Raw genomic sequence first — 41937 nt, forward strand, 5'->3', positions numbered from 1 at the left:
CCGGGGAGGGGCCTGCGGGGAGGGGTCGCTGACCCCTAACCCGCAAGACAGCCCGCAGGGGCGTCGCGGCGTATGCCGCGCTTCGGGCTGAAAGCCCGAGAAGCCCCGAGGAAGGCGCGAGCGCCTATCCGTTTGGTCTGGGGCCAAACGGATGCTGTCTCACTGCCCTTCGACCCCGCCACCTTTGAAAAGGTGGACGAAACTTTTAAACAATGATCGGGTAAAAAAGCGCTCCCAATCTGCCGGGGAGGGGCCTGCGGGGAGGGGTCGCTGACCCCTAACCCGCAAGACAGCCCGCAGGGGCGTGCACAGGCCAACCGGCGCAAAAAAATTGAGTAAAACTTTTTGACAGCAGACAGGGTTTTGGAGCGGAGATAGGCGAAATGTTTGGTTTAAGATACAGAAAGGAGTGACGGGATGGACTATCTGGAAAATGCCCGCAGGATTTTCAAAGAGGACTATTTTGCGACCGAGGCGGCGGGCATCGTGATCGACGAGGTGGAGCCGGGATACGCAAAATGCACCATGCCGCTGGGGAAGATTCACAAAAATGCCGCTGGGAACGTCATGGGCGGGGCGGTGTTCACCCTCGCGGATTTTGCATTTGGGGTTGCGGCCAATACCGAGGAACGCGTTTCCACCGTCTCGCTCACCAGTGAGATCCGGTTTATTGGGTTCTCAAAGGGGAGTGTCCTGACCGCCGAGGCCAGACGTATCCGGGAGGGAAAGAGCGTCGCGTTCTATGATGTGGAGGTTTGTGACGATCTCGGTACAGTGGTTGCAAAGGTCGCAATGACCGGTGCACGGAAGGTTTTTCAGGCATAGGAGGGGCGGAGTGGAGTTTACAGAAGACGATTTGAGGGAGGCCAAGCGGCAGATTGACTCGATACTGCACAAGCTGCGGGAGACAGTCAAAACGCTGGAATCAAAAGAACATGCGGAGAGATATCGGTCACAGGTCACGCTGGCCAGAAGAAGGATCAAAGCATTTGAGATTGCGAACCGTCTAATAGAAGAAAAACGGCAGGCTGTGCCCGACTGAGAGGAGGGTTTGTGTCTGTTGCTGTTCGGGGTGCCGTTTTGGGACAATTCCAAAACGGCACTCTTTTTTTGTAAAAACACTTGACATCTGTTCTAACTGTGCATATAATATAGATACAGTTAGAACACACGGGGGTGGCAGGTTGAATATCATCATTTCCAACACATCGCCGCAGCCACTTTACGAGCAGGTTGAGGAACAGATCAAGCGTGCGATCCTTTCGGGCGAACTGGCGCCGGGGGAGGCGCTGCCTTCGATCCGGTATCTGGCGCGGGAACTGCGGGTGAGCATCATCACCGCCAAGCGCGCCTATGATGATCTGGAACGGGATGGATTCGTCCAGACCACACAGGGGAAAGGGACATTTGTCTCGCTGGCGAATCTCGACCGTTTGCGCGAGGTGGCAATGAGCCAGATTGAGGAAAAACTCGCAGAGGCGGTCGGCGCTGCGAAAGCCATTGGGTTGGGTCTGGAGGAGTTCCAGCAGATCATAGAGGAATTGTACAGGGAGGCGTAACAGATGTATGTCATAGAGATCAGCGGGCTGAAAAAGCGGTTTGAAGAGGGAGGCTTCTGTCTGGACCTGCCGGAGATGCGGGTTCCGGAGGGGTATATCACCGGGTTTATCGGGGAGAACGGTGCGGGCAAAACCACTACCCTGAAACTGATGATGGATATGCTTTACCCGGACGAAGGGACGATCCGGATTCTGGGGCTGGATGCGCATCTGCAAGGGCCACAGGTCCGCGCGCAGATCGGATATGTGGGAAGCACGCCGGGGTATCTCGCCCATGCCACGCTGGAAACCCTCAAGCGGATGCACGCGCCGTTCTATCCAAACTGGGACGAGGCCCTCTATCGGAGGTTCTGTGACCGGTTTTCGCTCGACGGGAAAAAGAAATACAAGGATCTCTCGACCGGAAAACAGAAGCAGTTTTCGATTTGCATAGCGCTTTCCCACCACCCGAAGCTGCTGCTGATGGACGAACCGACCGCGAACCTTGATCCATTGGCGCGGCAGGAGATTTTGGATATCCTCACGGAGGAGCTGCAAAGGGAGGGGGTCAGCGTCTTTTTTTCGACCCACATCACATCCGATCTTGACAAGATTGCCGACTATGTGCAGTTCCTGCACCATGGGCGTCTGCTGATTGCGGGGGAAAAGGACCGTATCTGCGAGGGAAACCGGGTGGTCAAAGGCCCGCTGCATCTGCTGACGCCCGAAACCGAACCGCTGTTTGTGAATCTGCGGCGGTCGGAATTTGGGTTCACCGGCCTGACCGGGTGTCCGGATGAGGTGTTCAGCCTGCTGGGGGACGAGGCGGTCTACGAAAAACCAACAGTCGAGGATATCTTCCTCGGCTATACACAGGCGGAAAGGGGGCACTGAAGATGGAGAATGTCAAGAATCTGGTGCGGATGGAGGGGTATAAGCTCCTCTGCATCCGAAAGGCTTTGCTTGGTTATCTTGCACTGATGGTTTTCAGTGCGTTCGCGATACAAAGCGCAGGATTTTTCTTTTTCATCCTGCTCTATCTGCTCACCTATACCCCCACTGCCTACGACGAACAGAGCAAAGGGGAGTATCATATTGGGATGCTCCCGGTCGAGCGGGTACAGGTGGTGCAGGCGAAATATCTGGTTTCGCTGGCGGAATTGGTTGTACTGCCGCTGCTGATCGGGCTTTCCGGAGGGCTGGTAAACTGCCTGATTGAGATCCCGGAAAACTACCAGATCTCTTTTGGTGTTGTCCTGTCACTCTTTTTCGGCGGCGCGATGTTTGTGGGGGTTGTGATGCCCTGTCTGTTATGGCTCGGCTCAATCAGGGCTCGTTACCTCGTAATGACCATCTATCTTCTCTCGTTTGCAGGGATGGGTGCGATCTCCTACCTCGATAACCAGTGGATGAACCATATCGCGCAGGCCGGCGGCATCTGGCTGATCCCCTCCGGGCTGGCGGTCCTGCTGTTCTCCTACGCGGTTGCAGTGCCGCTCTACCGCCGCAGGCAGTTCACGAGCTGACAAGAGAGGGGGAAAGGTGCATATGGGAGGAATTTGGAGCCTTATCCTGATGGAACGCCACAGATATGTGTGGTGGAACGCCATTTTGAAGATGGCCCTGCTGCTGTCGGCAATGTGGAACCGGAAGGTCGTCGGATGGATTTTCATTGCATTGTTCCTGACCGGGATGGTCAGCCAGATCGGCTGCAGCGGGGAGGGCGGGGACAACCGGTGGCTCCATACCCTGCCAGTCAGCCGGGCGCAGATCGTCGCCGCCCAATACCTTTTGACAGCGGGCAGGCTGATGGAAGTCACACTGTTGCTGGGCCTGGGCAGTTTTCTGGCGCAGAAATACAGCTTTTTCCCAGGGGTGACGCTGGAGTTCGGGAACGTGCCCTACCTGTTTTTCGTCGGCGCAGTCTATGCCAGTGTGCTCCTGCCATTCCTTCTCTACCATGGCCCGGTGCATGGCCGGATACCGTATGCCCTCTGCCAGGTTGGGTTATATGCCACGGTACTTTCCCAGCTGATCTTTGCAGAGGAGCCCGCCCTGCTCGGGAGAGGGTGGATGTTCCCCGCGGGGATGGTACTCCTGTCGGTTTCCGGCGTCATCGCATGGTGGTTTTACATTGAAAAGCAGTTTTATGAGTAAAAGTCTGTTTCGTATCCAAAGTTTTTGTCTGATTTTTTCAGAGGATCGCGGGTTTCAGGGGCAGAGATGCTGGATTCCCGCCGCAGCGGGTAAAATAGGTTGCCAAAAGAAGGAGATCACTTCACCATGGAATTTTTGAAGCATTTTCGGCGTCAGAAGATTGGCGTTCGTCCCCATCAGATCATCTTTGAGAAGGAAAACACCGGAAACGTCTATATCTCCTGGGAGGACAAGAGGAAGCCCCGCATCCAGTTGGATGACGGTATCACCCAGGAGGAGTACCAAGCCTTGGCTTCCCGCTGGGATGAGATGCTGTCCTTGGCGGAGGGGATCATCCTACGGAACTATTTGGACCCAAAAAGCGATGATCTCATGTCTGAGGTAGACTCTTTCCCTGATATCCGATACCTCACAGGGAATTACTATGTAGGGGATGCGTCCTACGGCTATGTGTATCGGGATAAAAAGCATCAGCCCTACCAGGTCAAGGAGGGGAATCTGCGTCATAAGTACCACAACGGAAAAGAGTGGGTAGAGGAATGGCTCCCCATGGACAGTCCGGAAATTATCAGGTATTATCAGATTTTCCTCCACCTTCGCCTCACAGGTGACGAGGGAGGCAGAGAAAAGGATTATATGGGTCTGGATTTGGTGGCGGAATGCGTGAAGCTGGATGATCCCCTGGAATTTGAGATCCTTTCCCATAATGTAATTTAGAACCTGTATTCATAATCAGTCGAAAAAAAGGCGTGCCGTCCGGCACGCCTTTTTCTGGCTCAGATGCTACATGCGGGAGATGCCAAAGCTGTTGGCAAGCCCGTCCAGCTTTTCGTTCCCGGCGCAGTGGGGGCAGTCCTTTGCGGAGTAGGTCTCGTAGTTGGGGATGTCCGAGGTAGAGAACAGATGCGCCACCTTCAGGCCGTTGATCTCATCAACAGTGCTGAACACAGCGGCGATCCCCTGCGCGACCCCGCCATAATATTTGATGCACTGGAGCGCATGTTTGGCGGTCCGTCCGGTTGTGATCGAAGCGATCAGCAGCAGGATGTCCTTACCGCGTACCATCGGTTCGAGGTTGTCGCGGAAGATCAGCTGCCCATTATTGTTGATCTCGGGGGTGATGACATAGATGTTTTTCTGACGGTTATAGTTGAGCATATCGTTTTTGGAAAGTTTTTGCGCAAGAAACCCGCCGATCACCTCGCTGCCATCCATGCAGACAATGGTATCAATCGAATGGACATAGGCGTAGTTATTCGCCAGCGTAATCCCAGCTTCACGCGCCATCATATGTTCGTGCTTCATCTTCGAGATGCCAACATAATAGTTGATGTGGGAATGGCTGGTTGCAAAATGGCCGGGAATCGCATTGATCTCCAGCGCGGAGTTGAGCCTGGATTTGATTCTAATCGCGTTCTCCATGTGAAAACCTCCATCCTGTCGTTATCATTCATCACTTCCTCGGTTTCTGTGCTTACCATTATAGCACTTCCGTCAAAAAAATACAACATTATTTAAAAAAATTATGCTTTTCGCTTATTTTACGGAGATTTTATGAGTGTAGTCCCCACCGCAGGGCTGCACAGCCGGGAGTCCCAGCGCGTAAAGGTCGGAAGCGCGTGCGCAGAGCCGGATCATCTGGGCGGCCGCTTCCCCTTTTTCTTCCAGGCGTACAGCCGAATGGGAGACCGGAAGCTGTGCGGTACGGCCGGATTTCGACAGGATTTCCACCCCGCGCCGGCTGGACGAGAGTATCCGGACATAAGGTGGCGGGAGCTGCATCAGGTTGCCCGGAACGCCGAGGTAGGCGTTCCAGACCAGCCTCCGGATACGTGAAAGGGGGTAGCGCTTGGTTTTGACCAGCGAAAGCAGCCCGTCCAGCGAGACCGCTTGCCGCGCCGCCGTGTAAAGACGGTTTTCCAGACCCTCCGAAAGATCGGGCAGCGAAGCCAGCGTTTCCGGAGCCATCTGCCGGAGCGCTGACAGGACCGCTGTGTCAAGGCTGTGAGGGCGGAATGGGAACAGCCCGTCCGACTCCGCCGACCGGTAGACCTCCATCGCCTCTGGCGGAACAAACCGGGCAATCGCGTCGAGCGGCTCGAGGTCGAGCAGGCTGCGCAGCAGGGATGCGGATGCAAAGCTGCCGTCAGCCTGCCCTGCATCGTGCAGTGCGCCCTTCCGCTGGACTGTGAACGGCTGCATCCGCAGGCCTCGGAGGAAGATCTGCCGGAGGTATTCGACCGCGAGGGTATTGTTCGGTGAGGAGAGCACCTCGGCGACCGCTTCCCCATAGAGGGTTTCCACCGCCCGCTGACGCGCCCGCGCGTAGGTGACCCCTTCGGCGAGCAGATGTTTGGTCAACTCGTCACAGCAGGGGGAGAGAACCGCCTCCGCTGCTCTGGTCAACAGCCCGAGATCCCCTGTTTCGCTCCCAAAAGAGAGCACCCCTACACAGCCCAATCCGTCGAGCACCCCGATCGCGCCGAATGCAAACCGTTCAGCGGTTGCCATCGCATAGGGGAGCGGCAGTTCAACCACCAGGTCTGCGCCGCAGGCGACCGCGGCATTTGCGCGCACCGCTTTTGGAGCGCAGGCAGGCCCGCCCCGCTGGATAAAATCCCCGCTCATCACCGCTACGATATGGGTAGCGCCCGCCGCCCGGGTCGCTTCGATCAGGTAAGCGTGCCCGTTGTGGAACGGGTTGTATTCAGCAACGATGCCTGCAACCACCATCTGTGCCATAAAATCTCCCCCTCCTGCTTCCGATGCAAAAATTTTCTATCTTCCACTTGTTTTTTCTTTCTTAGTGTAATAATATAAAATAAGAGAGACACCTGTCAAGCGGCAGGGAATTCGAAAACAAACGGAGGGTCACAAATGAAAGTATTGGTCATCAATGCCGGAAGTTCGTCGCTCAAGTATCAGCTGATCGACATGGAAAGCGAGCAGGTACTCGCAAAGGGAAACTGTGAGCGGATCGGAATTGGAGGGGTAATCACCCATAAGACCGCTTCCGATGTCAAGATTTCCTATGAAAAGGATTTCCCCACCCATACCGAAGCGTTCAAAGAGCTGGTCAAGCTGCTTTCCGAAGGGGAAAACCGGGTGGTCGAAAATGTCGGCGAGATCACGGCGATCGGCCAGCGGGTTGTCCATGGCGGCGAAAAGTTCAACCAGTCGGTCGTAATTGATGACGAGGTTCTCAAAAGCATTGAGGAGTTTTCCGACCTTGCCCCGCTTCACAACCCGGCGGCAGTCCTTGCGATCAAGGCTGCAAAGAAGGTATTCGGGGAGGTGCCGCAGGTCGCGGTGTTCGATACCTCGTTCCATGCCACCATGCCGCCCAAAGCGTACATCTTTGGCATCCCATACGAGTATTATGAAAAATACCATGTCCGCCGCTATGGATTCCACGGGACAAGCCATCGGTATGTGAGCGGCCGGCTGTTTGACATCTCCGGTCAGGTCAAAAAGGAGAACAGCCGGGTGATCGTCTGCCATCTGGGCAACGGCAGCTCGCTTTCGGCTGTCAAAAACGGGAAGAGCGTTGACACCAGCATGGGTTTCACCCCGCTGGATGGGTTCATCATGGGTACCCGCTCGGGCGGAGTCGATGATTCGATCATCACCTATCTGATGGAAAAAGAGCAGATGAGCGCCCAGCAGATCAACGATATGCTCAACAAGAAATCCGGCCTGCTCGGCATTTCGGGTGTTTCGAGCGATAAACGGGACCTCACTGCGGCGGCTGACGCGGGCAACGAGCGTGCACAGCTGGCGGATGAGATTCTCTGCTATCAGGTCAGCAAGTTTATCGGCAGCTATGCCGCTGCGCTCGGCGGGGTGGATGCGGTTGCATTTACCGGCGGCATCGGGGAGAATGACACCAGTTTGCGCGAGAAGGTCTGTGAGGGGCTGGGCTTCCTCGGGATCGAGATCGACAAACAGCTGAATGATAAGGCGCGCGGCGGTGCGGAGATGAAGGTTTCCTCCGGCAAAACCGAGGTCTGGGTGATTCCGACCAACGAGGAGCTGCTGATCGCCCGCGATACCCGCGATCTGGTTCAATAAAACGCTCCGTTTCGGGAACCGGCATGGCTTGCAGCTATGCCGGTTTTTTGTCTGCCTTTCGGGCAGATGCCGCTTCCAACAGGCCGATGCTCCCTACAACCACGCCTGTAGGGATGAGGACCAGGGAAACGGCATATCGGAACCGGTCGAACAGAAATCCATATAACAGCTGCCCGGCCGGCTGCGCACATAAAGTGATTGCTGCTGTATAGGCCATCACCTTTCCGAGCAGATGGTTTGGCGTCTTTTGCTGGATGCGCGAGACCGCAAAGATCGAGAAAATACTGATTGCTGCCTGCATCCCACAGAATGCGGCGGTATTGATCGCATATTTTGCCATGACAGGGATTGGCAGGACAAAGGCAATCCCAGCAATGAGGATGGAGCCTCCGAGTGCCTCCAGAACCAGGGACAGCTTGCAGTATTTTTGTTTCCCGGTGAGAAGCCCTGCAGCGATGCTTCCGCCGATGGCGGCAACCGCCAGCAGGCTTTCTGTTACGCCATAACAGGCCGCATCCAGCCCAAGGACGGTACGTACAAGGTAAGGCAGGCCGACGATTGTGATCCCCATGACAAAAAATCTGGAAAGGGCGGTCAGAAGCAGCATGTTCAGGATGTCCGGCTGTTCTTTGCGGAGGAACCGGATGCTCTCCGAAAAATCCTGCTTTATGGTGGAAAGGACGCCCGCATGGGACTCCGAATGCGGGGGATCCAGCCGGATCATGCATTCCAAAAAGGCGGTTGCCAAAAAACAGGCTGTGCTTGCATACAGGACCGGCTTGAGTCCGACTGCCGCATACAGGATGCCGCCAAGCGCGGGAGCGACCAGATAGGCGATCGAGGCCACCTGGTTGACAGCGGCATTTCCTCGAACGATATCATCCCCGGTCAGCATCTGTGGGATGCACGCCTGTACCGTAGGGGTTTCAAACGCACCCAGGACAGAGAGAATCACGAGCAGGGCACCGATCACAGCAACCGCGTTGCTCTGGGACAGGAGAAGGGTGGCGCAAAGGACGGCGGTACCAGTTGCGGCATCCAAAACCACCATGATCGTTTTCCGGTTGGCCCGGTCCGCGAGGATGCCGCCAAAAGGGGACAGCAGGATAGTCGGGACCGTAGCGGCGGACAGAATGCCTGCGAATATAGCGGCTGAACCGGTAATTTCCAAAATGTACATGGACAGTGCTAGCTTTAGGATAAAATTCCCAAACAAAGAACTGGCCTGGCCCAGAATCAAAAGTATAAAATTTTTTGCGAATAGGGTTCGTTTCATGTCTGCTCCCCTCCATCCGATGTGATTTTTTTGAGGATGTTTTCTGTTCTGGCGGCAGATGCTTCGTCCAGAAGCGGCAGCCCAAGCGCGGCAAGCACCTTCATGAGAAAACGGTATTTGTGGAGGGTTTGCTCGTTGGTAGCGGGGAACACCGAAGGCATCAGCCAGAAGTTGATGAGCGGCAGAAGTTCGGAAAGCTCCCAGGTGTATTCGGTTCGGATCGAACCATCCATCCGCCCCTCCTCGAGCAGTTCGAACCATAGCGGGGTCAGGATGCGCCGGTTTGCCTCGACCGCTGCCGCCAGAATGCGCGGGTCTTTCAGGATGGATACTGCCTGTGTGTTGATCTCTTCGCGCTCGGTGTCCGACCGGTCAACAGCAAGGAGTTTTTGGATTTTTTGCAGGCCGTTCAGGTTGGGACAATTCCGCACCGCTTCAAAAGGATTGTTTTCCAAAAACATGCGGTCGCCTAATGTATGCATTACCGCTTCCTTGGTAGGGAAGAAGCGGTAGAACATCCCCTTTGCCCCACCCACGGCTTCCATAATGTCCGAGACAGACGTTTCCTCGTAGCCCTTGGAAAGGAACAGCTTTTTTGCAGCGGACAGGATCTCCTCCTTCCACTGTTCAGGTGTTTTTTTGACAGGCCGCGCCATCATATGACCTCCTTCTATCCTATTATTGACCATAAGTCAATAATAGGATAGAACAATTTCAGGGGGATGTCAATACAGGTTTTTCAATATATCTCTTTTTGCAGGATATTTGCTAAAATAAAACCTGACATTGCGACATATTACGACATAATTTCCCACATAATCCATGTTAAAATAAGGATACTCTGCACGATAAAGGGGGATACAACATGAAAAGCAGAAAAAAAACAGTTATTTTGGTCTTTTTGGCCGGAGCAGTTGTGGTATTAGGAATCGCTTGTTTTCTGCTCCTGCAGATGCTGCCCAGCCGCAACAGTCTGGAACTGGAAAATAATGCAACCGTGGGCATTATGCCGGGAATCGACCGGGAGCAACGGCTGAAAGAGCTGCAAAATGAACTGGATAAAGGCTTGATTGCGTTTTCGATCAACACCAGTCCGCTGTTTGACCCGAAAACGCAGGAAGGCAATCTGATGTTGGAAAACCCGAAAAACAACGCAAAACTGCTTGTAGCACAGGTTGTTCTGAATGAAGGGCAAAAAACGCTGTACACCTCAAAGGCGATACAACCGGGTTCTTATCTGGAACGGATCAGGCTGGAGCAGCCTCTTGCCGAGGGGGTCTATGAGGCTACGGTCTACATACAGGCATACGATGAGCAGACACAGGATTTAATCGGTCAGACGGGTGCGGCGGTAACGCTGACCGTACAAAATCAGTGACCGAGGAAAAGGAGGCCTATTCATGAAAAAAGCAGTATCTTTTATTTTGACACTTGCGATGGTATTTGCGTGCAGCCAGACGGTTTTTGCAGATTCACGCGCCTACCGCGACAGCGGCAGCGGCGACATTGTAATTGAAACTTCGGGAGGCAAGGAGATCGAACTGGTGGGACATGTGGAACCGACCATCATCTCGGTTGTCATGCCTTCTTACATTCCATTTGACATCAGCAAGAGCCAGCCGGCAGATAACAAGGTCGTTTCCCCTGAGATTAAGGTGACGAACAATTCCAACGTGCCTGTCGTGATCTACGTGGACAACGCTCGTGTTGATCTGAGCAATCTACAGGGGACCAGCTGGAGCAACAGCGGCGTTGTTGCAGAAAATCAGGTTGCGGTCGGCCTGACCGAAGCAGCGGTGCAGCCGGAGAATCTGGGCGGAGCAAAATGGCTTGCGCAGGGACAGCAGAATACCGAGCTGATCCGACTGGTTTCCCAGCAGGATGGGAAGATGTTCATTGTCGGCGCTATCGGTTCCCAGGTCCCGGAAAACCAGGTGTTTTCGGTAGTTCCCACCCTGGTAGTAAAGCAGGCGTAAGAAAATGGATTTTGTCGCCTGCTTTTATGAGGCCGTATAGCCGCAAGCATCGAAACGAGCACTCGTTTTTGACGAAGTGTAGGAAGCAGCCCACAAGCGCGTTTTGCGTGCCTGGCGGCTATATAAAATTTGAAGCAGAGCTGCTTATGGAGCCGTCTGCGGCGATCCTGCCGCAGGCTTGAAAGGAATTGCTTGGCTTCTTTTCAACTGCTTCGATGATAAGCATTTTGCAGAGATCGTGCAGCAGCCAGCTTAAAACCGGCAGCCTATGGATGGAGGCTGCCGGTTTTAAAGGTTTTTCCGGGAGCGTATCGCCCTCTTTGCTTTCTCCAGGAAATATGGTATACTGTCTTTAACGCTTTTGGCAGGAGGCTTTGCAGGCCCGAAGGAGGTGGTTTCGATGTCGATGTTCCAGCGTCCGGCCCCGCCTACATGGAAAATCCTTCTTTATTGTTTTGGGTCACTTGCGGTTCTGCTGCTGCTTGGCAGGATCGCTGCTATTTTTCAGATCGGTTAGTAGATAAAAACAGCCCGGCATGTTTCTGGTATGCCGGGCTGTTTTTATGAATTAGGAGAAAAAAATGAAAAGCAAGGTGGATGACAGCTCTTATGCGGTCTTGCTCATGCCCGATTTTTTCGACTCGGGCTGAGACTGGAACTGGACTCTGGTTGCACGAGCGCGCTTGCGCATTTTGGCCTGCTTGCCATAGGAGATCATCCCGCTGACAAAGCTCCCGCCCAGCCCGAGGAAGAGGCAGGCGGCAAATTTATATGCGAACTTGTTGGTGAACGCGTAAACAACGACCTCCTGGAGGTAACGGAAGACACCCACCTCGGGGGAAAAGCTGACCAGACCACCTGCAAAGATGGAAAGCAGAACGAAAGATACAACAGCAGTGATGCATCCTACGGTGAAAGCGCTCATGGATTTTTGTTTCTTTTTCATTGCTATTGCCCCTTTCAAAAGTTACAAATTGTAACTATTCTGATAAACAATACAAAATTTCATCAATTTTCGATCTCCATATTTATAATATACCATATTATTTTCAAAAATCAAGAGGTAAACGGAGATTTTATTAAAGAAATTTTCATATTTGTAATCAGATTGTAATTTATTTGTTACCAGTTTGTAACCGAGCGCTGCACCCGCTGTAACCGTTCTGTCACCGATGCCCGGCCCGGATATACCTTCTATATGCAGTTTGGGTATCTGCGAGGCCGGTTATACATGGTTTTTCTTTTTTCAGCCTGGAAGCTGCACGCCCCAGACCTCCGCCCGGGTAGATGCAAAAACGGATTCGACGGAAACCCCGGCGATCGTATCCCCGAGCCGTTCCGCCAGCCCTTCTCCGTTCATCAGTTGGGCAAGCTGCAGCTTTGCGGCCTGCGACGCTCCCACAGCGGCGGACGGTTGTGAAGCCAGCAGGCTGTGCGCAATCTGTTTTTTCTTCCACAGCTCCATAAAATAGATGTGCCGGCTGAGGCGCAGCTCCCAGAAATCCGGTTCTTCGTCGTCCGGGCCGCTTCCGGAGCAGGTGATCCGCGGATGGCTGAACGCCTGCACGTTTGCGATGCTGCCGTCCTCTCCGATGGCGATGCACCGGGAAGAACGGGCGGTGATGCCCGGCATGATGGCTTCATTGCGCAGAATATCGAAAGTGAACCACGCGTCGATCCGGGACAGAATCTCTTTGGCATATTCCGGCTCCCGCTCCATCCGCTCCTGCACCGCCGGATGGATGACTACCGCTGTTTTCCCTGCGGGGATCGAACCGAGTTTGCGGATTGCGCTGGACTCCTCGTAGGCAGGGTTGGGGCCGCTGGGCCTCCAGTTTTCCAATGCCTCGGTATCCAGATCCTCCTGATAGAGAAGGTAGTGGGGGTAATCGTTCCGGCTCCGCCAGTAGCTGCTTCCGGCGTCGAACACATGGTAAACCAGTCCGGGATATTTCGCCCGGAGCATACTTTCCAGAGACACCGGTTGTGTCTGGGCGGCCTCTTCTGCCGCCGAAAGGCCGGTTACGCCGGCCGCCTGCTGTGCCACTGCGTCAAGGAAATTGCCCGTCTGACCCACTGCCGGCCGGCTCTGCGCGGATTCCCTATGCATCCGCGCAGCTGCATCAAGATGGGAGGCTGTGTCGATCACCCTGTCTATTCTGTTCATAGGCCGCTCCTTTTCAAAGGGTTCGGAATCTTTGCGCAGGGGGGTTCGTACAACGGACCTCCCTGTAAAAGATACGAAGATGGATTCCTGTTTATTTCCACATCAAATATTCAAAAAACTGTCCCAGACCGCCTGCGCCAAGGGAACCGGAAGAACCGAGTGAACCCAGGGAGCCGAACGATCCGAACGAACCAAACATCCCCATTGCCCCGAGCAGGCCGAGCATATCGGAGGACGGCTGACCATTTGTCTGGTGGTTTCCCTGTTGCCCGTTTTTCTGCTCCAGAAGGGTGCGCAGCGAGACCTGCTGCTGGCCGGCCGGACGGGTCTGACCGCGTGTTTTCCAGAAACTGTCCTGCGAACTGACTTGAAAAATCCGCTCTGCGCTTCCATCCAGGCCGTTTGGATACCAGCTGCTGGCGCGGCGCTCCTCCCGTATGGCGCCATAGCGGAGGGTACTGAAGCTGCCGCCGCAGGATGCCGCCCATTGGTCGGGCTGTGCCCAGCTGGTTTTGATGTCATTGAGGACCCATGCCTCATAGGACGGGTCGTTTTTCAGCGCCTGGAAGCCCGCATCGGTAATCGTAATCGACCGGGATTCCTGCGAACGGGTGGGGTGGATCGGGATTTGTGAAATCTGCTTATAGAGATATTGTTTATATTCTTCCAGCGTCATGTCCTTGCCGGGGCTGGAAACATCCTCCGGCTTGGATGTACCAGGCACCTCCAGGCCGTTGTTTTTCATAATCATCTCGCGGAACCCGCCGGGCCGCGGGGCTGGCAGCTGTGTCCCTTGGCTGTTCAGGGCATTGGTGTAAATCTGCGCCAGATAGTTGGTATCAATCATTTTGGAACACTCCTTTCCTGCAATAAAACGGTCGCGCAAAACTCGTTGTTTCTGGTTTTGATCTCGATTTCCCCCATATATTTTTCCACCTCCCGCCGGACATTGGAAAGCCCGATTCCGTGGAACATGCCCCCTTTGGTGGAATGTGGAAGCCGTGAATCCCGGTCGATTTCCAGTTCCCCTTCAAAGGGGTTTTTGACCTCGATCAGGAAAAACTTTTTCTGCTGCTTTCCCAGCAGCCGGATGTAGCGGGCGTCCTCCGGGAGCTTTTCGCAGCCCTCCAGTGCGTTTTGCAGCAGATTGTTGAGGATAATGCCGATGTCGTAGGGGTCGTACCGCTCCGACTGCGGATACCGGAAATCCACCTGGAAGGAAATCCCCAGCTTCACCGCCTGCCGCTGACGGTCGCTCAGAATGACGTCGGTGATGGGGTTGCCGGTTTTCACCGTCAGGTCAAACACCTTCATGCTCTCGTCCATCCGCCCGATATATTGCTCAATCTCCCCGTAGCTGCCGCTCTGCGCAAGCCCGCGGATGTTGGCCAGATGGCCCCGCATCTCATGTTTCATCCGCCGGATGCCGGTATAAAACCCTTCCACCTCCTCCATCCGTTCCTGCATGGCACGAATCTGCTGCTTTTCAAGAAAATAGGTATTTTTTTCCTCCTGAAGCCGCGCCATCTCCTGATAGGAAAAGATGGAAACCAGCGTCCCCGCATAGAACATCCCCGCAACCAGAGGGACCAACCCGATGAACAGGGGATGCTGTTCGTAAAGCTGGAAGATAACTCCATCCTTGACGCCGATCAGCATGGTGAACAGGATGCTGCCCACCAGAATCCCGGTCACCGGGATCAGGAGAAGGCAGAAGGTTTCCCACACCCCTAGGTGCAGCTCCTTTCTGTGCAGGACACCCGCCGCAAGGAAGAGGACAGCGAGAAACAGGGCAAACTGCACCAGCATAAGCAGCAGAAAATGGATTGTCAGGCGCAGAAAGATCTGTTCAGCGTCGTTCATTTCGGACAGGCGCTGGCTCCAGAGGAAGTTCAGGCTTTCCATGGCCAGCGCGCAGAGGTTGCGGGCGCTGAAAAAAACGGCCGACAGGAGCAGGATGGTTTGCCGGCTGAGGCGCAGAGGGGCTGACAGAAGCGACATCGCCAGTGCGATGAATGCCATGCTCGACCAGTTTGGCAGGTCGGCCACCAGCCCGGTCAGATAGGGGGCGAGGTAGATACAGAAAACCGCAGCGGTTCTCTGCCGGAGAGTATGCCTCGACCTTGCCGCCAGAAACGGATGGAAGAAAGCCGCGAAACTTCCGGCATAGAGCAGGAGAAGAACCACCAGTATGCCATGTTGAACCCATCGGAAGGTTGTCTCATTCATCGTCCAGCCTCTGTTTGACAAAGTGCAGATACGCCTTGATAAACGCCCCATATTTGTATCTTGAGATCAGCAGCCTTTCCCCGTTCACCAGCGTCAGCTCGGTTTTGTTGTAGGCGTCCACATAGGTGAAATTGACCAGATAGCCCTTGTGGATGCGGAAAAAACGTCCCTGCAGCTGTTCCTCCAGCGTCCCGATCTTCGCATAGTACGCGCACTTTTCGTCCTTCATGTGGAGCACGACCTTGTGGTTGCTGCTCTCGATGTAGTAGATGTCGTCCAGCGGGATCGCCCGGCTGGTATTCGCGTACTGGATTACGAGGGGATTGGCCTTCCGCATACGTTCGTCCCGGGACAGGATGTGTTCAGCCGCCCGTCCAAAGACCTCCGCGAACCGCTGCTCATCAACCGGCTTGAGCAGGTATTGGAATGCATTCACGTCGAATGCGTCAAAGACGTATTGCTCATGCCCGGTGACAAAGACAATGAGCGGCTGGGGTTCTATCGGGAGGCCCCGGATCTGCTTTGCCAGCGAGATGCCGTCCATATCGCAGCCGGACGCCTCCATCCCGATGTCCAGGAAGAGCAGGTCAAAAACATCCGCTTCCGCCAGGCAGTCAGAAGCGGAACTGTATTCCAGGACCCTGCACCGCCGTCCCTGCTTCCGGATCAGGGCGGCGAGGTATTCCCGGACCGGTTTTTCATCGTCACAGACCGCCACCCGAATCATTTGAGACATCCTGTCAGACGGTCCGGTCCAGCCCGCCGCCGGCGGAGATGCCCGCAAAAATCCGGTCCAGCAGGTCGGTTGGGATCGGCTGCCCGGCGGACCAGCCGGGGATGCTTGCCTTGATCGCGCTGGTCACCTTCCCCGAAATCTCCAGATGCAGCTGGTTGAACGTCCAGCAGGCAGACAGCCGGTCCTCGACCGGCAGGGTTTTATAGTATTCGTTCAATGTTCGGTAGTAGGCGTCCCATTCCGCTTCGTTATCCCCCGACATCCCATTGTATTTATAATAGCTGTTTTTGACATCTTCAAAGACGTGCTGCTTCATCTCGTCCGACACATCGATGATCTTCCTCCAGCCAGACCTGCCGGTAACGCACATCCCCTCCACGCCATAAGAATTTTTGAACTTCCCGGAACGCAGGTCTTCCAGTGTGTTGACGCCCTGCGGCGCGCTCCGGCGCCCCGTTGTAAAGCCGCTGAAAGGCCCCATCCGGTTGAACCAGCCCATGTTCCCGATGATCCGCATACAGCTCCCCCTTTCAAGCTCTGTTTCTGCCCCTATCCTTAATCCTCGTTCGCCCTGCACATTTCCCAAGGACGGCTGCGCAACTGGCTGGTTTTCTGTCGCAAATGGATAGAAGCCTGAATGGGAGGCAGCCTGCTTTTAAGAGGTTAAAAATCGCAGCGAAAGGGAAAACAGGACGGTTTCCCGCTCCCTTTTATTTTGTATAGGGGACAAACCGGTCGATCGCCTGTGCGACACCGCAGTCGTCGTTGGATGCGGTCACATGGTCCGCGAGTTCCCGGATTTCCGGCAGGGCATTTTTCGGGGCGACCGCCAGTCCGGCAAACCGGAGCATCTCGAGGTCGTTTCCGTTGTCCCCAACCGCCATGACCTCCTCGGGGCGGATACCAAGCCGTCCGCACAGATGGGAGAGCCCGTCCCCCTTGTTGGCGGACGCGGCATTGACCTCCGCGTTCCCCGCGACCGAAGAGGTGACCGCCAGCCCGCCGATCGAGCCGAGCAGCGCCCAGACCTCTTCGATTTGGTGCGGCGGGATAAACGGCAGATTGATCTTTTCCACGCAGGCATCCGGCTGGGCGGCGAGCGCGGACAGGCTCTCCACCTGTTCCCGGCTTGAACGGATCATCGCCCTGCGCCCCTCGGAAACCGGAATCCGCGAGAGGATCGCGTCCCCCTGGCGGTCAACGTAGGAGCAGCCGCAGCAATAAAGCTCGGTGTAGAGTCCAAACGGCGCGATCTCCCGCAGCACCCGCAGAGCGAGATCCTGCGGTACCGGATTGGAATAGAGGGTTTCCCCGGTCACAAGGTCGCAAACCGCGGCGCCGTTTGAGGTCACCGCGTAGCGCAGCCCGGGGATCTCACGCAGCTGCTGGGGAATCCGTCCGCGAATCCGCCCGGTGGCGATCACCACCTGCACCCCCTGCGACGCGGCCCGCGCAATCGCAATCCGGTTCGGCTCGGGCAGGGTGAGGTGGTCGCTGCAAAGGGTGGTACCGTCCAGGTCCAGTGCGATCAGTCTGACTTGCATTTCAAAAACTCCTGTCGATTGATGTTGAAACCGCATATCGTAAAACCGCTGAAAAATGCGGGTCTGCCGCAGGCTCGAACAGAATCGTTCCGCCTCTGTTTCAGATGCTTCGATTATACAACAATCGCGCGGATCACGCAACGCCCTTTCCCGGAACCGGCGCTGCCTTTTTGGGTCGGGGATTTCCCTGGCAACCTCCTTTGCGGTGCGTGCCCGCCTGGGGATATGGTCGCGGCCCTATCCCCCGCAAACAAAGCTGTCCGCCCCTGTCCACGCCGAAAAATGGTGTGTACCGATTCTTTTGCATAAATTTACCCATCCATTATCAAAAAAATTGTGGCAGAATGCCCATCCAAACGGCAAACAAAAATTGACTGTTCCGCCGAATCCTGTTACAATAGGATTATATGGCAACCCGGCTTCTGTTGTAGGGATTGCCCAAAGGAGGGGACGGATGCAGAACACGGTCTGGCTGGCGTGCACCGACCGCAGGGACCTGTCCGCTGCGGCGCGGGAGCTGCTCGCCCATGCGCTGGTGCTTGCTACACCGCCGGCATTGGTTTATGGCGCGCATGGAAAGCCCGAACTGGAACAGGGCGGGCTGCGGATCAGCCTTTCGCACACCAGGGGCGCGGTCGCCTGTGCGGTGTCGGCGTTCCCGGTCGGGGTGGATGTGGAGCCGCTCGGCCGGAAGGTCCGGGACTGGAAGCGGCTTGCAGAGCGGTATTATACGCCGGAGGAGCGGTCCTGCATCGACAGCCCGGAACAGTTCCTCGAGGTCTGGACCCGCAAGGAGGCGTACCTCAAACGGGATGGGCGTGGGCTTTCTCTGCCGCTCAGGCAGATCAACACCCTTTCCATCCCGGGGATTTCTACCCGGATCGTGAACGGGTTTGTCGTCTCCTTGTGCGGGGAACCGGCGGAGTTTTCGCTGGTGGCCTGCCGTTTGGAGCAGTTCAAAAAACAAGATGGGGAAAACGAAACCACCCAAAGGGGGCTATGCTATGTTGGAAGAACTGGACCTGCACTTGAAGATGGAAAAAGAGGAGTGGAACGCTTGTAAGGAGATGCTCTGGCGGCGGCTGAGTGTGTTACAGCAGCGGGCACGTGAACTGAAAATCCCGACCATCATCCTGTTTGAGGGCTGGGGGGCGTCCGGAAAGGGCTTGATGATCTCCCGTCTGATTCAGAATCTGGACCCGCGCGGCTTTTCGGTGCACAACATTGTCGGGCCGACCGCGGAGGACCTGCGTTATCCGTGGATGTACCGGTTCTGGAAGCGGCTGCCGCTCTATGGGGAGATCGCGATTTTTGACCGGAGCTGGTATTATGGGGTTACGGCCGAGCGGGAGAGCGGGGGGCTGTCCGGGAAAGAGATCGAGCGCCGGTTTGATGAGATTGTAGATTTTGAGCGGCAGATGGTTGATGACGGCGCAGTCCTGCTCAAATTTTTCCTGCATGTTTCCCGGAAGGAGCAGCGCAGGCGGCTCAAGGGGTTGGAGTCCAAAAAGGCGACCCGCTGGCGGGTGACCCAGGAGGACTGGCGCCGGAACAGGCACTATGAGGAAGAGGCGGAGCTGTTCGAGGAGATGCTTGAGAGAACCAGCAAATTGGACCTGCCATGGACGCTGGTGGAGGCGGAGGATAAACGGTATGCGGTGCACAAGGTGCTGACTGCGGTGATCTCCGCCCTGGAGGGCGCGATTGCCCGCCGGGAGAGCGACAACATGCCCGAATTCGCGGGGGTACGCATCTCGAAGGAGCTGGCGTCCCGCCCGTTGCCGCCCCTCTCGGAGGTGAGCCTCGCCCGCCGCACTCTCTCGATCGAAGAATATAAACAAGAGCTGAAACGCTGCCAGAAACAGCTGTTCGAGCTGCAAAACCGGCTTTATCAGAAGCGCATCCCGCTCATCCTCGCGTTCGAAGGCTGGGATGCCGCGGGCAAGGGCGGCACGATCAAGCGGGTGACGCAGGCGCTCGACCCGCGCGGTTATGAGGTGATCCCGATCTGTGCACCCTCGCCGGTCGAGAAAAACCATCAGCACCTCTGGCGGTTCTGGAACGCCCTCCCACGGGATGGACATACAGCCATCTTTGACCGCACCTGGTATGGCCGGGTCCTGGTCGAGCATATCGAGGGGTTCTGTACCATGGAGCAATGGGGCCGCGCTTATGACGAGATCAACCGGTTTGAGCGGCGTCTGGCCGACTGGGGGGCAATCGTCCTGAAGTTCTGGCTCCAGATTGACCAGGAGGAGCAGCTCCGGCGGTTTATCGAGCGCCAGCGGATTCCCGAGAAACAGTATAAGATCACCGACGAGGACTGGCGCAACCGGGACAAGTGGGACCAATACGAGGAAGCGGTCAACGAGATGCTCGCCCGCACCAACACCGGCTATGCGCCCTGGACGGTCGTTGAATCGAACGATAAGCGGTATGGGAGGATCAAGACGATGAAAACGATCATCCATGCGGCGGAGGAGCGGCTGAAATGACCGCACAGAAGCCCGGCACCCAACGGACTGTGGGGGGCATTACCTATGAGCTGACCCGCAAACGGGTAAAAAACCTGAACCTGCGGGTAGGGGAAGGGGGCTCGGTGCGCGTTTCAGCGCCCGCCCGCACCCCGCTGCGGGAGATCGACCGGTTTGTGGCGTCGCACGAGGCATGGATTGAGCAGGCACAGGAACGGGTACGCATCCGGGAGGAAGCCGCGGGTCAGGTGCAGGACAGCTATACCGACGAGGAATGCCAGCGGGTGTTCGGAGAGGTGAGTGACCGCATCTATCCGCTGTTTGCGGCATACCTGCCCGCCCAGCCCGCTCTCCGGGTGCGGTGGATGAAAAGCCGGTGGGGGGTCTGCCATGTGGCGAAAAACTACATCACCCTGAACAAACAACTGATGGGGAAACCCCGCGCAGCGCTCGAATATGTGGTGCTGCATGAATATGTACACTTTCTGCATCCGAACCATCAGGCGGGATTTCATGCGGAGATGGCGCGCCTGATGCCCGATTATCTGGCCCGCCGCGCGCTTTTGAAGTGATAGATTGGAAAGATTCTCCGGAGGTTGGTCCGCCCGGAGGATACCGCCTCATGTCGCGCACGCTGCGGCAGCAGCCAAAGGCCCGGGCCCACGGTGCAGCTCTCCTGGTGCGGCGCGGCAGAAGGCGAGTTTCATCAGAATTGACAAAATTATCACAAAAATTTGGATGGAGAATTTCCGGATGCAGAATTGAAAAAAGATGAACTTTATAGTATGCTATAGTCAAAATAGTTAAAAGCAGAACCATACGACTGGAGCGGTTTGGGTTTTTTCCCGGGCGGCTCCTGAAAGCCGGAATCCGGCGGGAAGGGGATTTGTGTTTGTATGAATATTTCTGTGTGTATTGGAAGCTCATGCCACCTCAAAGGTTCCTACGATATTATCAATGTCTTTAAACGGATGATCGCACAGAACCAGCTTGCGGAACAGGTCAACCTCAGTGCATCGTTCTGCCTGGGGAAATGCCAGCAGGGGGTCGCGGTCCGGATCGACGATGAGATCGTGACCGGTGTGAACCCGGAAAATGCCGAAGAAATTTTCAGGGAAAAAGTGATGAAGGAGCTGCAGTGAGGAATGACCGACGTACTCAGCCTGAAAAAAGCGAACTGTAAAAACTGCCATAAATGCATCCGGGTCTGCCCGGTGAAGTCGATCCGCTTTGCCGATAACCAGGCCAAAATCATCAATCAGGACTGCATCCTCTGCGGACGGTGCGTGGTCACCTGCCCGCAGAATGCCAAGAAGGTCCGCAACGACCTCACCGAGGTGATCGGCGCGATCGGCAGCGGCAAAAAGGTGGTCGCGAGCGTGGCCCCCTCGTTCATCAGCGAGTTCCCGGTTGATGGGATCGGGCAGTTCGAAACGCTGCTGAAAAAGCTGGGGTTCTTCGCTGTGCGCGAGACAGCCGAAGGCGCATATATCGTCAAGCGGGAGTATGAGCGGATGATCCGTGAGCATCAGCAGGAGGTCATCATCTCTTCCTGCTGCCCAACTGTCGTCTCCCTGATCCAGAAATACTATCCGGCTGCGCTGCCGTACGTCGCACCGGTCATCTCCCCGATGCTCGCCAGCGCGCGCCAGATCAAGGCGGAATTCCCGGATGCGTATGTTGTGTTTATCGGCCCGTGTATCTCCAAGAAGGAGGAGATGCACAAGCTGCCCGGCTACATAGACTGTGTACTGACCTTTGACGAGCTGGAACAGTGGCTCATCCGGCGCGAGATCAAGGTGGAAGCGCTTGAGGCAGATGGACAGCCCGAGGGGGATGGACGTCTGTCCCGGTTTTTCCCCAAGACGGGCGGAATCATCGAGTGTATGGACCTCGACTTTGAGAGCGGTTATGAATACCTGCCGGTTGACGGGGTGGAAAACTGCATCAATGCGATCAAGGAGATCGAGAACGGCAGCCTGAACGGCTATTTCGTCGAGATGAGCGCCTGTGAGGGGAGCTGCATCAACGGCCCGTTCACGCGCCAGTATAAGGATTCGATCCTGCGGAGCCGCCGCCGGGTCAACCAGTATGCCCAGCCCGACCGCTCCAGGCGGACCGATTTCAGCATCAAGCCGGATTTCGGTCTGATGCGTCCGCTGCCGGTCGAGCTGGTGCGGGAGCACCGCCCGTCTGAGGCGCAGCTCACCGAAATCCTTGCCAAGATGGGCAAGACCCGCCCGGAACACGAGCTGAACTGCGGAAGCTGCGGCTATCCGACCTGCCGGGACAAGGCGGTTGCGGTGTTCAACGGCAAGGCGGACGTTGGGATGTGCCTGCCGTTCATGCGGGAGAAGGCCGAATCCTTCTCAAACAACGTGTTCAGCATCACCCCAAACGCAATCATTGTGCTTGACGAGGACCTCTGCATCCAGAAGATGAACATGCCGGCAAGCCATCTGTTTGGGATCAGCAGCCAGAAACTGATTGGCTCGATGATTATTGAGCTGATGGACCCGACCTATTTCCAGGATGTACTGGACACGGGGAACGATGTCATCGACAAGCATATCTATCTGCCAGAGTTCGACAAGCATGTTGAGCTTTCGATCGTGCGGGACGAGGAGCACCATCTCCTGTTCGGGATGCTTAAGGACATCACCTCGGAGCACAACCGCCACGAAAAGTATAAGACCCGCCGCGACCAGACGATCGAGATCACCGACAAGGTGATCGAAAAGCAGATGCGGATCGTCCAGGAGATCGCTTCGCTGCTCGGCGAGACGACCGCCGAAACCAAGGTGGCGCTGACCCAGATCAAGAATACGGTTCTGTCGGAGGAAACATGATGGACAGACTGTTTATGGAGAATGGCTTCATCAGCCTGATTAAATATGGGGAGGAACTTTGCGGCGACCGGGTGATGGTCAAGACGCAGAACCCAAAGGGTGACTTTACCATGGTGCTGGCGGATGGTTTGGGCAGCGGTGTAAAGGCCAACATCCTTTCCACCCTGACTTCCCAGATTATCGCAACCATGATCGATTCGGACATGTCGATCGAGGAGTGTGTCACCACCATCGCGCAGACCCTGCCGGTTTGTTCGGTGCGGCAGGTCGCCTATGCGACCTTCTCGATCCTTAAGGTGCACGACGGCAACCAGATCGACCTGATCCAGTACGACAACCCGGACATTATCGTGCTTCGCAACGGCAAAAACTATGAGTATGAGCGGGAAGAGCGGGTAATTTCGGGAAAGAAGATTCTGGAGTCCCATTTTGAGGTCCAGCTCGGGGACATCTTCATCGCAATGAGCGACGGGGTAATCCATGCCGGGATCGGGCAGTCGCTCAATTTCGGATGGGAACGCCCGAATGTGATCGAATACGCCGAAACCCACTGCAAAAAAGAGATGTCGGCAAAATCCATCGCGAGTATGCTCAGTGACGCCTGCCGGGAATTGTATATGGATAAGCCGGGTGACGATACCACGATCGCGGTGCTGCGTATCCGGGAACGCCAGCTTGTCAACCTGATGATTGGCCCGCCGGTCAACAAGGAGGACGATGAGCGGGTCATGGAGGAGTTTTTCTCGCAGGGCGGCAAACGGATCGTCTGCGGCGGCACCACCTCTTCGCTGGTCGCACGGTATCTCAATACAACGGTCGAAACCCGTCTGGACTATCTGGATGCAAACATCCCGCCGATCGGGTTCATCAAAGGGGTGGATCTCTGCACCGAGGGGGTGCTGACGATGGGCAGGGTGGTCGAAATCGCCAAGCAGTACGCCTCGGCGTCAGATAAATACACCGAGTGGCTGGACAAAAAAGACGGTGCATCGCTGATTGCCCAGATGCTGTTCGAGGAGGCAACCGACGTCAACCTGTTTGTGGGCCGCGCGATGAACCCCGCGCATCAGAACCCGGAGATGTCGATTGATTTTTCGATCAAGCTGCGTTTGATTGAGGATCTCGCAAAATACCTTGAGATCATGGGCAAGCATGTCCACACCAATTATTATTGACCTTCGCACAACAGCCCCCGCCTCTGCAAAGAGGCGGGGGCTGTTTTTCAAACATGCGGCAGGCTGCGGGGGCGCTGATTCCCGGTCCCGCAGCGGATGCTTCAAAAGTACAGCTTGCAGGGCAGACTCCAAACCGGAGCGGAACAGAGCCACGCCTTTTCGTCAGTTTACGCAGGCATCAGACCTATGACAAAGATGACCAGGATCAGGACCGGTGCAACAAATTTGATCATCAGAGTGAAGAACCCTCTGATCCGGAACTGCACCCCATTCTGTTCGATCTCCTGCGTCACCTTATCAATGCCCCAGACATGCCCGACAAAGACACAGGTGAACAGCGCGGCCAGCGGCATCAAAATTTTATCGGTCAGGAATCCGAGCGCATCGAACAGGTTCATGCCGGCGATGGTCAGGTTCGGCATAGGACCCATCGAAAGCAGTGCGAAGATACCGATAATCCCCATCAGGCTGCCCAGGATGATGGCCGCATTCCGGCGCTTCCAGTGGAAATGGTCGATGAAATAGGCCACAACCACCTCAAACAGGGCGATTGCGGAGGTCGCCGCTGCAAAAAAGACCAGTACAAAGAACAGCAATCCAAACAGCCGCCCCATGAACATCGAGTCAAATACCGCGGGCAGGGTTTCAAAGATGAGGCTGGGTCCGGCGGTCGGCTCAAAACCGAACGAGAACACCGCCGGCAGGATCGCAATACCTGCAAGTACAGCGATCAGGGTGTCCAGCCCTACGATCAGATAGGTATTTCTGGGCATATTCGATTCCTTTTTCAAGTAGCTGCCGTAGGTGATCGTAATGCCAAGCCCCAGGCTCAGGCTGAAGAACACCTGCCCCATCGCAAGCACAATCACATTGCTCAGCTCGGAAAAGGAGCTGAAAATCTCGAAGCGGGGCACAAACAGGAACTTCAGCCCTTCCACCGCATTGGGCAGCAGTGCCGAACGCACAGCGACGATAATCAGCAGCGCGAACAGGCCAGGCATCATCCATTTGCTGACCCGCTCAATGCCGGCAGCGACCCCGCCGATGACTACCAGCCCGCAGAATGCCAGAAATACAATATGCCAGACTGCCGATTCAAACCCTTGCCCTACAAAATTTCCAAAAAAAGTGGAGGTGCTTTCGCCAAAATCCCCGCCCAGCAGGTAGACGGAAATGTATTTGAGCACCCAGCCACCCACTACACTGTAATAGGAAAGGATGGTGAACGCACAGAGCACGTCAATCGCGCCGACGAATGCCCATTTTGGGTTGAGCTTGTGGAACGCGCCGATCGCATTGAGCTGGGTGCTGCGCCCAATCCCCATCTCCGACAGGGTGATCGGGACACCGAGAATCAGGGCAAACAGGATGTAAAAGACGATAAAGAAACCGCCGCCGCTGCTGCCTGCAATATAAGGGAATTTCCAGAGATTCCCCAGGCCGATTGCAGACCCGGCTGCCGCCATGATAAACCCAATGGATGAGGTAAAATGCCCTCGCCCCTTCGCTGATTTTTTCGACATAACCATACTCCTTTTCCGTTTCACGCATAACCATAGTCCAATACATTGACACAAACAAAAAATCCTGTCCTCTGTTTTCACAAAGGACAGGATTGTATCCTGCGGTACCACCTTACATTGACGCACACAGCACGTCCACTCTGCGGATGCAAACACATCCCGGAGCTGTAACGCGCTCCCCGCGTCGTACACTACTGGGCAGAATGCTGCTGTTTGCATACGCTCTCAAGGGCTACTTTATCGGTTCCGCCTTCCGCCGGGCTTCCACCACCGCCGGCTCTCTGTGGGTGCGCAAACCGTTTTACTTCCCTGTCAACGATTTTGTGTGATGATTGTGTCTAAATTTATTAAAGCATACTCCGCCGTATTTGTCAAGAAAAATCCGGAAAATGAGAAAGAAGGGGCTTTTCAGGATTTTCTCGGACTGTCGGACGCTGCCTCCAGAGGCTTATTCGGGCGTATGTGCGGGCTTCCGGTCAGGATGCAGCAGTTCATGCCCCCCAATCAGGGGACGCCGAAGTGTCGCCCTTGTTTTTTCTTATCAGACGGGTCCCCGCTCCCGCAGGCACTGTTCCACCACCCTTGGGGGCAGCGCAGTATACCGGCTGACCTGTTCCACCGTCCAGCCATTGGCGCGGCAGTCGGCGAGGGTCTGCCTGTCGAGCAGGAGAAACCCTGCGAAGAGGTCCGCTTCCCGCTCGTAGCGGGCAGTGACAAAATCGGTGCTCTGTTTCAGGAAGAAAGAGTTGTATCCGGTGTGCAGCAGCGCGTGACCCAGTTCATGCGCGCAGACGGCTGCACGTTCCTTGGGGTCGGATAGTCCGCTGTTGAGATAGACGATCGGTACCCCAAGCGGACTGGCATAGAATCCGCGGATCCCCGCAGGAAGCGGCAGCTCAAGCAGTTCCACATCCAGAAAGCCGCAGAGGGCGAACGGGTCAGCGGTGTGGAACCGCTCGACCAACGCATCCGCAGCCGATTTGAACCGTTCCATGAAAACCTCCCTATGGTCTTGTTGTCAGGCTTCCCCGCCATTGTTTGTGCGGCGGCGCAGTTTCTCAACCGCTACCATCGTTCCCACTTCGATCGCATCTACCACCTGCGCGATGTCGCTTTCTGAAAGCGGCATCCCGTTAAACATCAGGCCCTGCTGGGAAAGCAGGTGGGCTCGGAAGTCCTCTATAACGTCATTCAGGTCAATATTGCTCTGTAAAGCGGCCTGCTGTTCACTGAGTACGGGGCTGTCCAGCAACAGCGAATCGCTGGAGACTTCAAACAGCTGACAGATCTTCAGCAGGGTGGCATGGTCCGGGCTTCGCCTGCCCTGTTCGTACATGCCGACTGTACTGGTGGAAATTCCCAACGCTTTCCCCAGTTCCTGCTGCGTCATACAGCGAGATTTGCGCAGCATTTTCAATTTTTCTCCAAGCATGTTGACTCACCTCACATCTTTATATTATCACATATTGTGTAATTTGTAAATCTTTTTTTCTGAATTTCCCTTGACAAAACACGAATCGTGTGATAATCTAATAAAAAGAACATATGTTTACACAGTTTGTGGAAAATGGAGGGGTCTAACCGATGTATTTACACCAGCTCGCTTGTCAATATGAAGAGGCTGCCGGACGGATTCAAAAGCGGATCGCTGAACTAAAGAAGGCAGCAGAACAGGCATACGGCCAGGAGGCTGCTTCGCTCCAGAAACGGATCGAAACACTCTATACGGAACTGCATGACCTGCGGGTTGTTGCAAAACATCTGGACGGGTATTGCTCCGCCGATGCAAAAGAACCCGGCTGATTTTTTCAGAACCACGGCTATCTCACCAGACTTTGATTTTCGAGGAGGAGTTTTGATTGTTTGAACAACGGCGCACCGTCCAGCTGCGGCAGGACTTCTCACAGCTCAGCAGCCGACCTATCTCTGCCAACGACAATTCCAGACAGCGGGAAAAGTACCGCAAATTCCTGTCAGCCGCAATCAAATCCCTCCCGCCGCGCCAGCGGGATTCGATCCGGCTTTATTATTTGGAAGGCAAAAAGCAGCAGGAAATTGCCGAGCTGCTTGGGGTTGAGCGTTCGACTGTCAGCCGCAGACTTAAGGCTGCGCGGCAATCGCTCCAAAAACTCGCTGCGCTTTTTACGGATGCCGGAATCTTTTAATAGCTGCTTTGTACCGAACGAAAAACCATGTTGTTGACATTTAGCGCCCTGATGAGTATAATAAGGATTATACCAGCGGGCGTGGCGGAATTGGCAGACGTGCTAGATTTAGGCTCTAGTGGTGTAAACCGTGCAAGTTCAAGTCTTGTCGCCCGCACCAAAAAAGAGGCGGGCACCAAGGGTGCCTGCCTTTTTTATAAAATTTTTTCTTAAGCTGCGTGTCATGTGCAGCGAATATGCAACTTTTTCTGTCAAGGAGAACTTTATAGAGGATTTTATTCCTTATCTTTCGATTAGGAGGTCTTTCCATGACAGAGGAAAATGACAATGATCGGATCAGCCAAACCTTGCTGGTTCATGGCTGGCTATAACGAAATGCTGCTGCGGATCGAGCCTGAAAAAACCATCTGCTACAATGTCGCCCTTTCCGGAAATGCAGGGCGACATTGTATTTGTGGATTACGGCCGCAGTTCCTGGAGATACATGAGCTATGAGCGGCCCTATCAGGCAGAAGACTTGGATGCCTTCAAAATCGGCGGGCAACCGAAGGGCTTCTATAAGGAGGTCATTCACAGCAGTCACCTCGGCAAAACGTAAAAGCCCGCCGGTCGACCGGTGGGCTTTTCTCCTGTCTCTGCCTGTCAGCATTTATGCTTTTTCATATGCGCCCAGGATTTCAGCGACATACAGAAAATGATAGTCCTTCTCCGGATAGTTGACCTGGTCGATCGACTGGTCAATCAGGCTGTCCGGGGTAAGCCGTTGACAGTAAAGCTTCCGGCAGGTGAGCGCCAGATCAGACTGTTCAAGCACCGGCGCGCCGTCCAGCTCGGCAGCGGTAAACCCGCAGGCTGCCAGCTTATCCTCGTCCCGGCCGGAGTGTGACCCGCAGTATTGCAGCTGCTTGCGGTAGTCCTCTGGCAGGAAGCAGACCGAAAACCGCTCGGACGCATCGACCAGCTCGCGGGTGTACCGCTGCGGGCGCAGGAAGATATAGACCACCGGCTTGTTCCAGAGGATGCCTACGCCGCCCCACGACGCAGTCATCGTGTTGGTTTTGTCACCGACACGGGTGGTCACCATCGCCCATTTTTTCCCGATCAGGGAAAACGGGTTTTCGGTAATGTCATAGATAGAAAGCTGCTTCATGATGCAATTCCCCTTTTCGATAGAATATCCCCGTACAGTATACCACGTTTCCCGGAAAAAAGAACCCCCTTTTGTGCAATGTTACCCAATAAAAAATCGAATAAGATGAATATTCATGCAAAAATAAGGGTTGAAATTGTATGAATATGATGTATAATAGGTCATATCGTGAATGATTAACCATACGGAGGTTTATTGTAATGGAAAAGAAGCAGTATAAAAAGGTTGTTCTCGCCTACTCAGGCGGTTTGGATACATCGGTTCTGATCCCCTGGCTGAAAGAAAATTACGGCTGTGAGGTTATCGCGGTGTCAGCCGATGTGGGACAGGGCAGTGAGCTGGACGGGCTTGAGGAAAAAGCGCTCAAAACAGGCGCATCCAAACTCTACATCGAGGACCTGACTGAGCCGTTTGTGGATGATTTCATCATCCCTTCGCTCAAGATGGGCGCAGTTTACGAGAACCGTTACCTGCTGGGGACCGCGTTTGCACGCCCGCTGATCGCCAAGCGGCTGGTCGAGATCGCCAAGAAAGAGGGCGCTGACGCGATTGTACACGGCTGCACCGGCAAGGGCAACGACCAGGTCCGGTTTGAACTGGCGATCAAGGCATTTGCCCCGACGATGGACATCATCGCCCCGTGGCGGTTCTGGGAGCTGAACAGCCGCGAAAAGGAGATCGCCTACGCGGAAGAACACAACATCCCGCTCAAGATCAACCGTGAAACCAACTACTCGAAGGACAAAAACCTCTGGCATCTCTCCCACGAGGGCCTCGACCTTGAGGACCCCTCGAACGAGCCGGATTACGATAAGATCCTCGAAATGGGCGTCTCCCCCGAGAAAGCGCCTGACAAGCCGACCTACATCACCCTGCGGTTTGAGAAGGGCGTCCCGGTCGCGCTGGACGGTGTGGAGATGAAGCCGATCGACATCATCCGCAAGCTCAATGAGGTTGGCGGCGCGAACGGCATCGGGTTGATCGACATGGTAGAAAACCGGCTGGTTGGCATGAAGAGCCGCGGCGTATACGAGACTCCGGGCGGCACCATCCTCTATCACGCCCACAACAAGCTGGAGGAAATCTGCCTTGACAAGGAAACCCAGCACTACAAGATGCAGATGGCGATTAAATTCAGCGAGATCATCTACAACGGCCAGTGGTTCACCCCGCTGCGCGAGGCAATGAGCGCGTTTGCGGACAGCACCCAGCAGAACGTGACCGGCGAGGTCAAGCTGAAGCTCTACAAAGGCAACATCATAGACGCGGGCATGACCTCTCCGCACTCGCTCTACTCGGAAGAGATGGCGACATTTGGTGAGGATGAAATCTACAATCAAGCGGATTCGGCAGGTTTCATCAATCTGTTCGGACTGCCGATCAAGGTCAAGGCGCTGCTCGACGAGCAGAAGATCAAGTGAGGGTTTGCAAAATCGAGTAAAACTTTGATGAAAAACGGTTAACGGGGCTGTGGCACAGGCGGCGGGTTCGCCCCTCTGCCCGGCCTTTTTGGTTCCAACCCGTTCCGACAGTGAGAAAGGAATTTTACGAATGAAAATGTGGGCAGGACGGTTTTCCAAAGAGGTGGACGACCGGGTAAACGACTTTAATTCCTCCATCCGGTTTGATGCGCGGATGTTTGAACAGGACATCGCCGGCTCGATGGCACATGCGCAGATGCTTGGCGCACAGGGGATCATCGAAAAGGTGGATGCAGACCGGATCTGTGACGGGTTGGCGGGCATCCTTGACGATCTGAAATCGGGTGCACTCCCGTTCGACCCGAACGCCGAGGACATCCATATGTTTGTGGAGCAGGTGCTGACCGAGCGGATCGGGGATACCGGAAAACGGCTGCACACCGCGCGTTCCCGCAACGACCAGGTCGCGCTCGATATCCGGCTCTATCTGCGCGATGAGATGAAAACGGTCTCCTCCCTGCTGTTCGATCTGGTAGCCGAGCTGGCGGACAAAGCCGGGGAGCATCTGGAAACGGTCATGCCCGGATATACCCATCTCCAGCGCGCCCAGCCGGTGACGTTTGCGCACCATCTGATGGCCTATGCAAATATGTTTATGCGCGATCTCTCGCGCATCCAGGATGCCTGTGCCCGGATGGACTTTCTGCCGCTCGGCAGCGGTGCGCTGGCGGGGACCACCTACCCGATCGACCGGCAGCTGGCCGCCCGGAAGCTTGGTTTTTCCGGCGTAACCGCGAACTCGCTCGACGGGGTTTCCGACCGGGATTTCTGCATTGAACTTTGCAGTGCGCTGTCAATGGTGATGATGCACCTTTCCCGGTTCTCGGAGGAGATCGTCGCGTGGTGCTCGTGGGAGTTCAAGTTTATCGAGCTGGATGACGCGTTTGCCACCGGTTCGAGCATCATGCCGCAGAAGAAGAATCCCGATGTTGCTGAACTGGTGCGCGGTAAGACCGGGCGTGTTTACGGTGACCTGATGGCGCTGCTCACCGTCATGAAGGGGCTGCCGCTTGCCTACAACAAGGATATGCAGGAGGATAAAGAGGCGGTTTTCGACGCGGTGGACACGGTCAAGCTCTGCCTTTCGACCTTTACACCGATGCTGCATACCATGACCGTCCTCAAGGAGAACATGCGCAATGCCGCGGCGCGCGGATTCATCAACGCGACCGACTGCGCCGACTATCTGACCAAAAAAGGGGTGCCGTTCCGGGATGCCTATAAATGCACTGGAGGGCTGGTGGCCGAATGCATCTCCAAGGGGCTGACCCTCGAAACCCTCCCGCTCGCGTCCTACCAGAATGCAAACCCGATCTTCGATGAGGACATCTATCAGGCGATCAGTCTGGAGACCTGCGTCAATGGGCGTACGAGCGAAGGGGGCCCCTCTCCCAAGGCGGTACAGAAACAGATCGCACAGATCCGGGCGTTTCTTGACGGGGCGTCCGGGGAAAAACAGGGTTAGGAGGGACTGCGCATGGGAAAGATTCAGGTTGGCGTGATCGGTGCGACCGGGTATGCCGGGCTTGAGCTGGTGCGGCTGCTGCTCGCGCATCCGGATGTGGAGGTTGCGGCGGTATCGTCGGTCAGCTTCGAGGGACAGACGGTCAGCGAGGTTTACCCCCAGCTCACCGGGATTTTTGATCGGGTCCTGACCAACGACCGCGCGGTTGTGGATGCCTGCGACGTGGTGTTTGGTTCGATGCCTGCGGGGCTTTCGGAGCCAATCGCGCGCGCAGCGTATGACAAGGGCGCCCTGTTTATCGACATGGGCGCGGATTTCCGGTTGAAAAACGAGGAGGACTACCGCCAGTGGTACGGCAAGGAATACACCGACAAAGCCCTGCATCAAGCGGCGGTCTACTCGATTCCCGAGCTGCATCGTGACCGTCTAAAAAATGCCCGGCTGATCGGCAATCCGGGCTGCTATGTCACCTCGGTCTGCCTCGGGCTTGCGCCGCTCTTCCGGGCGGGCGCGGTTGATCCGGACACACTGGTGATCGATTCCAAATCCGGTGCGACCGGTGCGGGCCGCGGGCTTGCCCTCAACACCCACTACACCGAATGCAACGAGGCGTTCGCGCCCTACAAGGTTGCCTGTCACCGACATACCCCCGAAATCGAGCAGGTGCTCGGGGAGCTTGCGGGCAGGCCGGTGCAGGTCACCTTTGTGCCGCATCTGCTGGCGGTCAACCGGGGGATCGTCTCGACCATGTATATGAAGCTCACCGGTGGGTTCGGGGAGCCGGAGGTCCGCAAACTGTTTGATGATTTCTACCGGTCGGAACCGTTTGTCAAGCTGCTCCCGCAGGGCGCGGTTGCCAACCTCAAAAATGTGAAATATTCCAACTACTGTCACATTTCCCTGCACACCGACCCGCGCACCAACCGTCTGATCGTGGTTTCCACCCTTGACAACATGGTCAAGGGGGCGGCTGGCCAGGCGATCCAGAATATGAATCTCGTGCTCGGGCTGGAGGAGGCCGCTGGCCTGCGGATGGTTCCGCCCGCGTTTTAAATGGACTGCCAACCCACTAAAAAATAAGCGTTTCTATTATAAAGGAGTGAAACAGCGATGTCATTTAAATTTGTCGATGGCGGTGTCTGCGCTGCCAAAGGGTTCAAGGCCAGCGGTATCTGGTGCGGCATCCGCGCCAACCGCACCAAGCGTGACCTTGCACTGATCGTCAGCGAAGCCCCCTGCGCTGCTGCCGCGATCTATACCCAAAACAAGGTCAAGGGTGCTCCGATCCTGGTCACACAGGAGCATCTGGAAAACGGGACTGCCCAGGCGGTTCTCTGCAACTCGGGCAATGCGAATACCTGCAACGCGGACGGCGAGTTTATCGCGCACGCGATGTGTGAAAGCGCGGCCAATGCTCTGAAACTCTCAGAGGACGATTTCATTATCGCATCGACCGGCGTGATCGGACGTCCGCTCCCGCTCGAACCGATCACCAAAGCAATGCCTTCGCTTGTTTCAGCGCTGCGTGCGGACGGCGGCACCGAAGCCGCCGAGGCGATTATGACCACCGACACCCTGCGCAAGGAGGTGGCGGTCAGCTTTGACCTTGAAGGTAGGGTCTGTACGGTCGGCGGGATCGCCAAGGGCAGCGGGATGATCCATCCCAACATGGCGACCATGCTCTGCTTTGTCACGAGCGACACCGCAATCAGCCCCGAGATGCTGCGCAAGGCATGCAAGGTGGTTGCAGATGAGACATTCAACATGATTTCGGTGGATGGCGACACCTCCACCAACGATATGATGTCAGTCATGGCGAACGGCCTGGCGGGAAACGACCGGATCGAGAGCGAGAACGCCGGGTACTTCAAATTTGTGCAGGCGCTGACCATGGTCTGCCGCCAGCTTGCAAAACTGATTGCCGCGGATGGCGAAGGCGCAACCAAACTGCTCGAGTGCACAGTATTGGGCGCGCCCGACAAGGAGACCGCCAAAAAGGTCGCGAAATCGGTGGTCTGTTCCAACCTGCTGAAAGCGGCGATGTTTGGCGCGGACGCCAACTGGGGACGGGTGCTCTGCGCGATCGGCTATACCGATGCGGATTTTGACATCAGCCGGATTGCGGTCGAGTTCTCCTCCAAGGCCGGGACAGTGCAGGTCTGCGAAGGGGGCGCGGGGGTCGCGTTCAGCGAGGAGACCGCCAAACAGGTGCTTTTGGAATCGGAAATCCATATCGAGATTGACATGGATCAGGGGGTCGGGCAGGCGACCGCATGGGGCTGCGACCTGACCTATGATTATGTGAAAATCAACGGGGACTATCGGACTTAATCTGCACGTTTGGAGGATTGGATATGAACATCAGCAACACCGACAAGGCGGCAGTGCTTGCGGAAGCGCTGCCTTACCTGCAAAAATATTACAACAAGGTCGTTGTGGTCAAATACGGCGGGAATGCGATGGTCAACGACGCGCTCAAAGAGGCGGTGATGAGCGACATTGTGCTGCTCTCGCTCGTCGGGATCAGGATCGTGCTGGTACACGGGGGCGGCCCGGAGATTTCCGCTGCGCTCAAGGCGGCCGGCAAAGAGAGCCGGTTTGTCAACGGGCTGCGGTATACCGATCAGGAAACGCTCGACGTGGTGCAGATGGTCCTCTGCGGCAAGGTCAATAAGGAGCTGGTGCGCCTGCTCCAGCGCAAGGGCGGCCGGGCGGTCGGGCTTTGTGGGATCGACGGGCAGATGATCCACGCGGAGAAAGCGCAGTCGGGCGAGGATCTCGGCCTGGTCGGGGAGGTAGCGGGGGTGAATGCCGCTCCGATCCTCGATGTGCTTGAGGCGGGCTATATCCCGGTCATTGCGACGCTGGGCGTGGGAACCGACGGCACCGTCTACAACATCAACGCCGACGCTGCTGCTGCCCGGATCGCCGCCGAGCTGCACGCCGAAAACCTGATTTCGCTCACCGACATCCGCGGCCTGCTGCGGGATCGTGACGACGACGCCACCCTGATTTCGGAAGTGCGGTGCAGCGAGCTGCCCGCGCTGGTCCGGCAGGGGATTGTCTCGGGCGGCATGATCCCCAAGGTCGAATGCTGTGTCGAGGCGGTGCGCCGGGGGGTCAGCCGCGCGTTCATCATTGATGGAAGAATCCCCCATTCAATCCTGATCGAGATGATGACCAACGAGGGGATCGGTACCATGTTCCTCGGCTGAGGATTCTGCTAAAGGAGGTCGGTTTCTGTTGGTTACACCGGATTCGATTCTTGCATACTGCATGGAACATCTGGAAGGGGTGGTCCTGCGGGAGAGCTGGGGGGAACGCGGGATCTACTACAACCCTGGCGAAACGCTGCCCCGTGGGGTGTACATCCTGACCATTAAGGAGAAGGACGGGGGAAATGACCGCGCATCTCAGCTTGACAGGGAGGGCGTTTACCGGGTCAATCTGGGGCTGCGCAAACCATCCTTCCGGGCGCTGTTTGGGGAACTGCCCAAACGCCCGCCGGCGGGCGGGGTGGTTGAAATGCCGTATGATTTCGCCGCGCTCGACCGCCTGATCCCGCATCCTGTCTATGCGTGGATGGGCTGGATTGCAGTGCTCAGTCCGGGCGAGCAGACCTTCCGGGAGCTGCTCCCATATATTGAAGAGGCATATGGTTTTGCAAAAGAGAAATACAACCGGCGTAAACGGAAATAGAAAGCGGGGAAATCAGAATGGGATTCAAGGAGCTGGACCAAAAGTATATTGCGCACAGCTACGCGCGGTTCGACCTGGAGGCGGTCAGCGGCAAGGGGGCCGTCTGCACTGGTGCGGACGGCAAAACCTACATCGACTTTTCGACCGGTATCGGCGTGGATTCGCTTGGGTTCTGCGATGATGGCTGGGTGAAAGCGGTCTGCACACAGGCCGGAAAATTGCAGCATATCTCCAATCTCTATTACTCCGAGCCGATGGTCCGGCTCGCTGAAACCCTCTGCACGCGCACCTTTGCGAAAAAGGTGTTTTTTGCAAACTCGGGCGCGGAGGCAAACGAGGGGATTCTAAAAGCCGCTCGTAAATACAGCCATGACAAATACGGTAAGGGGCGCCATACCATCATCGCGCTGGAAAACGGGTTCCACGGGCGTACGGTGACCACCCTTTCCGCGACCGGACAGGACGTTTTCCACCAGTATTACGATCCATTTACCGAAGGGTTCCGGTTCGTGCGGGCGGGTGATGTGGAAGCACTCCGGGCCGCTGCGGATGGGACGGCCTGCGGCATCCTGCTCGAGCTGGTGCAGGGGGAAGGCGGCGTGGTGCCGCTTTCACAGGAGTTTGTCAGCGCGGCGGCGCAGCTCTGTGCCGAGCAGGACATCCTGCTGATGATCGACGAGGTACAGACCGGTGTTGGCCGCACCGGGAAGCTGCTCTGCTCCGAGCACTACGGGATTACCCCCGACCTGACCTCCCTTGCCAAAGGGCTGGGCGGCGGGCTTCCGATCGGGGCGGTCCTACTCGGGGAAAAGTGCGAATCGGTGTTCGGATACGGCGACCACGGGACCACCTTCGGCGGCAATCCGGTGGTCTGCGCGGGTGCAAACGAGGTGCTGCGCCGGCTGGACCAAACGCTGCTCGACGAGGTCTCTGAAAAGGGGGCATATCTCACCAGAAGGGTGCTTGAGATGCCGCATGTGGTGAGTGTCGAGGGCAAAGGGATGATGCTGGGGATCACGCTGGACGGTTTGGAAAGCAGGCCGGCCGCGGCGGAATGCCTGCGGCATGGGTTGATTATCCTGACTGCCAAGGCCAAGCTGCGGATGCTCCCGCCGCTGACCATCTCGTATGCGGAGATCGACCGGGGACTGGAAATTTTGAATGAGGTGCTGGGACAATGAAACATCTGTTGAAACTGTTGGACCTGAGCGGCCAGGAGATTATCGAGATTCTCAACCTTGCCGACCAGCTCAAATATGAACTGAAACATGGGATCAGCCATCCTTACCTGAAGGATCAGACATTGGGCATGATCTTCCAGAAATCCTCCACCCGTACGCGCGTCTCGTTCCAGGTGGGGATGGGGCAGCTCGGCGGGTCTGCGCTGTTCCTCTCGTCGCGGGATTTGCAGATCGGGCGCGGGGAAGCGGTAGAGGATACTGCGCGGGTGCTCTCCCGTTACCTGGATGGCATCATGATCCGCACCTTTGCGCAGGAGGAGGTTGAGGACCTCGCCAAATACGGCAGTATCCCGATCATCAACGGGCTGACCGACTTCTGCCATCCATGCCAGGTCCTTGCCGACCTGCTGACTGTGCGGGAATACAAAGGTTCCCTGGAAGGGCTGAACCTCTGCTATATCGGCGACGGGAACAACATGGCCAATTCGCTGATTGTCGGCGGGCTGAAAGTGGGGATGAAGGTTTCGGTTGCGACCCCCGGGGATTACCAGCCGGATGCGCAGGTACTTGCGTTTGCGAAGGGCTATCCCGGGCAGTTCAAACTGGTGTCCAGCCCGAAGGAGGCCGCTGCGGGTGCGGATGTGGTATTTACCGACGTTTGGGCGTCGATGGGGCAGGAGGGCGAAGCCGAACTGCGCAAAAAGGCGTTCGAGGGCTATCAGATCAACGACGCACTGCTCCGGGAATGCGCGCCGGATGTGATGGTGCAGCACTGCCTGCCCGCGCACCGGGGAGAGGAGATCACCGCCGAGGTGTTCGAGGCGCACGCCAACGAGATTTTCGACGAGGCGGAAAACCGTCTGCACGCCCAGAAGGCAGTATTGGTCAAGACAATGGCAAAGGACTTCCAGAAGGAGCCTTCGGTATAAACTGTGCGGTTCTGCCGCCATGCAAAAGCGGTCCGGATACACAATATCCGGGCCGCTTGTTCTGTCCGCATTGGTCCAAAACGCATATTTTCAAGGGTATGCATTGAACCGGACAGGTGTTTATGATAAAATCAGAGCAAACCATCCAAACTTGAAAGGAGAAACAAGCATGGCGAAAACAGCGTGGATCTTTTCCTACAAGCTCAGGAAAAATGTGACCAAGGAAGAATTCATCGAATGCACCCAAAAGCTGCATGACGAGGTCATATCCAAGGCAAAGGGGTTTCTCTCGTGGGAGCATTATCTACAGGATCAAACATGGACGGATTTTGTCCTTTGGGAGACAGAAGAGGACGCAAAGAATGCCACAACGGTAGGGCAGGGAAAGGAAGTCACCGAAAAATTCTATGCCTGCATCCAGATGCAGACCTGTAGAGCGCTTATTTCACAACTCGTGAAACAGTATTAGGGTTTATCTGAAATTGCAAATCGGAATCTGAGGGGGACAAAAGCGATGGAATACGCGGATTATGTGCGGCAGGGGCTGGAGGGAGAAGAACAGCTCAAACTGATCCTGTGCGGGAGCATACAAGATATGGGATCGGGCAGAGCGGGCGTTGTGTCGGTGGTGTATGCCACTAAGAACAGGGATTTGGCAGAGCAGAAGATACGCACATTGGCGGCAGCAAACCCGGAGCATTATTACATGGTTTACAGCGTGCCGCTCGACACGGATTTAACCGAACTCCCGCATTATCCATCAATCGCAGTTACAGAGGACGATTTTCGGTAGAAGCGTGAGACAGGGAGCGTGCTGCGAACAGGAAACCAAAGGGGGTGTATGGGTGAAGCATACGGGTTTATTGGCGCTGCTGCTGGCGGCAGCGATCGCTGTGACAGCGGCGGGATGCAAGGATAAGGGGGGAAAAGAGGAACCGCAGGGGACGGTTTCTTCCTCTGCGCCCGAGCCGGTCGACCGGAATTTCCCGGTTTCGATTGGGGAAATCCGTATCCCCGAACGGCCGGAACGGATCGTCTCACTCTCCCCCGCCTTGACCGAGGTGCTCTGTGAACTGGGGGCGGAGAGCCGTCTCGCGGGAGTCAGCGATTTCTGCGACTATCCGCAGTCGGTCGAAGGGCTGGACCGGTGTGGTTCCGCCTCGCTCCCCAACTTCGAGGCGATCGCCGCCCTTTCACCCGATGTTGTTTTCACCTTCGCACCGCTCGCACAGGCGGATGCGGTCCGGCTCCAACAGATGGGCGCAGAGGTGGTGGTGCTCGGCAGGGCGGACAGCCTTGAAGCGCTGTCGGAGGTTTACGAAACCGCGGCGACCATCCTTGACGGAATGGAGGATGGCGCGGAAAACGGCCAGACGGTGTTTGGCGGCCTGCGCGCGGGTTATGATGCGTTAAAAGCGCGCGCGGACAATCTTTCTGAGCCGCTGGGGGGAATCCTCCTGCGGGAACCGCCGCTCCTGATGGCGACCGGCGATACCTTTGAAGGGGAACTGCTCGAATGGATCGGGGTTGAGAACGATGCGGCGGAATTTACCGGCTGGGTCTATCCGTCGGACAAGGCGGTAGACCTCTATCCCGACCTGATCTTTTATGACCAGTCGATTGACCCTTCGTATTTTCAGTCTACGCCGGTATACAGCACCACCGGTGCATTTCAGAATGGACGGCTTTATCCGGTTGACATGACCGCATTTGAGCGGCAGAGCGGGCGGATGCTCGATGAGCTGACCCACATGTTTGAATCCGCATATCCGGAAGGTTAGGAGGAAGATGGATGATCACAGGCGCACAGGCGATGGTGGAATCGCTCAAACAGGAGGGCGTTTCCACCGTATTCGGCTATCCTGGGGCAGCGATCTGCCCGTTTTATGACGCCCTTCGCGGCTCTGGAATCCAGCATATCCTTGTGCGGTCGGAACAGAACGCCGGACATGCCGCATCCGGCTATGCGCGGATCACCGGCCGGCCGGCGGTCTGCATCGCGACTTCGGGTCCGGGCGCCACCAATCTGTTCACCGCGGTTGCGACCGCTTGCATGGATTCGATCCCGCTGGTCGTGATCACCGGGCAGGTCGAGACCCGTCTGCTCGGCCGGGACGTTTTTCAGGAGGTCGATACGACCGGTGCGGCGGAACCGTTCACCAAATACGGCTATCTGGTCAAGGAGGTGCGGGAGATTCCCCGCGTATTCAAGGAGGCGTTCCATATCGCCTCGACCGGGCGCAAAGGCCCGGTCCTGATCGACATGCCGGTCGATGTCCAGCAGCAGTCCCTCCCGTTCGCCTATCCCGCCTCGGTCGACATCCGCGGCTATAAGCCCCGGTTCAAGGGGCATCCGGTGCAGGTTAAACGGGTGGCACAGGCGATCTGCGCGGCGAAAAAACCGCTCCTCTGCGTGGGCGGCGGGGTACATGCGGCGGACGCGGCAGAACGGGTGTGCCGGTTCTGCGAGCAGTGCGGGATGCCTGCGGTATCGACCTTAATGGGGATCGGCGTTTTCCCGTCCGCGCACCCGCTCTATTTCGGGATGCTCGGACAGAGCGGTTTCCGCTCGGCCAACCGCGCGGTCGAGGAGAGCGACCTGCTGGTGATCATCGGTGCGCGGGTGGGCGACCGGGCGGTAAACTCCCCGTCTGCACTCGAACAGGCCACCGAAGTGGTGCATATCGACATTGACTCCGCCGAGATCGGCAAAAACCTCGGTGCAACCATCCCGCTGGTGGGGGATGCGGGTGCAGTCATCGAGCAGCTTTGTGAGCAGAAGCCTTCCGGGGTATGGGAGCAGTGGCTCTCCCATCTGCGGGAACTGCGGGAGCAGGAGCCGCGCCCGTACACTGAAAAACCGGGCGCGGCTGACCCGCGGCGTTTGGTAGAGGCCCTGTTGGAAAAGATGGAGCCGGATGCGGTCTATGTTGCGGATGTGGGGCAGAACCAACTTTGGTCTGCGCGGTATTATCGTGCGCGGGGCGGGCGTTTTTTGACCTCGGGCGGCATGGGGACGATGGGTTATGCGCTTCCGGCGGCGGTTGGGGCCAAGCTCGCAGCCCCAAACCGGCAGGTGGTCGCGGTCTGCGGGGATGGGTCGTTCCAGATGTCGATGATGGAGCTTGGCACTGCGGTGCAGCATGGTGTAGATGTCAAACTGGTGGTGGTCCGCAACAACCGCCTTGGTCTGGTGCGGGAAATTCAGCAAAATCGGTATGGCGGGCGGGAGATCGCAGTCGACCTTTCGGGCAGCCCGTCGGCCTGCGGGATTGCGGCGGCATACGGCATCCCGGCATGGCAGGTGTCGGACAATGGCAGCCTGGGACAGGCGGTCGAGCGTCTGCTCCGGACAGATGGCCCCGCCCTGATCGAATGTTTGGTGGACCCGAAGGAGGCGACCGAATGAAACGGATTATCTCGGTACTGGTGGAAAATAAGGCGGGCGTGCTCTCCCGGACAGCGGGACTGTTTGCGCGCCGGGGGTTTAATATCGAGAGCCTCGCGGTTGGTGAAACCGAGGACCGGAGCGTCTCTCGTATGACGATTGTGGCCAGAGGGGACGAACGCACCCTCGAGCAGGTGGAAAAGCAGCTCAATAAACAGATCGACGTCATCAAGGTGCGGATGCTCCCGGCGGAGACTGCGACCCGTCGGGAACTGGTCCTTGTCAAGGTGAATGCCGACCAGCAGAACCGCGGCGGGATCATCGACATTGCTTCGATCCTGAACGCGAAGATTGTCGACCTTTCGCACACCACGCTGACCGTCGAGCTTTGCGACCGCCCGGAGAAGGTCGACCTGCTCCTCGAGATGCTGACCCCTTACGGAATCGCCGAGGTCGCCCGGACCGGGATGGTCGCGCTGCAAAAGGGTTCGGAAGCCATCCAGAACATCTAATTGCCAGTTGTATCCGAAAAATTTTGTTTTCGGATACAACTTTATATTTTTTATGTATTAAATATAAAAATATATTTACAAAATAATCTTAACATTATATAATATTAAAAGCAAATTATATATTTTAAACATATAATTTGCTTTTAATTAATTTTATCATAAAGGAGTGATTCCATTGCACTAGGGCTTGTTTGAAAAATAAATATTGCACAAACCAAATAAAAGTGCGAAAATAGAGCCATGAAGCGATAT

46 protein-coding genes, 1 tRNA gene and 1 other annotated feature are annotated in these 41937 nt (G+C 56.2%); of the genes, 32 read left to right on the plus strand and 15 right to left on the minus strand.

Going from position 1 to position 41937, the window contains the following annotated elements:
- The first annotated feature begins 417 nt into the window (after positions 1-417).
- From D5269_RS10005 to D5269_RS10035, 7 genes are all read left to right on the plus strand, one after another.
- Complete coding sequence (locus D5269_RS10005) at positions 418-825, plus strand: PaaI family thioesterase (protein ID WP_016315637.1); 408 nt, start codon at positions 418-420, stop codon at positions 823-825.
- Between the two features lie 10 nt (positions 826-835).
- Positions 836-1042 (plus strand): hypothetical protein, encoded by a 207-nt coding sequence (locus tag D5269_RS10010; protein WP_120485247.1) that lies wholly within the window; start codon positions 836-838, stop codon positions 1040-1042.
- 142 nt (positions 1043-1184) lie between these two features.
- Complete coding sequence (locus tag D5269_RS10015; protein ID WP_016315639.1) at positions 1185-1559, plus strand: GntR family transcriptional regulator; 375 nt, start codon at positions 1185-1187, stop codon at positions 1557-1559.
- A 3-nt stretch (positions 1560-1562) separates the two neighbouring features.
- Complete coding sequence (locus tag D5269_RS10020) at positions 1563-2432, plus strand: ABC transporter ATP-binding protein (RefSeq protein ID WP_120485248.1); 870 nt, start codon at positions 1563-1565, stop codon at positions 2430-2432.
- Between the two features lie 2 nt (positions 2433-2434).
- The gene (locus tag D5269_RS10025; protein ID WP_120485249.1) at positions 2435-3064 is read left to right on the plus strand and encodes an ABC-2 transporter permease; all 630 of its coding nucleotides are present in this window, start codon (positions 2435-2437) and stop codon (positions 3062-3064) included.
- Positions 3065-3086: 22 nt separating this feature from the next.
- The gene (locus tag D5269_RS10030) at positions 3087-3695 is read left to right on the plus strand and encodes an ABC-2 transporter permease (protein ID WP_120485250.1); all 609 of its coding nucleotides are present in this window, start codon (positions 3087-3089) and stop codon (positions 3693-3695) included.
- A gap of 126 nt (positions 3696-3821) precedes the next feature.
- Entirely contained in the window at positions 3822-4412 is a 591-nt protein-coding gene (locus D5269_RS10035; RefSeq protein WP_016315643.1) for a hypothetical protein, read from the plus strand.
- 66 nt (positions 4413-4478) lie between these two features.
- Here the strand turns inward: D5269_RS10035 and D5269_RS10040 are convergent, their stop codons facing one another.
- The gene (locus D5269_RS10040; RefSeq protein ID WP_016315644.1) at positions 4479-5117 is read right to left on the minus strand and encodes a phosphoribosyltransferase; all 639 of its coding nucleotides are present in this window, start codon (positions 5115-5117) and stop codon (positions 4479-4481) included.
- 114 nt (positions 5118-5231) lie between these two features.
- Positions 5232-6437 carry a nucleotidyltransferase family protein gene (locus D5269_RS10045; RefSeq protein WP_120485251.1) on the minus strand — a complete coding sequence of 402 codons (1206 nt, stop codon included), beginning with the start codon at positions 6435-6437 and terminating at the stop codon, positions 5232-5234.
- A gap of 135 nt (positions 6438-6572) precedes the next feature.
- Between D5269_RS10045 and D5269_RS10050 the strand changes: the two genes are divergently transcribed.
- Positions 6573-7766 carry an acetate kinase gene (locus tag D5269_RS10050; protein WP_120485252.1) on the plus strand — a complete coding sequence of 398 codons (1194 nt, stop codon included), beginning with the start codon at positions 6573-6575 and terminating at the stop codon, positions 7764-7766.
- Between the two features lie 34 nt (positions 7767-7800).
- On the opposite strand, the gene D5269_RS10055 is transcribed toward D5269_RS10050, so the two are convergent.
- Positions 7801-9042, minus strand: a complete 1242-nt coding sequence (locus D5269_RS10055) for an MFS transporter (RefSeq protein WP_120485253.1) — start codon at positions 9040-9042, stop codon at positions 7801-7803.
- Complete coding sequence (locus D5269_RS10060; RefSeq protein WP_243126768.1) at positions 9039-9701, minus strand: TetR/AcrR family transcriptional regulator; 663 nt, start codon at positions 9699-9701, stop codon at positions 9039-9041. The genes D5269_RS10055 and D5269_RS10060 overlap by 4 nt, the downstream gene beginning before the upstream one ends.
- 206 nt (positions 9702-9907) lie before the next feature.
- Here D5269_RS10060 and D5269_RS10065 point away from each other — a divergent pair, with 206 nt between their 5' ends.
- Positions 9908-10420, plus strand: a complete 513-nt coding sequence (locus D5269_RS10065; RefSeq protein ID WP_016315649.1) for a hypothetical protein — start codon at positions 9908-9910, stop codon at positions 10418-10420.
- A 22-nt stretch (positions 10421-10442) separates the two neighbouring features.
- Positions 10443-11018, plus strand: coding sequence for a hypothetical protein (locus tag D5269_RS10070; protein ID WP_016315650.1), 576 nt, complete (start codon positions 10443-10445; stop codon positions 11016-11018).
- Between the two features lie 607 nt (positions 11019-11625).
- Here the strand turns inward: D5269_RS10070 and D5269_RS10075 are convergent.
- The 7 genes from D5269_RS10075 to D5269_RS10105 all read right to left on the minus strand — a co-directional run bounded on the left by D5269_RS10075 (position 11626) and on the right by D5269_RS10105 (position 17694).
- A complete protein-coding gene (locus tag D5269_RS10075) occupies positions 11626-11964 on the minus strand; it encodes a hypothetical protein (protein ID WP_016315651.1) in 339 nt (112 codons plus the stop codon).
- A 300-nt stretch (positions 11965-12264) separates the two neighbouring features.
- Positions 12265-13185 (minus strand): hypothetical protein, encoded by a 921-nt coding sequence (locus D5269_RS10080; protein ID WP_120485255.1) that lies wholly within the window; start codon positions 13183-13185, stop codon positions 12265-12267.
- Between the two features lie 91 nt (positions 13186-13276).
- On the minus strand, positions 13277-14032 hold the full coding sequence (locus D5269_RS10085; protein WP_016315653.1) for a hypothetical protein: 756 nt from the start codon (positions 14030-14032) through the stop codon (positions 13277-13279).
- A complete protein-coding gene (locus tag D5269_RS10090) occupies positions 14029-15414 on the minus strand; it encodes a sensor histidine kinase (RefSeq protein ID WP_158604932.1) in 1386 nt (461 codons plus the stop codon). Before D5269_RS10090 ends, D5269_RS10085 begins: the two co-directional genes overlap by 4 nt.
- The gene (locus D5269_RS10095; protein WP_016315655.1) at positions 15407-16141 is read right to left on the minus strand and encodes a LytTR family DNA-binding domain-containing protein; all 735 of its coding nucleotides are present in this window, start codon (positions 16139-16141) and stop codon (positions 15407-15409) included. Before D5269_RS10095 ends, D5269_RS10090 begins: the two co-directional genes overlap by 8 nt.
- Before the next feature lie 13 nt (positions 16142-16154).
- Positions 16155-16667, minus strand: coding sequence for a DUF3879 family protein (locus D5269_RS10100; RefSeq protein ID WP_016315656.1), 513 nt, complete (start codon positions 16665-16667; stop codon positions 16155-16157).
- A gap of 193 nt (positions 16668-16860) precedes the next feature.
- On the minus strand, positions 16861-17694 hold the full coding sequence (locus tag D5269_RS10105) for a Cof-type HAD-IIB family hydrolase (RefSeq protein WP_158604933.1): 834 nt from the start codon (positions 17692-17694) through the stop codon (positions 16861-16863).
- 454 nt (positions 17695-18148) lie between these two features.
- Here D5269_RS10105 and D5269_RS10110 point away from each other — a divergent pair, with 454 nt between their 5' ends.
- The 6 genes from D5269_RS10110 (at position 18149) to D5269_RS10135 (ending at position 24192) form a co-directional block, all read left to right on the plus strand.
- Positions 18149-18757: a 4'-phosphopantetheinyl transferase superfamily protein gene (locus D5269_RS10110; protein WP_158604934.1), complete on the plus strand. Its 609-nt coding sequence runs from the start codon at positions 18149-18151 to the stop codon at positions 18755-18757.
- The gene (gene pap / locus D5269_RS10115) at positions 18699-20189 is read left to right on the plus strand and encodes a polyphosphate:AMP phosphotransferase (RefSeq protein WP_120485259.1); all 1491 of its coding nucleotides are present in this window, start codon (positions 18699-18701) and stop codon (positions 20187-20189) included. Before D5269_RS10110 ends, pap begins: the two co-directional genes overlap by 59 nt.
- On the plus strand, positions 20186-20740 hold the full coding sequence (locus D5269_RS10120) for a SprT-like domain-containing protein (RefSeq protein WP_120485260.1): 555 nt from the start codon (positions 20186-20188) through the stop codon (positions 20738-20740). The genes pap and D5269_RS10120 overlap by 4 nt, the downstream gene beginning before the upstream one ends.
- A 324-nt stretch (positions 20741-21064) precedes the next feature.
- Positions 21065-21310: a (2Fe-2S) ferredoxin domain-containing protein gene (locus D5269_RS10125; RefSeq protein WP_016315661.1), complete on the plus strand. Its 246-nt coding sequence runs from the start codon at positions 21065-21067 to the stop codon at positions 21308-21310.
- Between the two features lie 3 nt (positions 21311-21313).
- Complete coding sequence (locus D5269_RS10130; protein WP_120485261.1) at positions 21314-23017, plus strand: [Fe-Fe] hydrogenase large subunit C-terminal domain-containing protein; 1704 nt, start codon at positions 21314-21316, stop codon at positions 23015-23017.
- Positions 23017-24192, plus strand: a complete 1176-nt coding sequence (locus D5269_RS10135) for a SpoIIE family protein phosphatase (RefSeq protein ID WP_016315663.1) — start codon at positions 23017-23019, stop codon at positions 24190-24192. Before D5269_RS10130 ends, D5269_RS10135 begins: the two co-directional genes overlap by 1 nt.
- A 167-nt stretch (positions 24193-24359) precedes the next feature.
- Here D5269_RS10135 and D5269_RS10140 read toward each other — a convergent pair whose 3' ends face one another.
- From D5269_RS10140 to D5269_RS10150, 3 genes are all read right to left on the minus strand, one after another.
- Complete coding sequence (locus D5269_RS10140; protein WP_016315664.1) at positions 24360-25715, minus strand: sodium-dependent transporter; 1356 nt, start codon at positions 25713-25715, stop codon at positions 24360-24362.
- Positions 25716-25794: 79 nt separating this feature from the next.
- Positions 25795-26040: a binding site (T-box leader), on the minus strand.
- Between the two features lie 216 nt (positions 26041-26256).
- Positions 26257-26709 (minus strand): ImmA/IrrE family metallo-endopeptidase, encoded by a 453-nt coding sequence (locus D5269_RS10145; protein WP_120485262.1) that lies wholly within the window; start codon positions 26707-26709, stop codon positions 26257-26259.
- 24 nt (positions 26710-26733) lie between these two features.
- A complete protein-coding gene (locus D5269_RS10150) occupies positions 26734-27147 on the minus strand; it encodes a helix-turn-helix transcriptional regulator (protein WP_120485263.1) in 414 nt (137 codons plus the stop codon).
- 152 nt (positions 27148-27299) lie between these two features.
- Here D5269_RS10150 and D5269_RS10155 point away from each other — a divergent pair, with 152 nt between their 5' ends.
- The 3 genes from D5269_RS10155 to D5269_RS10165 all read left to right on the plus strand — a co-directional run bounded on the left by D5269_RS10155 (position 27300) and on the right by D5269_RS10165 (position 28040).
- The gene (locus D5269_RS10155) at positions 27300-27518 is read left to right on the plus strand and encodes a hypothetical protein (RefSeq protein ID WP_016315667.1); all 219 of its coding nucleotides are present in this window, start codon (positions 27300-27302) and stop codon (positions 27516-27518) included.
- A 56-nt stretch (positions 27519-27574) separates the two neighbouring features.
- Positions 27575-27880, plus strand: coding sequence for a sigma-70 family RNA polymerase sigma factor (locus D5269_RS10160; protein WP_016315668.1), 306 nt, complete (start codon positions 27575-27577; stop codon positions 27878-27880).
- A gap of 75 nt (positions 27881-27955) precedes the next feature.
- Positions 27956-28040: transfer RNA gene (locus D5269_RS10165), tRNA-Leu, on the plus strand.
- Positions 28041-28529: 489 nt separating this feature from the next.
- On the opposite strand, the gene D5269_RS10170 is transcribed toward D5269_RS10165, so the two are convergent.
- Positions 28530-29030 carry a flavin reductase family protein gene (locus tag D5269_RS10170; RefSeq protein WP_016315670.1) on the minus strand — a complete coding sequence of 167 codons (501 nt, stop codon included), beginning with the start codon at positions 29028-29030 and terminating at the stop codon, positions 28530-28532.
- Positions 29031-29230: 200 nt separating this feature from the next.
- On the opposite strand from D5269_RS10170, the gene D5269_RS10175 reads away from it, so the two are divergent.
- From D5269_RS10175 to ilvN, 13 genes are all read left to right on the plus strand, one after another.
- A complete protein-coding gene (locus D5269_RS10175; RefSeq protein ID WP_120485264.1) occupies positions 29231-30451 on the plus strand; it encodes an argininosuccinate synthase in 1221 nt (406 codons plus the stop codon).
- A 130-nt stretch (positions 30452-30581) separates the two neighbouring features.
- Positions 30582-31976 (plus strand): argininosuccinate lyase, encoded by a 1395-nt coding sequence (argH, locus tag D5269_RS10180; protein WP_016315672.1) that lies wholly within the window; start codon positions 30582-30584, stop codon positions 31974-31976.
- Positions 31977-31988: 12 nt separating this feature from the next.
- Complete coding sequence (gene argC, locus D5269_RS10185) at positions 31989-33029, plus strand: N-acetyl-gamma-glutamyl-phosphate reductase (protein WP_120485265.1); 1041 nt, start codon at positions 31989-31991, stop codon at positions 33027-33029.
- Positions 33030-33086: 57 nt separating this feature from the next.
- The gene (gene argJ, locus D5269_RS10190) at positions 33087-34307 is read left to right on the plus strand and encodes a bifunctional glutamate N-acetyltransferase/amino-acid acetyltransferase ArgJ (RefSeq protein ID WP_016315674.1); all 1221 of its coding nucleotides are present in this window, start codon (positions 33087-33089) and stop codon (positions 34305-34307) included.
- A 23-nt stretch (positions 34308-34330) separates the two neighbouring features.
- A complete protein-coding gene (gene argB / locus D5269_RS10195) occupies positions 34331-35191 on the plus strand; it encodes an acetylglutamate kinase (RefSeq protein ID WP_016315675.1) in 861 nt (286 codons plus the stop codon).
- Positions 35192-35219: 28 nt separating this feature from the next.
- On the plus strand, positions 35220-35675 hold the full coding sequence (locus tag D5269_RS10200; protein WP_256374365.1) for a DUF6194 family protein: 456 nt from the start codon (positions 35220-35222) through the stop codon (positions 35673-35675).
- A gap of 17 nt (positions 35676-35692) precedes the next feature.
- Entirely contained in the window at positions 35693-36856 is a 1164-nt protein-coding gene (locus tag D5269_RS10205; RefSeq protein ID WP_120485266.1) for an acetylornithine/succinylornithine family transaminase, read from the plus strand.
- Positions 36853-37785, plus strand: a complete 933-nt coding sequence (gene argF / locus D5269_RS10210) for an ornithine carbamoyltransferase (RefSeq protein WP_016315678.1) — start codon at positions 36853-36855, stop codon at positions 37783-37785. Before D5269_RS10205 ends, argF begins: the two co-directional genes overlap by 4 nt.
- 169 nt (positions 37786-37954) lie before the next feature.
- Positions 37955-38254 carry a hypothetical protein gene (locus D5269_RS10215; protein WP_016315679.1) on the plus strand — a complete coding sequence of 100 codons (300 nt, stop codon included), beginning with the start codon at positions 37955-37957 and terminating at the stop codon, positions 38252-38254.
- Between the two features lie 45 nt (positions 38255-38299).
- On the plus strand, positions 38300-38578 hold the full coding sequence (locus D5269_RS10220; RefSeq protein WP_016315680.1) for a hypothetical protein: 279 nt from the start codon (positions 38300-38302) through the stop codon (positions 38576-38578).
- Positions 38579-38630: 52 nt separating this feature from the next.
- Complete coding sequence (locus D5269_RS10225) at positions 38631-39566, plus strand: helical backbone metal receptor (protein WP_158604936.1); 936 nt, start codon at positions 38631-38633, stop codon at positions 39564-39566.
- Between the two features lie 11 nt (positions 39567-39577).
- Positions 39578-41194: a biosynthetic-type acetolactate synthase large subunit gene (gene ilvB / locus D5269_RS10230; protein ID WP_120485268.1), complete on the plus strand. Its 1617-nt coding sequence runs from the start codon at positions 39578-39580 to the stop codon at positions 41192-41194.
- Positions 41191-41685 carry an acetolactate synthase small subunit gene (ilvN, locus tag D5269_RS10235; RefSeq protein ID WP_120485269.1) on the plus strand — a complete coding sequence of 165 codons (495 nt, stop codon included), beginning with the start codon at positions 41191-41193 and terminating at the stop codon, positions 41683-41685. The genes ilvB and ilvN overlap by 4 nt, the downstream gene beginning before the upstream one ends.
- The last annotated feature ends 252 nt before the right edge of the window (positions 41686-41937 follow it).

It is taken from the genome of Anaerotruncus sp. 1XD42-93 (assembly GCF_009917605.1).
Taxonomy (GTDB): domain Bacteria; phylum Bacillota; class Clostridia; order Oscillospirales; family Ruminococcaceae; genus Anaerotruncus.

What these genes read in the sequence shown, in the direction of transcription:
- D5269_RS10080 (WP_120485255.1), bottom strand. Translation starts at nt 13,185, where the DNA reads ATGAACAGAATAGACAGGGTGATCGACACAGCCTCCCATCTTGATGCA.
- D5269_RS10205 (WP_120485266.1), top strand. Translation starts at nt 35,693, where the DNA reads ATGGGATTCAAGGAGCTGGACCAAAAGTATATTGCGCACAGCTACGCG.
- D5269_RS10170 (WP_016315670.1), bottom strand. Translation starts at nt 29,030, where the DNA reads ATGAAGCAGCTTTCTATCTATGACATTACCGAAAACCCGTTTTCCCTG.
- D5269_RS10100 (WP_016315656.1), bottom strand. Translation starts at nt 16,667, where the DNA reads ATGCGGATCATCGGGAACATGGGCTGGTTCAACCGGATGGGGCCTTTC.
- D5269_RS10050 (WP_120485252.1), top strand. Translation starts at nt 6,573, where the DNA reads ATGAAAGTATTGGTCATCAATGCCGGAAGTTCGTCGCTCAAGTATCAG.
- D5269_RS10105 (WP_158604933.1), bottom strand. Translation starts at nt 17,694, where the DNA reads ATGCAAGTCAGACTGATCGCACTGGACCTGGACGGTACCACCCTTTGC.
- D5269_RS10130 (WP_120485261.1), top strand. Translation starts at nt 21,314, where the DNA reads ATGACCGACGTACTCAGCCTGAAAAAAGCGAACTGTAAAAACTGCCAT.
- D5269_RS10020 (WP_120485248.1), top strand. Translation starts at nt 1,563, where the DNA reads ATGTATGTCATAGAGATCAGCGGGCTGAAAAAGCGGTTTGAAGAGGGA.
- D5269_RS10045 (WP_120485251.1), bottom strand. Translation starts at nt 6,437, where the DNA reads ATGGCACAGATGGTGGTTGCAGGCATCGTTGCTGAATACAACCCGTTC.
- D5269_RS10040 (WP_016315644.1), bottom strand. Translation starts at nt 5,117, where the DNA reads ATGGAGAACGCGATTAGAATCAAATCCAGGCTCAACTCCGCGCTGGAG.
- D5269_RS10155 (WP_016315667.1), top strand. Translation starts at nt 27,300, where the DNA reads ATGTATTTACACCAGCTCGCTTGTCAATATGAAGAGGCTGCCGGACGG.
- pap (WP_120485259.1), top strand. Translation starts at nt 18,699, where the DNA reads ATGTTGGAAGAACTGGACCTGCACTTGAAGATGGAAAAAGAGGAGTGG.
- ilvB (WP_120485268.1), top strand. Translation starts at nt 39,578, where the DNA reads ATGATCACAGGCGCACAGGCGATGGTGGAATCGCTCAAACAGGAGGGC.
- D5269_RS10110 (WP_158604934.1), top strand. Translation starts at nt 18,149, where the DNA reads ATGCAGAACACGGTCTGGCTGGCGTGCACCGACCGCAGGGACCTGTCC.
- ilvN (WP_120485269.1), top strand. Translation starts at nt 41,191, where the DNA reads ATGAAACGGATTATCTCGGTACTGGTGGAAAATAAGGCGGGCGTGCTC.
- D5269_RS10090 (WP_158604932.1), bottom strand. Translation starts at nt 15,414, where the DNA reads ATGAATGAGACAACCTTCCGATGGGTTCAACATGGCATACTGGTGGTT.
- argC (WP_120485265.1), top strand. Translation starts at nt 31,989, where the DNA reads ATGGGAAAGATTCAGGTTGGCGTGATCGGTGCGACCGGGTATGCCGGG.
- D5269_RS10065 (WP_016315649.1), top strand. Translation starts at nt 9,908, where the DNA reads ATGAAAAGCAGAAAAAAAACAGTTATTTTGGTCTTTTTGGCCGGAGCA.
- D5269_RS10055 (WP_120485253.1), bottom strand. Translation starts at nt 9,042, where the DNA reads ATGAAACGAACCCTATTCGCAAAAAATTTTATACTTTTGATTCTGGGC.
- argJ (WP_016315674.1), top strand. Translation starts at nt 33,087, where the DNA reads ATGTCATTTAAATTTGTCGATGGCGGTGTCTGCGCTGCCAAAGGGTTC.
- D5269_RS10220 (WP_016315680.1), top strand. Translation starts at nt 38,300, where the DNA reads ATGGAATACGCGGATTATGTGCGGCAGGGGCTGGAGGGAGAAGAACAG.
- D5269_RS10070 (WP_016315650.1), top strand. Translation starts at nt 10,443, where the DNA reads ATGAAAAAAGCAGTATCTTTTATTTTGACACTTGCGATGGTATTTGCG.
- D5269_RS10150 (WP_120485263.1), bottom strand. Translation starts at nt 27,147, where the DNA reads ATGCTTGGAGAAAAATTGAAAATGCTGCGCAAATCTCGCTGTATGACG.
- D5269_RS10140 (WP_016315664.1), bottom strand. Translation starts at nt 25,715, where the DNA reads ATGTCGAAAAAATCAGCGAAGGGGCGAGGGCATTTTACCTCATCCATT.
- D5269_RS10060 (WP_243126768.1), bottom strand. Translation starts at nt 9,701, where the DNA reads ATGATGGCGCGGCCTGTCAAAAAAACACCTGAACAGTGGAAGGAGGAG.
- argH (WP_016315672.1), top strand. Translation starts at nt 30,582, where the DNA reads ATGAAAATGTGGGCAGGACGGTTTTCCAAAGAGGTGGACGACCGGGTA.
- D5269_RS10120 (WP_120485260.1), top strand. Translation starts at nt 20,186, where the DNA reads ATGACCGCACAGAAGCCCGGCACCCAACGGACTGTGGGGGGCATTACC.
- D5269_RS10030 (WP_120485250.1), top strand. Translation starts at nt 3,087, where the DNA reads ATGGGAGGAATTTGGAGCCTTATCCTGATGGAACGCCACAGATATGTG.
- D5269_RS10175 (WP_120485264.1), top strand. Translation starts at nt 29,231, where the DNA reads ATGGAAAAGAAGCAGTATAAAAAGGTTGTTCTCGCCTACTCAGGCGGT.
- D5269_RS10145 (WP_120485262.1), bottom strand. Translation starts at nt 26,709, where the DNA reads ATGGAACGGTTCAAATCGGCTGCGGATGCGTTGGTCGAGCGGTTCCAC.
- D5269_RS10075 (WP_016315651.1), bottom strand. Translation starts at nt 11,964, where the DNA reads ATGAAAAAGAAACAAAAATCCATGAGCGCTTTCACCGTAGGATGCATC.
- argF (WP_016315678.1), top strand. Translation starts at nt 36,853, where the DNA reads ATGAAACATCTGTTGAAACTGTTGGACCTGAGCGGCCAGGAGATTATC.
- D5269_RS10095 (WP_016315655.1), bottom strand. Translation starts at nt 16,141, where the DNA reads ATGATTCGGGTGGCGGTCTGTGACGATGAAAAACCGGTCCGGGAATAC.
- D5269_RS10035 (WP_016315643.1), top strand. Translation starts at nt 3,822, where the DNA reads ATGGAATTTTTGAAGCATTTTCGGCGTCAGAAGATTGGCGTTCGTCCC.
- D5269_RS10125 (WP_016315661.1), top strand. Translation starts at nt 21,065, where the DNA reads ATGAATATTTCTGTGTGTATTGGAAGCTCATGCCACCTCAAAGGTTCC.
- argB (WP_016315675.1), top strand. Translation starts at nt 34,331, where the DNA reads ATGAACATCAGCAACACCGACAAGGCGGCAGTGCTTGCGGAAGCGCTG.
- D5269_RS10135 (WP_016315663.1), top strand. Translation starts at nt 23,017, where the DNA reads ATGGACAGACTGTTTATGGAGAATGGCTTCATCAGCCTGATTAAATAT.
- D5269_RS10085 (WP_016315653.1), bottom strand. Translation starts at nt 14,032, where the DNA reads ATGATTGATACCAACTATCTGGCGCAGATTTACACCAATGCCCTGAAC.
- D5269_RS10215 (WP_016315679.1), top strand. Translation starts at nt 37,955, where the DNA reads ATGGCGAAAACAGCGTGGATCTTTTCCTACAAGCTCAGGAAAAATGTG.
- D5269_RS10025 (WP_120485249.1), top strand. Translation starts at nt 2,435, where the DNA reads ATGGAGAATGTCAAGAATCTGGTGCGGATGGAGGGGTATAAGCTCCTC.
- D5269_RS10005 (WP_016315637.1), top strand. Translation starts at nt 418, where the DNA reads ATGGACTATCTGGAAAATGCCCGCAGGATTTTCAAAGAGGACTATTTT.